Source organism: Micromonospora sp. WMMD1082 (assembly GCF_029626175.1).
Classification (GTDB): domain Bacteria; phylum Actinomycetota; class Actinomycetes; order Mycobacteriales; family Micromonosporaceae; genus Micromonospora.
In genome coordinates this window covers 7,092,318-7,147,537 of sequence record NZ_JARUBM010000002.1, presented here as the reverse complement: position 1 = coordinate 7,147,537, position 55,220 = coordinate 7,092,318, and the positions used below count along the sequence as shown (strand labels likewise).

At 73.8% G+C, this 55,220-nt stretch carries 56 protein-coding genes (2 of these 56 cut by a window edge); 28 read left to right on the top strand and 28 right to left on the bottom strand.

The annotated features are described in order from the left end of the window. Positions 1–99 carry the end of an NF041680 family putative transposase gene (locus O7615_RS34370; protein ID WP_347405115.1) on the top strand. Its footprint begins 1,413 nt before the window's first position, so the window shows 99 of its 1,512 coding nt (coding positions 1,414–1,512); its start codon lies beyond the left edge, outside the window; its stop codon occupies positions 97–99. 122 nt (positions 100–221) lie between these two features. Here O7615_RS34370 and O7615_RS32880 read toward each other — a convergent pair whose 3' ends face one another. Together O7615_RS32880 and O7615_RS32875 are read right to left on the bottom strand one after the other, a co-directional pair. Next, positions 222–1,019: an exodeoxyribonuclease III gene (locus O7615_RS32880; protein ID WP_278181683.1), complete on the bottom strand. Its 798-nt coding sequence runs from the start codon at positions 1,017–1,019 to the stop codon at positions 222–224. A gap of 83 nt (positions 1,020–1,102) precedes the next feature. After that, entirely contained in the window at positions 1,103–2,014 is a 912-nt protein-coding gene (locus O7615_RS32875; protein WP_278181682.1) for a PAC2 family protein, read from the bottom strand. 200 nt (positions 2,015–2,214) lie between these two features. On the opposite strand from O7615_RS32875, the gene O7615_RS32870 reads away from it, so the two are divergent. Next, positions 2,215–3,021, top strand: coding sequence for an EcsC family protein (locus O7615_RS32870; RefSeq protein WP_278181681.1), 807 nt, complete (start codon positions 2,215–2,217; stop codon positions 3,019–3,021). Here the strand turns inward: O7615_RS32870 and O7615_RS32865 are convergent. Continuing rightward, complete coding sequence (locus tag O7615_RS32865; protein WP_278181680.1) at positions 3,009–3,860, bottom strand: GDSL-type esterase/lipase family protein; 852 nt, start codon at positions 3,858–3,860, stop codon at positions 3,009–3,011. The two genes, O7615_RS32870 and O7615_RS32865, sit on opposite strands and share 13 nt — an antisense overlap. Positions 3,861–3,979: 119 nt before the next feature. Beyond that, positions 3,980–4,603, bottom strand: coding sequence for an antibiotic biosynthesis monooxygenase (locus O7615_RS32860; RefSeq protein WP_278181679.1), 624 nt, complete (start codon positions 4,601–4,603; stop codon positions 3,980–3,982). A 157-nt stretch (positions 4,604–4,760) separates the two neighbouring features. Between O7615_RS32860 and O7615_RS32855 the strand changes: the two genes are divergently transcribed. From O7615_RS32855 to O7615_RS32845, 3 genes are read left to right on the top strand one after another with little or no spacing between them, the layout of a single operon-like run. Continuing rightward, positions 4,761–5,024 carry a DUF6343 family protein gene (locus O7615_RS32855; RefSeq protein WP_278181678.1) on the top strand — a complete coding sequence of 88 codons (264 nt, stop codon included), beginning with the start codon at positions 4,761–4,763 and terminating at the stop codon, positions 5,022–5,024. Positions 5,025–5,038: 14 nt separating this feature from the next. After that, the gene (locus O7615_RS32850; protein WP_278181677.1) at positions 5,039–6,451 is read left to right on the top strand and encodes an NADP-dependent succinic semialdehyde dehydrogenase; all 1,413 of its coding nucleotides are present in this window, start codon (positions 5,039–5,041) and stop codon (positions 6,449–6,451) included. 41 nt (positions 6,452–6,492) lie between these two features. Then, the gene (locus O7615_RS32845; RefSeq protein ID WP_278181676.1) at positions 6,493–7,458 is read left to right on the top strand and encodes a TIGR03885 family FMN-dependent LLM class oxidoreductase; all 966 of its coding nucleotides are present in this window, start codon (positions 6,493–6,495) and stop codon (positions 7,456–7,458) included. A gap of 86 nt (positions 7,459–7,544) precedes the next feature. Here the strand turns inward: O7615_RS32845 and O7615_RS32840 are convergent, their stop codons facing one another. Further along, entirely contained in the window at positions 7,545–10,157 is a 2,613-nt protein-coding gene (locus O7615_RS32840) for a glycoside hydrolase family 9 protein (RefSeq protein ID WP_278181675.1), read from the bottom strand. Positions 10,158–10,379: 222 nt separating this feature from the next. Between O7615_RS32840 and O7615_RS32835 the strand changes: the two genes are divergently transcribed. Then, a complete protein-coding gene (locus O7615_RS32835) occupies positions 10,380–11,108 on the top strand; it encodes a protein phosphatase 2C domain-containing protein (protein WP_278181674.1) in 729 nt (242 codons plus the stop codon). Position 11,109: 1 nt separating this feature from the next. On the opposite strand, the gene hrpB is transcribed toward O7615_RS32835, so the two are convergent. The 3 genes from hrpB to O7615_RS32820 form a co-directional block, all read right to left on the bottom strand. Beyond that, complete coding sequence (gene hrpB, locus O7615_RS32830) at positions 11,110–13,638, bottom strand: ATP-dependent helicase HrpB (RefSeq protein WP_278182321.1); 2,529 nt, start codon at positions 13,636–13,638, stop codon at positions 11,110–11,112. A gap of 557 nt (positions 13,639–14,195) precedes the next feature. After that, a complete protein-coding gene (locus O7615_RS32825) occupies positions 14,196–14,387 on the bottom strand; it encodes a DUF397 domain-containing protein (RefSeq protein WP_278181673.1) in 192 nt (63 codons plus the stop codon). 43 nt (positions 14,388–14,430) lie between these two features. Then, positions 14,431–15,273, bottom strand: a complete 843-nt coding sequence (locus O7615_RS32820; RefSeq protein ID WP_278181672.1) for a helix-turn-helix transcriptional regulator — start codon at positions 15,271–15,273, stop codon at positions 14,431–14,433. A 140-nt stretch (positions 15,274–15,413) separates the two neighbouring features. On the opposite strand from O7615_RS32820, the gene O7615_RS32815 reads away from it, so the two are divergent. Genes O7615_RS32815 through O7615_RS32805 form a run of 3 tightly spaced genes read left to right on the top strand, consistent with a single transcriptional unit; the run spans position 15,414 to position 18,200 of the window. Further along, on the top strand, positions 15,414–16,040 hold the full coding sequence (locus O7615_RS32815; RefSeq protein ID WP_278181671.1) for a GPP34 family phosphoprotein: 627 nt from the start codon (positions 15,414–15,416) through the stop codon (positions 16,038–16,040). 40 nt (positions 16,041–16,080) lie between these two features. Then, positions 16,081–17,610, top strand: coding sequence for an APC family permease (locus tag O7615_RS32810; protein WP_278181670.1), 1,530 nt, complete (start codon positions 16,081–16,083; stop codon positions 17,608–17,610). Continuing rightward, entirely contained in the window at positions 17,607–18,200 is a 594-nt protein-coding gene (locus O7615_RS32805) for a GNAT family N-acetyltransferase (RefSeq protein ID WP_278181669.1), read from the top strand. The genes O7615_RS32810 and O7615_RS32805 overlap by 4 nt, the downstream gene beginning before the upstream one ends. Before the next feature lie 70 nt (positions 18,201–18,270). Here O7615_RS32805 and O7615_RS32800 read toward each other — a convergent pair whose 3' ends face one another. Then, complete coding sequence (locus tag O7615_RS32800; RefSeq protein ID WP_278181668.1) at positions 18,271–19,098, bottom strand: SigB/SigF/SigG family RNA polymerase sigma factor; 828 nt, start codon at positions 19,096–19,098, stop codon at positions 18,271–18,273. A gap of 345 nt (positions 19,099–19,443) precedes the next feature. Here O7615_RS32800 and O7615_RS32795 point away from each other — a divergent pair, with 345 nt between their 5' ends. After that, positions 19,444–20,181 carry a hypothetical protein gene (locus O7615_RS32795; protein WP_278181667.1) on the top strand — a complete coding sequence of 246 codons (738 nt, stop codon included), beginning with the start codon at positions 19,444–19,446 and terminating at the stop codon, positions 20,179–20,181. Positions 20,182–20,206: 25 nt separating this feature from the next. On the opposite strand, the gene O7615_RS32790 is transcribed toward O7615_RS32795, so the two are convergent. Beyond that, positions 20,207–20,821 (bottom strand): ABATE domain-containing protein, encoded by a 615-nt coding sequence (locus O7615_RS32790; RefSeq protein ID WP_278181666.1) that lies wholly within the window; start codon positions 20,819–20,821, stop codon positions 20,207–20,209. 94 nt (positions 20,822–20,915) lie between these two features. On the opposite strand from O7615_RS32790, the gene O7615_RS32785 reads away from it, so the two are divergent. Then, entirely contained in the window at positions 20,916–22,256 is a 1,341-nt protein-coding gene (locus tag O7615_RS32785; protein WP_278181665.1) for an MFS transporter, read from the top strand. Positions 22,257–22,376: 120 nt separating this feature from the next. Here O7615_RS32785 and O7615_RS32780 read toward each other — a convergent pair whose 3' ends face one another. Together O7615_RS32780 and O7615_RS32775 are read right to left on the bottom strand one after the other, a co-directional pair. Continuing rightward, positions 22,377–23,363, bottom strand: coding sequence for a pirin family protein (locus O7615_RS32780; protein WP_278181664.1), 987 nt, complete (start codon positions 23,361–23,363; stop codon positions 22,377–22,379). 33 nt (positions 23,364–23,396) lie between these two features. After that, positions 23,397–23,858, bottom strand: a complete 462-nt coding sequence (locus O7615_RS32775; RefSeq protein ID WP_278181663.1) for a MarR family transcriptional regulator — start codon at positions 23,856–23,858, stop codon at positions 23,397–23,399. A 117-nt stretch (positions 23,859–23,975) separates the two neighbouring features. Here O7615_RS32775 and O7615_RS32770 point away from each other — a divergent pair, with 117 nt between their 5' ends. Continuing rightward, a complete protein-coding gene (locus O7615_RS32770) occupies positions 23,976–24,497 on the top strand; it encodes a GNAT family protein (RefSeq protein WP_278181661.1) in 522 nt (173 codons plus the stop codon). 30 nt (positions 24,498–24,527) lie between these two features. Here O7615_RS32770 and O7615_RS32765 read toward each other — a convergent pair whose 3' ends face one another. Both O7615_RS32765 and O7615_RS32760 read right to left on the bottom strand, forming a co-directional pair. Next, on the bottom strand, positions 24,528–25,115 hold the full coding sequence (locus O7615_RS32765) for a general stress protein (protein ID WP_278181660.1): 588 nt from the start codon (positions 25,113–25,115) through the stop codon (positions 24,528–24,530). A gap of 136 nt (positions 25,116–25,251) precedes the next feature. After that, complete coding sequence (locus tag O7615_RS32760; protein ID WP_278181659.1) at positions 25,252–26,679, bottom strand: glycoside hydrolase family 6 protein; 1,428 nt, start codon at positions 26,677–26,679, stop codon at positions 25,252–25,254. Between the two features lie 156 nt (positions 26,680–26,835). On the opposite strand from O7615_RS32760, the gene O7615_RS32755 reads away from it, so the two are divergent. Beyond that, entirely contained in the window at positions 26,836–27,792 is a 957-nt protein-coding gene (locus O7615_RS32755) for an FAD-dependent oxidoreductase (protein WP_278181658.1), read from the top strand. 15 nt (positions 27,793–27,807) lie between these two features. Here the strand turns inward: O7615_RS32755 and O7615_RS32750 are convergent, their stop codons facing one another. Continuing rightward, complete coding sequence (locus O7615_RS32750) at positions 27,808–29,928, bottom strand: SpoIIE family protein phosphatase (RefSeq protein ID WP_278181657.1); 2,121 nt, start codon at positions 29,926–29,928, stop codon at positions 27,808–27,810. A gap of 187 nt (positions 29,929–30,115) precedes the next feature. Between O7615_RS32750 and O7615_RS32745 the strand changes: the two genes are divergently transcribed. Further along, the gene (locus tag O7615_RS32745; RefSeq protein ID WP_278181656.1) at positions 30,116–30,982 is read left to right on the top strand and encodes a hypothetical protein; all 867 of its coding nucleotides are present in this window, start codon (positions 30,116–30,118) and stop codon (positions 30,980–30,982) included. 67 nt (positions 30,983–31,049) lie between these two features. On the opposite strand, the gene O7615_RS32740 is transcribed toward O7615_RS32745, so the two are convergent. Further along, the gene (locus O7615_RS32740) at positions 31,050–31,424 is read right to left on the bottom strand and encodes a DUF6401 family natural product biosynthesis protein (protein ID WP_278181655.1); all 375 of its coding nucleotides are present in this window, start codon (positions 31,422–31,424) and stop codon (positions 31,050–31,052) included. 155 nt (positions 31,425–31,579) lie between these two features. On the opposite strand from O7615_RS32740, the gene O7615_RS32735 reads away from it, so the two are divergent. Further along, entirely contained in the window at positions 31,580–32,026 is a 447-nt protein-coding gene (locus tag O7615_RS32735; protein WP_278181654.1) for a hypothetical protein, read from the top strand. A 30-nt stretch (positions 32,027–32,056) separates the two neighbouring features. On the opposite strand, the gene O7615_RS32730 is transcribed toward O7615_RS32735, so the two are convergent. From O7615_RS32730 to O7615_RS32710, 5 genes are all read right to left on the bottom strand, one after another. Further along, entirely contained in the window at positions 32,057–32,269 is a 213-nt protein-coding gene (locus O7615_RS32730) for a hypothetical protein (RefSeq protein ID WP_278181653.1), read from the bottom strand. A 106-nt stretch (positions 32,270–32,375) separates the two neighbouring features. After that, positions 32,376–32,633 carry a hypothetical protein gene (locus O7615_RS32725; RefSeq protein WP_278181652.1) on the bottom strand — a complete coding sequence of 86 codons (258 nt, stop codon included), beginning with the start codon at positions 32,631–32,633 and terminating at the stop codon, positions 32,376–32,378. Positions 32,634–32,720: 87 nt separating this feature from the next. Next, positions 32,721–33,182, bottom strand: a complete 462-nt coding sequence (locus O7615_RS32720) for an SRPBCC family protein (RefSeq protein ID WP_278181651.1) — start codon at positions 33,180–33,182, stop codon at positions 32,721–32,723. Between the two features lie 49 nt (positions 33,183–33,231). Further along, positions 33,232–33,648, bottom strand: a complete 417-nt coding sequence (locus O7615_RS32715) for a DUF2795 domain-containing protein (protein ID WP_278181650.1) — start codon at positions 33,646–33,648, stop codon at positions 33,232–33,234. Positions 33,649–33,694: 46 nt separating this feature from the next. Continuing rightward, entirely contained in the window at positions 33,695–34,687 is a 993-nt protein-coding gene (locus O7615_RS32710) for a YihY/virulence factor BrkB family protein (RefSeq protein WP_278181649.1), read from the bottom strand. Between the two features lie 147 nt (positions 34,688–34,834). Here O7615_RS32710 and O7615_RS32705 point away from each other — a divergent pair, with 147 nt between their 5' ends. After that, entirely contained in the window at positions 34,835–35,236 is a 402-nt protein-coding gene (locus O7615_RS32705) for a ChaB family protein (protein WP_278181648.1), read from the top strand. A gap of 64 nt (positions 35,237–35,300) precedes the next feature. On the opposite strand, the gene O7615_RS32700 is transcribed toward O7615_RS32705, so the two are convergent. Beyond that, entirely contained in the window at positions 35,301–36,734 is a 1,434-nt protein-coding gene (locus tag O7615_RS32700; RefSeq protein WP_278181647.1) for an aldehyde dehydrogenase family protein, read from the bottom strand. A gap of 69 nt (positions 36,735–36,803) precedes the next feature. Here O7615_RS32700 and O7615_RS32695 point away from each other — a divergent pair, with 69 nt between their 5' ends. After that, on the top strand, positions 36,804–38,417 hold the full coding sequence (locus O7615_RS32695; protein ID WP_278181646.1) for an NAD(P)/FAD-dependent oxidoreductase: 1,614 nt from the start codon (positions 36,804–36,806) through the stop codon (positions 38,415–38,417). A 25-nt stretch (positions 38,418–38,442) separates the two neighbouring features. Here O7615_RS32695 and O7615_RS32690 read toward each other — a convergent pair whose 3' ends face one another. Further along, positions 38,443–39,210, bottom strand: a complete 768-nt coding sequence (locus O7615_RS32690; RefSeq protein ID WP_278181645.1) for a polyprenol monophosphomannose synthase — start codon at positions 39,208–39,210, stop codon at positions 38,443–38,445. A 316-nt stretch (positions 39,211–39,526) separates the two neighbouring features. On the opposite strand from O7615_RS32690, the gene O7615_RS32685 reads away from it, so the two are divergent. The 8 genes from O7615_RS32685 to O7615_RS32650 are packed head-to-tail and all read left to right on the top strand — an operon-like array spanning position 39,527 to position 48,169. Then, positions 39,527–41,215, top strand: coding sequence for an HAD-IIIA family hydrolase (locus tag O7615_RS32685; protein ID WP_278182320.1), 1,689 nt, complete (start codon positions 39,527–39,529; stop codon positions 41,213–41,215). Further along, complete coding sequence (locus O7615_RS32680) at positions 41,212–42,183, top strand: glycosyltransferase (RefSeq protein WP_278181644.1); 972 nt, start codon at positions 41,212–41,214, stop codon at positions 42,181–42,183. The genes O7615_RS32685 and O7615_RS32680 overlap by 4 nt, the downstream gene beginning before the upstream one ends. Continuing rightward, positions 42,174–43,391, top strand: a complete 1,218-nt coding sequence (locus O7615_RS32675) for a glycosyltransferase (RefSeq protein WP_278181643.1) — start codon at positions 42,174–42,176, stop codon at positions 43,389–43,391. The genes O7615_RS32680 and O7615_RS32675 overlap by 10 nt, the downstream gene beginning before the upstream one ends. Beyond that, entirely contained in the window at positions 43,388–44,059 is a 672-nt protein-coding gene (locus tag O7615_RS32670) for an SIS domain-containing protein (RefSeq protein ID WP_278182319.1), read from the top strand. Before O7615_RS32675 ends, O7615_RS32670 begins: the two co-directional genes overlap by 4 nt. A gap of 10 nt (positions 44,060–44,069) precedes the next feature. Then, positions 44,070–45,503 (top strand): PfkB family carbohydrate kinase, encoded by a 1,434-nt coding sequence (locus O7615_RS32665; protein ID WP_347405114.1) that lies wholly within the window; start codon positions 44,070–44,072, stop codon positions 45,501–45,503. Further along, positions 45,500–46,195: an SDR family oxidoreductase gene (locus O7615_RS32660; RefSeq protein WP_278181642.1), complete on the top strand. Its 696-nt coding sequence runs from the start codon at positions 45,500–45,502 to the stop codon at positions 46,193–46,195. Before O7615_RS32665 ends, O7615_RS32660 begins: the two co-directional genes overlap by 4 nt. Continuing rightward, on the top strand, positions 46,192–47,202 hold the full coding sequence (locus tag O7615_RS32655; protein WP_278181641.1) for a glycosyltransferase family 9 protein: 1,011 nt from the start codon (positions 46,192–46,194) through the stop codon (positions 47,200–47,202). The genes O7615_RS32660 and O7615_RS32655 overlap by 4 nt, the downstream gene beginning before the upstream one ends. Further along, a complete protein-coding gene (locus tag O7615_RS32650) occupies positions 47,186–48,169 on the top strand; it encodes a DNA topoisomerase IB (RefSeq protein ID WP_278181640.1) in 984 nt (327 codons plus the stop codon). The genes O7615_RS32655 and O7615_RS32650 overlap by 17 nt, the downstream gene beginning before the upstream one ends. Before the next feature lie 37 nt (positions 48,170–48,206). Here the strand turns inward: O7615_RS32650 and O7615_RS32645 are convergent, their stop codons facing one another. Continuing rightward, positions 48,207–48,965 carry a TetR/AcrR family transcriptional regulator gene (locus tag O7615_RS32645; protein WP_278181639.1) on the bottom strand — a complete coding sequence of 253 codons (759 nt, stop codon included), beginning with the start codon at positions 48,963–48,965 and terminating at the stop codon, positions 48,207–48,209. Positions 48,966–49,067: 102 nt separating this feature from the next. Between O7615_RS32645 and O7615_RS32640 the strand changes: the two genes are divergently transcribed. Next, entirely contained in the window at positions 49,068–50,024 is a 957-nt protein-coding gene (locus O7615_RS32640; RefSeq protein ID WP_278181638.1) for an ATP-binding cassette domain-containing protein, read from the top strand. Beyond that, entirely contained in the window at positions 50,017–50,781 is a 765-nt protein-coding gene (locus tag O7615_RS32635) for an ABC transporter permease (protein ID WP_278181637.1), read from the top strand. The genes O7615_RS32640 and O7615_RS32635 overlap by 8 nt, the downstream gene beginning before the upstream one ends. A gap of 117 nt (positions 50,782–50,898) precedes the next feature. On the opposite strand, the gene O7615_RS32630 is transcribed toward O7615_RS32635, so the two are convergent. From O7615_RS32630 to O7615_RS32615, 4 genes are all read right to left on the bottom strand, one after another. After that, on the bottom strand, positions 50,899–51,402 hold the full coding sequence (locus O7615_RS32630; RefSeq protein WP_278181636.1) for a hypothetical protein: 504 nt from the start codon (positions 51,400–51,402) through the stop codon (positions 50,899–50,901). 72 nt (positions 51,403–51,474) lie between these two features. Continuing rightward, a complete protein-coding gene (locus O7615_RS32625) occupies positions 51,475–53,106 on the bottom strand; it encodes an ATP-dependent DNA helicase RecQ (protein ID WP_278181634.1) in 1,632 nt (543 codons plus the stop codon). 47 nt (positions 53,107–53,153) lie between these two features. Beyond that, complete coding sequence (locus tag O7615_RS32620) at positions 53,154–54,104, bottom strand: TIGR03557 family F420-dependent LLM class oxidoreductase (protein WP_278182318.1); 951 nt, start codon at positions 54,102–54,104, stop codon at positions 53,154–53,156. A gap of 74 nt (positions 54,105–54,178) precedes the next feature. Beyond that, entirely contained in the window at positions 54,179–54,301 is a 123-nt protein-coding gene (locus tag O7615_RS32615) for a hypothetical protein (RefSeq protein ID WP_278181633.1), read from the bottom strand. Positions 54,302–54,544: 243 nt separating this feature from the next. Here O7615_RS32615 and O7615_RS32610 point away from each other — a divergent pair, with 243 nt between their 5' ends. Beyond that, on the top strand, positions 54,545–55,220 hold the beginning of the coding sequence (locus tag O7615_RS32610; RefSeq protein ID WP_278181632.1) for a glycoside hydrolase family 3 N-terminal domain-containing protein. It continues 839 nt past the right edge of the window; only the first 676 of its 1,515 coding nucleotides appear in the window; the start codon lies at positions 54,545–54,547; its stop codon lies beyond the right edge, outside the window.

Sequence of the window (55,220 nt, the reverse complement as noted above, 5' to 3'; positions counted from 1 at the left end):
TCCCGACCAGGACCAGGACGACCAAGAGGCAGCCGCAACCAGCAACCAACCCCACGCCACAAAACGATCATCAAGCGACGCAGACGCACGAAGCGTTAAATCGCCAACCCCGGCACGAGGCAGCAGCATCCCTGAAGTTGCGCGAATCTTGGGCGCGGGGCGCGGGGCGCGGGGCGCGGGGCGCGGGGCGCGGGGCGCGGGGCGCGGGGCGGGAGGGCGGGTTAGAAGGACTCGATCTGGGGGGTCAGGTCGGCGTCGACCACGATGGGGGCGTGGTCGGAGGGGGCCTTGCCCTTGCGGGCCTCGCGGTCCACGTACGCGGAGCGGACCGCGCGGGCGAACGGGGCCGAGGCGTACACCAGATCGATTCTCATGCCCTTGTTCTGGTGGAACATGCCGGCCCGGTAGTCCCAGTAGGTGAACGGGTGCGGCCCCTTCATGGGAGTGGGCACCACGTCGGTGAGGCCGAGGTCGCGCAGCGCCGCGAGGGCGGCCCGTTCGGCGGGGGTGACGTGGGTGGAGGTGGCGAAGAGCGCCGGATCCCAGACGTCCGCGTCGGTGGGGGCCACGTTGAAGTCGCCGCAGACGGCCAGCGCCGCCGCGCCGGTCAGTTCGACGTCCAGCGCGTCCCGCAGCGCCGCCAGCCAGGCCAGTTTGTACGCGTAGTGCGGGTCGTCGGGCGTCCGGCCGTTCGGCACGTACACCGACCAGACCCGCAGCCCGTCACAGGTGGCGGCGATGGCCCGGGCCTCCGGCAGCGGGAACCCGGGTTCGCCGGGGAACCCCACCGCGACGTCGGCCAGCCCGACCCGGGACAGGATGGCCACCCCGTTCCACCGGCCGTCGCTGTGACTGGCCACCGTGTAGCCCAGCTCGCCGACCTCGGCCACCGGAAAGGCGCCGTCCGGGCACTTGGTCTCCTGTAGGCAGACCACGTCCGGCTCGGTGCCGGCAAGCCAGTCGAGCAGCCGGGGCAGGCGGGCCTTCACCGAGTTGACGTTCCAGGTCGCCAGGCGCATGGTGCCAGCCTGCCGCATTCCGGCCCGGCCCGCCCACCGCCGCACGAGCACGGCGGTTCGCGGCGGGTTAGTAAGGGCCTTCCTTACATCTCGGGCGGGCGGGTCTGCTCGGCCAGGAACCGTTCCAGCTCGGCGCCGAGTTCCTCCGCCGTGGGCAGCGGGCCGTTCTCCGCGGCGAGCAGGTTCGTCCCGCTGCGCCCCCGGGCGTACGCGTCGTACTGCTCCTCAAGGGCCTGGACCAGGGTGGTGGCCTCGTCGCTCTGGGCGACCTGACGGTCGATCTCCACCCGGATCACCTCGGCGGCCGAGCGCAGCCCGTCGCGGGGCAGCAGCAGCCCGGTGCTGCGGGACACCGACGCCAGCAACACCTCGGCGGCGGCCGGATACTCGGCCTGCGCCACGTAGTGCGGCACGTGCGCGGCGAAGCCCAGCGCGTCCCGGCCCGCCTCACCGAGGCGGAACTCCAGCAGGTGGCCCACGCTGCCGGGGACCTGGACCCGTTGCAGCCACGGCTCGTAACCGGCGATCAGGTCACGCCGGGTGGCGTGCGCGGTCACCCCGGTGGGCCGGGTGTGCGGCACCGCCATCGGGATCGCGTTGAGCCCGACGGTGAGCCGTACGTCCAGCCGGGCCGCCAGCCCGGCGACGGCGGCGGCGAACCGCTCCCACTGCAGGTCGGGCTCGGGCCCGGTGAGCAGCAGGAAGGGGGTCTCGTCGTCGTCGTGGAGCAGGTGCAGCTCCAACTCCGGCGCGTCGTAGCTCTCCCAGTGGTCCTCGACGAAGGTCATCACCGGGCGGCGGGAGCGGTAGTCAAAGAGCTGGTCCAGGTCGAACCGGGCGATCGGGCGGGACTCCAGCGAGGTGAGCAGCTGTTCGCGGGCCAGCCGGCTCGCGTTACCGGCGTCGACGAAACCGGTGAGCGCCTGGATCAGGACCGGCTGACCGAGGTCGGGCAGATCGTCGGTGAGTTCGTAGAGCTCGTGTGGATCGAGCACCGGTGCGGCCTCCCTGTGTGCGTAACGGGTCGCCGGGTTGACGGCGTCCCCGATCGCCAGAACGTACCCGCCATCCTCGTGCATTCCTGCCGCGCCGGGCCGTCCGCCCCGGCACCGACGGGTAACCGGTCACGGACGGCGGCGGTACGGCGTTGTCGCGGCGGGGTAAACATGGATGGGCACCACCGAAAGGAGAGGTGATGAGCGACCCCGTCCCCACCGAGGACCGGCCCGTCACCCCGGCCTCGCCACGACCCGAACCAGAGGGTGCGGCCAGCGAGCCCGAGGCCAGCGAGCCCGAGGCCAGCGAGCCCGGGGCCAGCGAGGCGCCACCGGCACGGCTCTGGGACCGGATGCGCCAGGATCCGCAGTACGCTCCCGAGCACCTGGCGCTGGAGGCGGTGCGCCGGTTCGGCCCGGAGGCGGCCCGGTGGGCCCAGCGGGTGCGCGCCGAGCAGCCGGGCGCGTCCGCCGAGACGTTCGCGGAGCAGGCGGTACGCCGGTTCGTCAATCGCGCCCGGCTCTCCGGTGCCGTCTCCGGTGCCGCCGGGCTGCCCGGCGCGGTGATCGACGTGGGCGTGCTCGCCTGGACCCAGGCCCGCATGGTGCTGCACGTCGCCGCCGCGTACGGTGTCGACCCGACCCATCCCGACCGGGCCGCCGACCTGCTGATCCTGCAGAAGGTGCACAAGGCCGCCGCGAGTGCCCGGGTGGCGCTGGGCGTGGCGGCCGGACGGGAGCGGGCCGGTGCGTTGTTCGGCGGTGGCGGGCAGGCACCCCTCGGCCGGGTGATGCTGCACCTCGGGTTCCGGCTCGCCCAGATGGCCGGGGTACGCGCGGCGAAGCGGATGTTCGCCAAGGTGGTGCCGGGAGCGGCGATCATCCTCGGCACCTGGGCGAACTCCTCGGCCACCAAGAACCTGGCCGAGCGGTCCCGGGCCCTCTACCGCCAGCACGGCAGCCCTCGCCCTCCGGCGCCACGCAGCCCGGGTGGTCAGTCGGCGTAGCCGGAGGAGCGCCAGGTGACCTCCGCGAGGCGGGACTGGCCGGCGGTGTTGGGGTGGAAGTAGTCCAGCGCGTTGACCAGGTCAAGGTCGAAGCGGATCCGGTGCGCGGCGCCGCCGTCGTACCGGCACCGGGAGCCGTAGGCCCGGCAGGCCGCCGCGAGCTGGCTGTTGTACGCGGCGATCCGCTCCCGGAACGCCGCCCGGCGGTTCCGGTCGGCGGGCGCGGTCGAGGTCGCCTCGGCCAGCAGCGCCGGGCAGATCCCGCGTCGCCAGGCCCGCACCGCCCGTGGCTCGTCGTGGCCGACCTCCCAGAGCCGGTACAGATTCGGGACGCTGACGACCAGGACCCGGGCCTTCGGGCGGCCCTCGCGCAGCACTCGCAGCCCACGGTCCACCTCGGCCCGGAACTCCTTGACCGGGGTCATCGCGTCGATGGCGCCCCGGCAGGCGTCGTTGGCCCCGATCAGGACGGTCACGTAGTCGGCTCGGTCGCGTACCGCCGCCTCCGCCTGACCGGCCAGCGCCGTCGCGCGGGCGCCCGGACGGGCATGGTTGTACGCCCTGTCGCGCAGCGCCGGGTTGCGATCGAGCAGCCGGCGGTAGTGGCTGTCGACGCGCAGCCCGCCCCCGGTCGACCAGGAGTTGCGCTCGCAGGAGGTCAGGACCAGGCAGGACCCGAAGCCGGTGGTGATCGAGTCGCCGAGCCCCGCGATCACCTTCGGTGAGCCGGGCTGGGCCGTTCCGCCCGACGGTCGGGGCGCCGCGTCCCCGCCCGCGTCGCAGGCCAGGGCGACGAGTGCGAGCAGGCTGACGACGGCGGTGGTCCAGCGTCCAGGCATGACTTCCCCAGCCTCACAGCGCAGAGCGACGGCATCGTGACTCTACGCGTGGTGGCCGAGGCGGTCACGCGCTGTTGTCGGGGATGCGGCAGAGGCGTGTTGCGACGTCCGGCGGCGTGCTATGTGCGCCAGGGCGCCCGTTGCCCGTGCAGCCACCAGTGCAGCGACCGGGTGATCCGGGGCAGCACCAGATACGTCATCAGCGGGGTCAGGGTGAGCGTCATGACCAGCACCCGCGCCGCGGTCGGCAGGCCCGGCAGGAGCTGGCCGGTCAGCACGGTGGCGGTGAGGCTGAGCGGGAAGAACGCCAGCCAGATGGTCACCGCCTGCTTCCAGCGGGGTGGCGACGGCGGCGACGGCGGCACGGTCGGTGCCGCGTCGAGCCGCTCGACCCGCTCCTCGTGCGGCGGGCGGTGCTCGCGCGGCGGGTCGAACCAGCCCTCGATGCCGGTCCGTCGCTCGACCCGGGTGTGCTCGACGATGCCCTGCGCCGAGGTCAGCCACCAGTGCCGCTGTGGCGACTCCTCCCAGCGGCGCAGCGTGTCCTGGTCGGCGAAGCGGTAGAGCATGTGCCACTCGCCGGAGCCGGGGGCGGTGCGTACCCAGCCCGCGCCGAGGAAACCCGGAAACGCCTCGGCGAGCGCGGTGCCGGCCCGCATCCACGCCACCATCTCGTTGGTGCGGGCGGGGTCGGCGCGTCGCGCGACGGCGACGGTCACCGGCGCGGCGTGGCTGACGGTCATACCTGCCATGTTCCCCGCCGACGCTCGGATAGGCAGGTCGACGGCGGGGAGGTGTAACGCAACCCACCTTTGCGGCGCACCGGGGTCGGCCCCCGGGCGCGGCCAACCCGGTGTGGCGGTGACGGTTAGCGCCAGCGGTGCGGGGTAGGTGGGGGTGATGACGAGATCACAGCCCCGGCGTGCCCGTGGCACGGTCGGTCACGCGAACAGCGCGCTGAACCTGCGGCTCGCGCTGGCCAGTTTCGGGCTGGTCATCATGATCGTTTTTTCGGCGCTGGCGTTCCGTGCCGACCTGGCCTGGTTGGGTGTCGTCTGCGCCGTACTCGCGGTGGTTGCCGTCGTCGACCTGATCGTCATCCAACGTCGCCGTGCCGCCCGCCGCCGGGAGGAGCCCGGCGCGCGGCACTCGCTCTTCGAGTGACGGGAGTCGCCCTGATGACCATCGCCACCACCAACCCCGTTACCGGCCAGGTGCTCAAGACGTACGAGGCGATGTCCGACGAGCAGATCGACGGCGCGGTCGAACGGACCGACCTGGCGTTCCGGCAGCTGCGCGGCACCACGATCGAGCAGCGGGGGCGGTGGCTGAATGCGGCAGCCGACCTGCTGGAGGCGGAGCGGGACGAGATCGCCCGGCTGATGACCACCGAGATGGGCAAGACGCTCGCCGCGTCGAAGGCGGAGGTCATGAAGTGCGTCACCGCCTGCCGCTTCTACGCCACCCACGCGGCCCGGTTCCTCGCCGACGAACCCGCCGACGCCGGGGCGGTCTCCGCCATCCAGGCGTTCGTCCGCTACCAACCGATCGGGCCGGTGCTGGCGGTGATGCCGTGGAACTTCCCCCTCTGGCAGGTCATGCGCTTCGCGGCGCCGGCACTGATGGCCGGCAACACCGGGCTGCTCAAGCACGCCTCGAACGTGCCGCAGACCGCGCTGCTGCTGGAGGACGTCTTCCGGCGGGCCGGTTTCCCCGAGGGCGCGTTCACCACTCTGCTGGTCGGCTCCGAGGCGGTGGACCGGATCCTGAGCGACCCCCGGGTACGCGCCGCCACGCTGACCGGCAGCGAGGTCGCCGGGCGGTCGATCGCCCAGATCGCCGGCCGGGAGCTGAAGAAGACCGTGCTGGAGCTGGGCGGCAGCGACCCGTTCGTGGTGATGCCCTCGGCCGACGTGGAACTGGCCGCCCAGGTGGCCACCACCGCCCGCTGCCAGAACAACGGCCAGTCCTGCATCGCGGCCAAGCGCTTCATCGTGCACACCGACGTCTACGACGCCTTCGCCGAGGCGTTCGCGCATCGGATGTCGGCGCTGCGGGTGGGCGATCCGATGGAGGACGGCACCGACGTCGGGCCGCTGGCCACCGAGCGGGGCCGCGACGAGGTCGACGCCCAGGTCCGCGACGCCGCCGACAAGGGAGCCACGGTGCTCTGCGGCGGCGAGAAGCCCACCGGCGAGGGCTGGTTCTACCCGCCGACCGTGGTGACCGACCTGGACCGGGGGATGCGCATGTGGGCCGAGGAGGTGTTCGGGCCGGTCGCCGGGTTGTATCGGGTCTCGTCGTACGACGAGGCGATCGAGCTGGCCAACGGCACCACCTTCGGGCTCGGCTCGAACGCCTGGACGCGGGACCGGCAGGAGCAGCAGCGGTTCGCGACCGACCTGGAGGCGGGCGCCGTCTTCATCAACGGCATGACCACGTCCTATCCGGAGCTGCCGTTCGGCGGAGTGAAGAACTCCGGCTACGGCCGCGAGTTGTCGGCCCAGGGGATGCACGAGTTCTGCAACGTGAAGACCGTCTGGGTGGGCGAGGGCACGGCCAGCGCCGGCGCCGGCGCCCACGCCGAGTAGCCCTGCTTACACCCGTACCGCCGTGGGTAGGGAAGCCCGGCATGACGGCGATCGGTTTCCACGCTTCCCACGAGCAGATCCATCCCCGCGCGCTGCTGGCTGCGGTGATCCACGCCGAGAGCGTCGGCTTCGACGCCGCCATGTGCTCCGACCACTTCGCACCGTGGAGCGAGCGGCAGGGCCACTCCGGGTTCGCCTGGTCCTGGCTCGGGTCGGCGTTGCAGGCCACCGACCTGCCGTTCGGGGTGGTCAACGCGCCCGGGCAGCGCTACCACCCGGCGATCGTCGCGCAGGCCATCGGCACCCTCGCCGCGATGTACCCGGGCCGGTTCTGGGCGGCCCTGGGCTCCGGCGAGGCGGCCAACGAGCACGTCACCGGCGACGCGTGGCCACGCAAGGACGTCCGCAACGCCCGGCTGCGGGAGTGCGTCGACGTCATCCGCGCCCTGCTGGCCGGCGAGGAGGTCAGCCACGACGGCCTGGTCCGGGTCGACCGGGCCAGACTGTGGAGCCGCCCGGAGCAGCCGCCGGCGCTCGTCGGTGCCGCGGTCAGCGTCGCCACGGCCCGTTGGTGCGCCGAGTGGGCGGACGGACTGATCACGGTCAACGCGCCGATCGAGCACCTGCGCCGGATGATCGAGGCGTACCGGGAGGCCGGCGGGCGCGGGCCGCTGCACCTGCAGGTGCACCTCAGCTGGGCGCCCGCCCAGGCCGAGGCCGAGGCGATCGCGTACGACCAGTGGCGCAGCAACGTCTTCGCCCCGCCGGTCTGCTGGGACCTGGCCACGCCCGAGCACTTCGACGTGGTCTCCGCCGAGGTGCCGATGGCCCGGCTCGCCGAGGTGGTCAACATCTCCGCCGACCTGGACCGCCAGGCGGGCTGGCTGGCGGAGTACGTCGACCTCGGCTTCGACCAGATCGCGCTGCACCACGTCGGGCAGGAGCAGCGGCCGTTCCTCGACGCGTTCGGCGACCGGGTGCTGCCGAAGCTGCGCCGCGCCGGCTGACTCCCCGCAGCTCGCCCCCGGGCCGGAGCCGGTCAGGCCCGGGGGCCGGGTGGGGTGCCGGTCGCCGACGGCACCCCACCCGGGATTCAGGACGCGGCGCAGGCGCCGCCGTTGACCGTGACCAGGCCGGATGACGGGTTGGCCCCGCCGCCGGTGGTGGCGTTGAAGCCGAAGGTCACCGTGCCACCCGGGTTGATCCGGGCGTTGTACGACTCGTTCTTCGCGGTCACCGTGGCACCGGACTGCGTCACGTCCGCCATCCACGCCTCGCGCACCTTCGCGTCACCGGTGAACGCGAACCGGGCGGTCCAGCCGTTCACCGTGGCCGTGCCGGTGTTGCGGATGGTCACCTGGGCGGTGAAGCCGGTGCCGCCCTGCCAATGGCCGTAGTTGGTGTAGGTGACCGCGCAGGTCGGCGCCGGCACCGCGGCGGCGTCGCCCTGGTCGGCCAGGAACGAGGCGAGCCAGGCCAGCGCCGAGTTCCAGTTGATCGCCACCTCGTTGGTCGCGTAGGAGGCGATGTCGTCGACGTAGCAGAACATCGGCGCGCAGCCGGCGAGCAACTGCTCCGCGAACGGGTCCTGCAGCGCGGCGTTCGGGCCGCCGGCCAGCGAACCGGCGGGCGGATTCGGCAGGCTCGGGTCGAGCTGGTTGCCGAAGATCCGGCTGTGCTGGTTCTTCGCCGCGTGCTCGCCCCACCCGGTCACGTACGAGATGTTCAGCGCATTGCGACCGAGGATGTAGTCCATCGTCTGCACGGCACCGTCGCGGTACCGCTCCTCGCGGGTCAGGTCGAAGGCGGTGGCCAGCACGATCGCGTTGTTGATGACGTTGCCGTTGCCGCCCCAGAAGTAGCTGCCCGGGTCGCCGGGCATGGGCAGCCCGTACGCCTGCCGGCCGATCTCGGCGAGGTAGTCGTCGGCGGCCGCGGTGACCGAGGCCCGGATGCGGGTCAGCTCGGCGGCCGGCAGCCCGTTGGGCACGGTCGCCAGGTCCAGCCGGCCCAGCGCGGCAACGCTCGGCCAGGCGAAGCCGCGCACGTCGAACACGTCACCGGTGTGGTGCGGCGACGCGGTCAGGTCGGTCAGGTAGGTGCGCTCGCCGGTGGTCAGGTACAGCTCGACGGCCGCCCAGTAGAACTCGTCGGTCACGTCGTCGTCGGAGTACGCGCCACCGCCGTTGCCGTCGGTGGGGCTGGCGTACCGGGTCGGGTTGGCCTTGGCGGCGGTGTAGGCGGTCTTCGCCGCGGTGCCGCAGCGCTGGGCGAACGCCGTGTCATACGGGGCGAAGAGCCGGGCGCACTGGGCGGCGACGGCGGCCAGGTTCAGCGTGGCGGCGGTGGACGGCGGGTGCAGCTCCCGCAGTTCGTCGTCGTCCTCGGGCTGCAACGGTAGGCCGGTCCAGTTGCGGTCGTGGATCTTGTGGTGGGCCATCCCGGCGAGCGGGTTGCCGGCCGGCACCTGCATGCGCAGCAGGAACTCCAGCTCCCAGCGGGCCTCGTCGAGGACGTCCGGCACCCCGTTGTCGCGCTCGGGCACCCGCAGCGTCCCGTCGCCGAGGGCGGCGCCGAAGCCGGCCGTGGCGGCGTTCTTGGTCCGCTCGAAGGTGCTCAGCAGCTGGTAGGTGGCGATGCCGCCGTTGACCACGTACTTGCCGTGGTCGCCGGCGTCGTACCAGCCACCGCGCACGTCGAGGCGGTAGTCGCAGACGCCGGGCTGGCAGGGTACGTCCGTGTCGCCCTGGTTCGGGGGCACGTCCAGGTGCCCGGCCGGGCGGGCGTACTCCTCGCCGACCAGGTCGCCGTCGATGGCGATGCCGCTGCGCTGGATGTAGAAGAACTGCAGCGCGTCCGAGCGGAGCTGGTCGTAGAGCGTGCCGGAGATGTCGAACGGGTGGCTGATCTCCCCGTCCACGGCCAGCGTCAGGCCCCGCCCCGGCGTGCGGTACGCGGAGAAGTCGACCGAGTGCACGTTCTCGGCCGAGGCCGGGTCGATCCCGCGCGGGGTGGTGGTGCCCTGGGCGAGCACGGCGCCGGAGGCGGCTTGCAGCTGCCAGGGCAGCGCCTCGGTCGCCTCGGTGACGATGGTGGCGTTCTTCGGGCCGCCGGGCAGGTAGCCGACCTGGTTGACCCGGACGCGGGGACCGGTGTCCGGCACGTACGGCTCGCGCGGGTTGCCGCCGCGCAGCGAGACGTTGTCCAGGCAGATGGTCTGCGCCTCGGCGCTACCGCCGACCTGGAAGATCAGCTGGGCGCGGTCGTCGTCGTTCGGGGCGACGAAGGTGCGCTCGACGCGCTGCTGGGTCGGCGTCGCGGCGGCGGTGACGGAGTAGTAGCCGGTGTAGGGCTCGCTGCCGAGTTGCAGCACGGCGGTGACCGCGCCGCCGGGCGTGGCGGTGACGTCGAAGCCGAGGGTGTACTCGGCGCCGGCGATCAGCGGCAGCGCGTCGTGGCCGATGCCGGCGTCCCAGGGGTTGGCCAGGCCACCGGTCACGGTGGCGCAGAGCTGGCCGTCGACCACGCCGAGCGAGTTGGTGCCGTAGGAGAACCAGGGGGAGGAGCCGTCGCTGAAGTCACCGTTACGGATCTGTTCGGGTGGGTCGGCCGGTGGATCGGCGAAAGCGGTGCCGGCGCTCGCGCCGACCAGCGCCACGGTGGTCGCCGCGGCGAGCACCGCGAGGCGACGTCGGGATGGCGTCACGGGGGATTCCTTCCGACGAGCGGGACGGAAAATGCGAGGTGGAGGGGTGCGATACCTGGGAGCGCTCCCAGGTATCGGGCATGTTTCCAGGACGGACAGGCCCTGTCAATCGATCGCATCCGATGGTGTCAGGGTCGCCGGCCAGTGAGATTCGCCGCGCCACGCCGGGCGGTCCTGATCTCCTAGAGACAACCGAGCCCTTCGCCTGGCAGGCTGCGTGCCATGACCCTGAAGCTGCGTTCCGCCGGGACGAGCGACCGTGGGCTGATTCGCAGCGGTAACCAGGACGCGTTGCACACCGGCACCTGGCTGGTCGCCGTCGCCGACGGCATGGGCGGCATGGCCGCGGGGGACCTGGCCAGCGCCATCGCCATCGAGGCGGTGGCGCCGCTGGACGTGGAGACACCGGAGGACGCACTGGTCGCCGCCCTGCAGCGCGGCATCCAACTGGCCACCGACCGGATCCGTCAGGCGGTCGCCGAGGATCCGCAGCGGCAGGGGATGGGCACCACGCTCACCGCGTTGCTGTTCGCGCGTACCGGCAGCTGCCTGGCGCTGGCCCACGTGGGCGACTCGCGGGCCTACCTGTTCCGCGACGGCGTGCTCAAGCAGATCACCCGGGACGACACCTTCGTGCAGATGCTCGTCGAGCAGGGGCTGATCACCCCGGACCAGGCCGGCAGCCATCCCCGCCGGGCCGTGGTGACCCAGGCGTTGCAGGGCGACGAGGTCTCACCGACGTACGCGACGATGGTGCCCCGGGCCGGCGACCGCTGGCTGCTGTGCAGCGACGGGCTGTCCAACGTCGTGCGCGCCGAGACCCTGACCGAGGTGCTGGCCGGCCACCCGGAACGGGAGGGCTGCGCGCGTACGCTGATCGACCTGGCGCTGCGGGCCGGCGGCCCGGACAACATCACGGTGGTCGTCGCGGACGTGGTCGACGAGCAGTGACTCACTGACGGCGCCCGGCCCGCCGGGTCGGCACGGCCGTCGTCGGGTCCTCCGGCCAGGGGTGGCGTGGGTAACGGCCGCGCAGCTCGGCCCGGACCTGGCGGTAGCCCGACCGCCAGAACGACGCCAGGTCGGCGGTGACCGCCACCGGCCGGCCGGCGGGGGAGAGCAGGTGCAGCAGTACCGGCACCCGTCCACCGCCGACGCGGGGCGCGTCCGGCCACCCGAAGGTCTCCTGGAGCCGGACCGCGAGCACCGGTGCCGACGGGTCGGCGTAGTCCACCCGGATCCGGGAGCCGCTGGGCACGGTGATCCGTTCCGGCGCCAGCTCGTCCAGCCGCCCGGCCAGCGGCCAGGGCAGCAGCCGGCGCAGCGCACCGGTCACGTCGACGCGGGCCAGGTCGGCCCGGCGGCGGGCGGTGGCCAGCTCCGGCCCGAGCCAGTGCGCCGCATCGGCCAGCAGCGCCTCGTCGGAGACGTCGGGCCACTCCTCGCCGAGCGCGTGCCGGCAGAACGCCAGCCGCTGGCGCAGCGCACGGGCCGGCGGCGGCCAGGTCAGCAGGTCGAGCCCGGTGCCGCGCAGCCCAGCCAGCAGGGCCGCGGCCACCTCACCCGGGTCGGGCCGGACCAGCGGGCGCTCGACCAGCTCGATCGCGCCCAACCTGACCACCTCCCGGGCCACCACGTCCCCGTCCGACCAGCCGATCTCCCGCTCGGTGCGCCGCAGCGGGCCGCCGACCTCGCGGGCGGTCGCCTCGTCCAGGACGGCGGCGAGCCGGACCCGGGCCGCCGGCGCGCCGGGCGGCCGGTCGGCCACCGCCACGGCCAGCCAGTCGACGCCCGCCAGCGCCGACCCGCGCGCCAGCTCCGCCGCGGTCCCGCCGCTCATCAGGTACGCCGAACCACCCGGCCGCCGCACCCGGGCCAGTCGTTCCGGGTACGCCAACCCGACCAGCAGCCCGGCCGCGAGGTCATCGGTCAGCCGTTGCGTACCCGCGTCCGGCGGCGTGCCCTCGGCGGCGGGCAGGGCGGCGCGTAGGGCGGTGCGCAGGCGGCGTACCTCCGCGCGCCAGCGGGCGGTGGCGGCCGGATCCGTGCCGGCCCGCAGCCGGCGCCAGGCGGCACTGAGATCGTCGCTCGTGCCGGGGGCGGCCTGCTCGGCGAGCAGCGCCACCACCTCGGCCGCGCGGTCGGCGCCGACCCGGGTGGCCCCGTCGAGCAGGGCCCGAGCCAACCGGGGATGCGCCCCGGCGGCGACGATGGCCCGCCCCCGCGCGGTGATCCGACCGTCCTCGCCGAGCGCACCGAGGGCGCTCAGCGTCCCGGTGGCCACCGCCATCGCCGCCGCCGGGGGCGGATCGGGCAGCGCGAGCCCGCTTCCGTCCGGCGCGCCCCAGGCGGCCAGTTCGAGGGCGAACCCGGTCAGGTCGGCGGTGGCGATCTCCGGCTCCGGCTGCGCGGGCAGCCGGTCGTGGACCGCCGGCGACCAGCAGCGGTAGACGTGCCCGGGTGCCTCCCGGCCCGCCCGGCCGGCCCGCTGGGTGGCCGCGGCCCGGGAGACCGGCACGGTGACCAGCGCACCCAGCCCGCGGGCCAGGTCCAACCGGGCCACCCGGGACAACCCCGCGTCCACCACGGTCCGCACGCCCGGCACGGTCAGGCTGCTCTCCGCCACCGCCGTGGCCAGCACCACCCGCCGCAGCAGCCCCGCCCGCAGGGCGGCATCCTGCTCGGCGGCGGACTGGCGGCCGTGCAACCGCAGCACGTCGACCTCGGGCAGGTCGGCCAGGCGGCCGGCGACGGCGGCGATCTCGCCCACGCCGGGCAGGAAGACCAGCAGGTCCCCCTCCTGCTCGCGCAGGGCCCGCCGGACGGTGGCCGCGAGGTGGTCGAGCAGTGCCCGGTCCACCGGCCCCGCGCCCGGCGGCGGCACGGGTCGGTGTGGTGGCGCCCAGACCCGGGTCACCGGGTGCAGCGCCGACGACGCACGCACCACCGGCGCGGCCACCGCACCGCCGAGCAGGGCGGCGAAGCGGTCCGCCTCGGGTGTCGCGGACATGGCGAGCAGCCACAGGTCCGGCCGCAGGGCGGTCCGGGACTCCACGGCGAAGGCGAGCGCCAGGTCGGCGTCGAGCTGCCGCTCGTGGATCTCGTCGAGCAGGACCGCGCCGACGCCGGCTAGCTCAGGGTCGTGGTGCAACCGGCGCACCAGCAGCCCGGTGGTGACCACCTCCACCCGGGTACGCGCACCGGCCCGCCGCTCGCCGCGTACCGCGTAACCGACCCGGCCACCCACCTCCTCGCCGAGCAGGGCCGCCATCCGCCGGGCGGCGGCGCGGGCGGCCACCCGGCGGGGCTGGGCCACGATCACCCGACCGTCCACCGCGTCGGCCACGGCGAGCGGGGCGAGGGTCGTCTTGCCGGTGCCCGGCGGGGCGACCAGGACCGCGGTGCCCGCCGAGCGCAGCGCCGTCACCAGCGCCGGCAGCACCGGCCGGACGGGCAGGTCGAGGGGTACGTCGGAAAGCACGGCCCAGTCTCGCACCGCGCCCGCCGACCCCCGACCCAGCCCGGCCCAACTCCACGCGGCTCGGCCTGGCCCGGCTCGGCCTGGCCCGGCTCGGCCTGGCCCGGCTCGGCCTGGCCCGGCTCGGCCTGGCCCGGCCTGGCCCGGCTCGGCTCGGCCTGGCCCCGGCTGGCTCGGACGTCCCGCAAGCCGCGTTACCTTGCGTAGCTTCGCCCTCCGCTGCCGCAGTTCCTCCTCGCTTCCTTTGCTCTGCTTCAATCCACGCAACGGTTACTGTCCGCATCGATTGGCTCGTCGCGGTGCCGGCTGAGGGTCCACGTAGGTGCAGCTCGGAGCCTGTTGCGTGGGTTGAAGCAGAGCAAAGCGTGGGGATGTGGGGTGGAGGTGGGAGGCGTCGCCGTCACGAACAGTCACCTTGTGGGGTGAGGTGTCGCCGTAACGGATGGTGACGGCCGAGGTGTCATGGCCAGGCGACCGGGTGGTGTGCGGCCGGGTGGTGCGGCCGCCGGCGGTGTGCCGGTGTCGCCGCCTGGGGGTGTGACCGTCTGGGGGAGTGGCGGTCAGCGAGCGGGAAAGCTGGCGACGAAGGCGTTCCAGGCCGACGGCGGGAAGGTCAGCACGGGCCCGGGGCGGTCCTTGCTGTCCCGCACCGCGACCCGACCGTCGACTGTGGCGACCTCGACGCAGTTGCCGTTGCCCACACTGCGCGTGCTGGTGCGCCACTTCGCCCGGGACAGGTCGAGCGCGGTCATCGCGATCCCTTCGTCGATACCGAGAGTGACCGCGGTGCAGCGGTCACGTAAAGTAGCGAGAAGCCTCTTTCAGGCGGACCAGGGACGCCGCCGGATCGAGCGCCAGCCGGCGCAGCCTCTCGTGCACAAGGCTATACGAGCGCACCTGCGCGGCCTCCTCCAGTGCCAGCCCCATCGAGAGATTTTCCAGGTAGACCACGGCGGCGTCGGCCGCGTCGGGGAAGGTGAGGATGACGTACGGCGAGTTCATCGCGGGGTGCCCGCCGGCCGCGAGTGGAAGTACCTGAATCGTAACGTTCGGTAACTGTGCGACGGCCTCCAGGTGGGCGGTCTGACCTGCCATGACAGCCCGACTGCTGACGGGGCGTAGCAGCGCTGCCTCGTTCAGCACTACCGACAACTCGACCGGGTCGTCGCCGCTCAGCACGTCCTGGCGACGGAGCCGGGCCGCCACCTTGCGATCCAGGTCCTCGTCGCCGGCGGTGAGCCGGTAGACCTCCCGGGCGTACGCCTCGGTCTGCAGCAGGCCGGGCACCGCCTCGGCCTCGTACGTCCGCAGCGTGGCGGCCTCGGCCTCCAGTCCGACGTAGAACTCGAACCACACCGGCAGGACGTCGCTGTAGTGCTGCCACCAGCCACGCTGCTGCGCACCCCGGGCGATCTCGATGAGTGCCTCGGCATCGTTCCCGGTCACCTGGTACAGCGCCAGCGCGGCCCGCACGTCGCGCGGTTTGATGCCGATCTGGGCGTTCTCGATGCGGGACAGGTTGCTCTTGGACATGTCCAGTTGCCGGGCGGCGACATCCAGGGTCATTCCGGCGCGTTCGCGCAACTGGCGGAGTTCCCGGGCGATGCGGCGGCGGCGGACGGTGGGGCTCGCGGTCACCCTCCGAGTCTGTCATGGGAAAAGGCGCAGGTCGCACCACCACGGAGTGCAACTATCGAAAACGGGAGTTGCATTGCAGTGACGTCGGGTGCATCCTTTCCCGGTTAGCGATCACCAAGGACGGCGGCCGGGGAGGACGTTTGCTCATCGCCGACGAGTTCTTCCTGATCGCCCACAACGACACGCGAGGCAAGGCGAAGCTGCACCCGGCGGCGGCCGGCCTCGGTCTGGCCGGTGGGCTCCTCGGCGAGCTGATCCTCTATGGACATATTACGGTCACCGCCGGCCAGCTGACCGTGATCGACCGGCGCCCGCCGGCCGACGCGCTGGCGCACACCGTGCTGGACCAGTTGATCGGGGAGGCCCAGCACCAGGCGGTGCGGACCTGGCTCAGCTTCCTCGCCCAGACCGCCGTGACCTCGGTGGGGGAGCGCCTGGCCCGGGCCGGTGTGCTGCGTCGGCAGGAGACCCGCCGACTGCTGCGGACCACCGTCACCTACCAGCCGATCGATCTCAACATCGCGGCCTGGCCGGCCACTCGGCTGCGCGCGTTGCTGGAGCGGGTGGAGCCGCCGAGCGTGCCGGACGGGCTGCTGCTCGGACTGATCGCCGCCGCCGGCCTGACCCGCGAGGTGCTGTGGAGCGCGGGCCCGCGTGCCCACCACCGGCTCAACCTGATCATTCCGGCCCTGCCGGCCCCGCTGAAGGAACTCGTCGCGCACACCGAGGCCGCCGTGGGCGCGGCCGTGCTGCGCGGCATTCCCTGACCCGGTACACCCCTTCCCCTCCCTAAGACCGGAGCAGCCCATGTCCTCCACAGCGACAACCGAACGACCGAGCAACGTCTCCGAGGCGCTGGCCCGTGGCCGGCTCGGCGTGCCCTCGGTGGTCTTCTTCGTCCTCTCCGCGGCGGCACCGCTGACCGTGGTCGCCGGCGTGGTCACCACCGGCTACGGGGTCATCGGGGTGCTCGGCATCCCGCTGGCGTTCCTGGCGGTAGCCGCGGTGCTGACCCTGTTCTCCGCCGGTTACGTGGCGATGGCCCGACGGATGGCCAACGCCGGCGCCTTCTACGCGTACGTCACCCGTGGGCTGGGACGCCCGGCCGGGGTCGGTACGGCCTGGGTCGCGCTGATCGCCTACAACGCCCTCCAGGTCGGGCTCTACGGCACCATCGGCGCGGCGGCCACGCCGGTGCTGGACCGGCTGTTCGGGATCACGCCACAGTGGTGGATCGTGGCGCTGGTGGCCTGGGCGCTGGTGGCACTGCTCGGCCTGCTCCGGGTGGACATCAACGGCATGGTGCTGGCCGCGCTGCTCTGCGCCGAGATCGCCGTCATCGTGGTGTTCGACCTCGGCCAGCTGGGCAACCCGGCCGCCGGCGGCGTCAGCTTCGCCGCGTTCTCGCCGGACAACTTCTTCGTGCCGGGCGTCGGCGCGGTGCTCGTGCTGGCGATTCTCGGCTTCGTCGGCTTCGAGGCCTCGGTGGTCTTCAGCGAGGAGAGCAAGGACCCGAAGCGCACCGTGCCGATGGCCACCTACCTGTCCGTGGCGATCATCGCGGTGGTCTACGCGCTCTCCTCGTGGAGCATGACCGTGGCCGTCGGGCCGGACCGGATCGTCGAGGAGGCCGGTACCCAGAGCGTCGATCTGATCTTCAACCTGGCCGGGGCGCACCTGGGCGACACCGTCCTCACCATCGGGCAGGCGCTCTTCCTGACCTCGGTGCTGGCCGCCATGATCTCGTTCCACAACACCACCGCGCGCTACACCTTCGCGCTGGGCCGGGAGCGGGTGCTGCCGGCGGTGTTCGGGCGCACCTCCCCGACCACCGGCGCGCCCCGGGCGGCCTCGCTGGCACAGAGCACGCTCGGCCTCCTGGTGATCCTGCTGTACGCGGTGAACGGCTGGGACCCGGTGCTCCAGCTGTTCTTCTGGCTGGGCACCAGCGGCGGCTTCGGCGTCCTGCTGATGATCGCCACCACCGCGGTCGCGATCATCGCGTACTTCGCCCGCAGCGGCGAGCAGGAGACGCTCTGGCGGCGGCTGATCGCCCCGGGCATCGCCGCGATCGCGCTGATCGCGATCATCGTGCTGGCGGTGCAGAACTTCGCCAACCTGCTCGGGGTGGAACCGGACTCGCCGCTGCGCTGGGCGATCCCGGCGGCCTACCCCGTGGCGGCGCTGCTCGGCGCGCTGTGGGGCCTGTCGCTGCGCCGCCGGCGTCCCGACACGTACGCCCGGATCGGCCTGGGCGCGGAGAGCGCCGCGGCGGTCGTCGTCCCGCCGGCGTCGGTCACCGGGCCGGCGACCACGACCACGGGGGTACGACAGTGACGCCGCCGATCATCAACCGGCTCGGACCGGCGGACGCCCGGTGGGTCGCCGCCCGGATCGCCGAGTCCTTCCTGGTGCTGGACGCGACCCGGTGGCTGGTGCCCGACGACGCCAAGCGCGAGGCGGTGCTCGCCGGGAACTTCGAGATCATCGTCGGGCATGCCGCGCGGCACGGCCTGGTGTTCGGCACCGAGGATCGGGCCGGCGTGGCGGTCTGGCTGCCGTCGGTCGGTGAACCGCTGCCGCCGCCGGAGGACTACGACGCCCGGCTGGCCGCCGCGTGCGGGGAGTGGACGTCGCGCTTCGCCCACCTCGACGACCTGTTCGCCGCGAACCACCCGCACGAGGACCACCACCATCTGGCGATGCTGGCCGTCCGCCCGGATCGCCAGGGTCAGGGCATCGGCACGGCGTTGCTGCGTCACCACCACGCCTGGCTGGACGCGAACGGGGTGCCGGCGTACCTGGAGGCGAGCAGCGAGGTCGGCCGCGACCTGTACGCGCGGCGCGGCTACCGGGTCTCCGAGCCGTTCCGGCTGCCCGACGGCACACCGTTCTGGCCCATGTGGCGGGAGCCCGCCGCCGGGTGAGGCCGGCGCGGACACGACGGTGGCCGGATCCCACGGACCCGGCCACCGTCGTCACCCCCTCCTGGTACGTCTAGTACGTCCCGTCGAGCTGCCCCCGCAGCTTCGTCAGCGCCCGGGCCAGCAGCCGGGACACGTGCATCTGCGACACCCCGATCTGCTCGGCGATCTGCGACTGGGTCAGGTTGCCGTAGAACCGCAGCGTCAGGATCTTCTGCTCGCGCTCGTCCAGAGTGGCCAGCGCCGGGCCCAGCGCCACCCGCAGCTCGGCCAGCTCGAACTCGCCGTCCTCGCCGCCGAGCATGTCGCCCAGCTCGGTCGCGCGGTCTCCATCGCCGGTCGGCGTGGACAGCGACACCGCGTTGTACGCGCGGGCGCCCTCCAGGCCCTCCAGCACCTCCTCCTCGGTGATCTTGAGGTGGGTGGCGATGTCGGTCACCGTCGGCGAGCGACCCAGGGTCTGCAGCAGCGTGCTGTTCGCGTCGGAGATGGCCAGCCGCAGCTCCTGCAGCCGACGGGGGACGCGGATGTCCCAGGTCCGGTCGCGGAAGTGCCGCTTCAGCTCACCGATGATGGTGGGGATGGCGTAGCCGGCGAAGTCGACACCACGGGTGGGGTCGAACTTGTCGATGGCCTTGATCAGGCCGACCGCCGCGGTCTGGGCGAGATCGTCGGTGGGCTCACCGCGACCGCTGTAGCGGTGGGCGAGGTGGTTGGCCAGCGGCAGCCACGCCTCGATCGCCCGGTCCCGCAGCGCGGCCCGGGACGGGTGGCCGGACGGCAGCGCGGCCATCGCGTTCAGGAGATCGGCCGCGCTGTCCGAGAGCGAACGCGGGTCGAGCTTCGGGGTCGTGGTCGCCGGAGCGGTTGCTCCCGGCTCGGTGATCGTTGACGCGGTCATGGGTGGTCCTCCCTGCACCTCGTCCGCGGATAAAGACGTGACGCTTTGGTTTAGGTGTGGCTAGTACGTTCGGGAGTCACCTTAGCCTGATCGTCCCTAGGAAATCTAGCCGAACGGACGATGTGCTTAAGTGATTTTCAATCATGAAAGCGGTGATATCGGGCACGGGATCGCACTATCCCGTGTGTCATCCGCCCCGCGGCGACTCGACCGGTTGGCGACGATGGCCCACCGACCGGACAATGGGCGGCTCGGGGTGGCAAGCCGACTGTCGCCTTTCCGTCGTTGTCCCGTCCACGGGACCGGCCTTAGCGTCGACGGGTACATCCTCTGATCGGAGGTGCTGTGCTCGACCCCGCGGTTCCCCAACTCGTCGTCAACAGCCGGACGCTGTACTTCAGCTGGCTGCCGGCGGACCCGGACGCGGTGGCGGCGCTGGTCCCCACCGGGCTGAGACCGCACCCGGACCGGCAGGTCTTCATGAACCAGTACGTGGTGGACGACGACAGCCAGACCTCCGGCTTCGGCTCGTACTCGCTGACCTACATCGGGGTCACCCTGGTCGGCATGGACGCGCCCGACGGGGTGACCCCGGGCGGCTGGTGGACCCACTACGTGACCTCCAGCGAGCGGGTCCGGCACTACGCCCTCGCCCGGGGCGCCCCGGCCCTGGCCGGCCACACCGCGATCACCGCGCAGGCCGAGACGATCGTGACCGAGACCGACATCGGTGGCGTCCCGGTGATTCGGGCCCAGGTGCGCGTCGGCGACACCGGTCACGCCATGCACAACGGCCACCACCGCTACCTCACGGCGCTGCACGGCCAGCTGGTGAGCAGCATCTACCCGGTCGTCGCCGAGCCGTCCACCTCGTTCGAGATCGAGTCGGTGGAGTTCCTCGACCCGGAGCACCCGGTCTACGCGTTGCGCCCCGAGAACCCACTCACCATCGCCTGGGGCTACTACTCCCCGCGCTCGTCCTTCGCGTACCCGGGCGGGCTCACCGTGCTCGGCGAGTCGGAGCCGTTGCCGGACGCGGGCCTGCCGCGCTCCGGTGTCGGGGTGCTGCCCCAGCGCTGGTAGCCGGCGCACGGGCGCCGGCCGGGGTTCACCGCGTCGGTCGGGCCCGCCGGGCGACGTACCGCCGGATCTTCTCGGTGGTGCCGCAGTCCTCCATGCTGCACCAGCGACGGCTGCGGTTCTTGCTCTCGTCGACGAAGAGGAACCGGCAGGCACCGCACCCCTTGATCCGGTCCAGCGGCCCGGTCGTGAGCAGCCCGGCCGCGGCGTGCACCACGGGTCGCAGGGGGCGGGCCAGGCTGCCGTCGTGCCGCCAGCTCCACGCGTAGCCGCCCTCGTGCTCGAGCTGTGCGTGGCCGATCGCCTCCGCCTCGTCGTCCCGCAGCCGCGCCAGCGCCCGCGCGCTCGGGCGCCCGCCGGTGGCCAACGCCCGGAACAGCTCGTCGAGCTGCTTCCGGGTGCGCAGCGACCGCGCGAGAGTGGCCTGGGCTCGGCCCGGGTCGTCGCGGGCGAGCCGGTGCAGCGTCGCGGCCTCGGCCTCGGTGAGCGCGCCCGCGTAACGGGCCCAGGCGACCAGGTCCGGGTAGCCGGTGAGCACGTCGTCGTCCGGCGGCCCGGCCGGGGGGCCACTGCGGGTGTTGACGAAGTCCAGCGCGAGGTTGCCGCCCACCAGGCGCATCCGCGTGACACCGGCTGTTTCCATCAAAACGAACTTTACCGGTTGCGCGTCCGTGCCGCCAATCCTAGGGTGTTACCTGTGTAAGAGGTTTTGGTGGAAACATCGAAGGGGTGGCGCGATGACGGGCAAACGGGCGGTCGTGGCGCTGCTGGCGCTCTCCGGTGGGACGTTCCTCTACGTGACCAACGAAGCGCTGCCGATCGGGCTGATGCTTCCGCTCGCCGCCGACCTGGCCGTCCCGCCGTCGCGGGTGGGCATGCTCGTCACCGCGTACGGGGCGGTGGTGGTGCTCGCCTCCATCCCGCTGACCGTGGTGACCCGCAACGTGCCTCGCCGCCGGCTGCTCTCCGTGCTGCTGGCCGGCTTCGTCGTCACCGCCGTGGTGTCGGCGCTCGCCAGCAGCTTCTGGCTCATGCTGGTCGCCCGGATGGCCGGGGCCGCGACCCAGGCGCTGTACTGGGCGGTGGTCGTGCCCACCGCGGCTGCGTTGTTCCCACCGCACCTGCGCGGCCGGGCGGTCGCCGTGGTGTTCGCCGGCAGCACCGCCGCCCTCGCCGTGGGCGTGCCGGCCGGCGCCTGGCTGGGCGAACTCGTCGGATGGCGGGTGACCTTCCTCGCGGTCGGTGGTCTCGGGCTGGCGGCCCTGATGGCGATCGCCGCCCTGCTCCCGTCCACACCGGCCGGCCGGGGGCACTCGGCCCGGGGCACGACGCCCGACGCCCGCCGGTTCTGGCTGCTGGTGGCGGTCGCGGCGCTGGCCACCACCGGTGCGCTCACCGCGTACACCTATGTCGCGCCGTTCGTCACCGAGGTGGGCGGCCTCGTTCCGGCGGCGGTCGGCACGGTCCTGCTGGTCCGGGGCGTCGCCAGCATGCTCGGCGTCCTCGCGATCGGGCCGGTGGTCGACCGCCGGCCGTGGCTGGCGCTGACCGCGACGGTCGCGGTGCAGTCGGTGGCCCTGCTCGCGCTCTACGCCGGGGGCCACCTCGCGATCGCCGCGGTCGGGCTGGTCGCCGTGGCCGGGCTGGCGTTCGCCGCGCTCACCACGGCTCTCGGCGGACTGGTGCTGGAGGTGGCACCCGGGCGCTCCGACATCGCCGCCGCCGCCGTATCGACCGCCGTCAACGTCGGCATCACCGGTGGTGCCCTGATCGGTGGCCTCCTGCTACCCGGATTCGGGGTGCGGAGCACCGTGCTGGTCGGCGGTCTCCTCAGTGCGGCCGCCGTCCTGTTGGCGCTGGGCGAGAAGCTGCTGCCGCCGGCGCGTACGCCAGCTCCGGTGACCGGGATTCGGGGCCCCGACGAGGTTTCCGCCGGCCCAGACGGGCAACTCAGACAGCGGGTTGGCCCCGTGGCGATGGCCGAGGCGACCCCTACCCGATCAGCGAGGAGGCCACACCATGCCCGGCGAGACGACGAACTCCGCGACCGAGCACCGTGCACCGACGGTGGAGGGTGAGCGGGGTGCGCTGTTGGCCGTACTGGTGATGGTGCTCCTCGGCGTGGCCGGCATCTTCGCCGTCTCCTGACGTGGGGCGCCCCGGATCTGCACCGGGGCGCCCCACCCGAGGAGCCACCGTCAGGGGCGTGGGCCCTGACCGTCGGTGTGCGGCAGGCGCTGCGCCGGGATCACGCCGAGCCGCCCGGCCTGGAAGTCCTCGAACGCCTGGATCAGCTCGTCGCGGGTGTTCATCACGAATGGGCCGTAGTGCGCCACCGGCTCCCGGATCGGCTCGCCACCCATGATGTAGAGCTCCAGCGCCGGGGTGCGGCTGTCCTGGCGGGCGTTGGCCTTGAACCGCAGCGCGTCGCCCGGCCCGTGCACGGCGAGCTGCCCGGTGCGTACGCCGCGCCCGTTGGCGCCGACCGTGCCACGACCGCCCAGCACGTAGACCAGGGCGTTGAAGTCCGGCCGCCAGGGAAGGTCGACCTGTGCACCGGGCTCGACGGTCACGTGGGCGACGGTGATCGGGGTGTAGGTGGAGCCCGGCCCGTGGTGGCCGGTGATCTCACCGGCGATCACCCGGATCAGCGCGCCACCGTCGGGCGTGGTGAGCAGCGCCGCCTGGTTGCCCCGGATGTCCTGGTACTTCGGTGGGCTCATCTTGGCGGCCCGGGGCAGGTTGACCCAGAGCTGGGTGCCGTGGAACAGCCCGCCGCTGACCACCAGATGCTCCGGCGGCGCCTCGATGTGGAGCAGGCCACTGCCCGCCGTCATCCACTGCGTGTCGCCGTTGGTGATCGTGCCGCCGCCACCGTGGCTGTCCTGGTGGTCGAAGATCCCGTCGATGATGTAGGTGACCGTCTCGAAGCCGCGGTGCGGGTGCCAACTCGTGCCCCGTGGCTCGCCCGGCGCGTAGTCGACCTCGCCCATCTGGTCGAGGTGGATGAACGGGTCCAGCTCGCCGGTCGGCACCCCGGCGAAGGCCCGGCGCACCGGGAAACCCTCGCCCTCGAAGCCGGTCGGCGCGGTGGTCAGCCGGCGGACCGGCCGGAACGCGGTGGACTCGTCGAGCCGGGGCAGCCGGGGCAGGACGAGAACGTTGTCGACGGTGATGGCGGGCATCGGGGCTCCTTCAGCTGTCGCTCGGGGTGGTGGTCAGGGCGCCGTCGGCCCCTGTAGCCGCCGGCCGAGCCGGGCGAAGATCCGGTTGAGGGCGGCGACCTCGGCGTCGTCGAGGCCGTCCATCAGGTGGGTGCGGACCGAGTGCAGGTGGTGTGGGGCGGCCTCGCGCAGGGCCAGCAGCCCGGCGGCGGTGAGCACCGCCTCGCTGCCCCGCCCGTCCTGCGGGCAGGGCTGGCGGGTGGCCAGGCCGCGCCGCTGCATGGACGAGATCTGGTACGTCAGCCGACTGGGTGAGAAGACCAGCCGGTCCGCCAGCTCGCCCATGCGCAGTCGTTGCCCCGGCGCCTCGGAGAGCAGCACCAGCACGTGGTAGTCGGCGAAGCTGAGCCCGCTGCAGGCACGCAGATCGTCCTCCAGCCGGGTGAACAACCGCTGGCTGGCCTCGATGTACGCCCGCCAGGCGGCCAGGCGGTCGCGGTCCAGGCTCTCGGTCATGCGGCCACGATAGCATTTACTAAAAATTTGAACAAAGCTGCCGGGTGCGCCACCCGAGCCCGCGTGGGGGACATCCGATGTGTGCTGCCCGGGCGGGATGTGCCAGACTCTGCCGCCGTGGAGCTGACCAGCCCGGACCTGCTGTTGCGTCCCTGGCGGGACGCGGACGCCCCGGCCGTCCTCGACGCCTGGCGTGATCCGGCGATCGCGCAGTGGAATCCGCCGGGTGACGCGGCTGACCTGGAGTCCGCCCTGCGCTGGCTCCGGTGGCGGGCCGACTGGTCGAGCGGTAGCCACGTGTCGCTGGCGGCGGTCGATCCGACCGACGTCGACACCCTGCTGGGCTCGGTGTCGCTGCACCGCATCCACGCGGGCGACGCCTCGATCGGCTACTGGACGGTCCCCACCGCCCGTGGCCGCGGGATCGCCACGGCGGCGGTCGTCCGCCTCACCGAGTGGGCCTTCGCCGACCTCGGGTTGGACCGGATCGAGCTGTGCCACGCGGTCGCCAACCCCGCCTCGTGCCGCGTCGCCGAGCGGGCCGGTTACCTGGCCGAGGGGACGCTGCGGCGCTCGCACCGCTACGGCGACGGCCGCCGCTACGACGAACACCTGCACGCCCGCCTCGCCACCGACTGACCGGGCCCGCCCGGGGCCGGGCGGGACGGGTCAGCGCGCGGTCTGTGGGTTGCGGCCGCCCAGTTGGATCCGGCCCAGCAGCTGGCGGGCCTGCTCGGCCACGTCCGCCTCCACGGTGACCGCGTACTGGTTGGCGCGCAGCGAACTGGCGGAGGTGAAGTCCCGCTTCCCGCCCGTCATGGCGTGCGCGATGGCACCGAAGACGGCGCCCCAGATGGCACCGATGACCAGACCGGCCAGGATCACCGCCAGCCAGTTGCCGACGGTGAAGATGCCGAACAGCAGGCCGATGAAGAGACCGAACCAGGCACCGGTGCCGGCGCCGACCAGCGCCGCGCGGGCGGTGCTCATCCGCCCCAGCACCGTCTCCACCAGGGTCAGGTCGGTGCCGACGATGGCGGTGCGTTCCACCGGGAAGCGGTTGTCGGCCAGGTGGTCCACCACGCGCTGGGCGGACGGATAGTCCGGATACGCCCCGATGGTCACCGTCGGTGGGCCGACCTGCGGGCCGTGGCCGTCGGCACTGGGCGCGGCGGTACGACCGCCGGGGCCTGAGGGGAGGGTGCCGCCGCCCGTCACACCCGGCTGCCAGGCCGAGGGGTTCGACTGTGTGGTCATCGCTCCTCCTTCGTCACCCCCTCCGCGTTCCCACCGCACGCCACCGGTAACGCGCGGACCGGACGGGGCGGGGACAGGTGCGAGCCCCGGTGGGCGCCCGGGACGGGGCGGGCGGCCCACCGGGGCTCTGGGGTGGTTAGGCGCAGGCGGTGCTGTTGAGGGTGAAGACGCTGGGGGACGGGAGGCTGCTGCCGGTGAAGGTGCCCTGGAAGCCGACGCTCAGGGTGCCGCCGGTGGGCAGGTTGCCGTTCCAGGCGGTGTTGCCGACCTGGATCCGGTCGCCGGACTGGCTCCACTCGCCGTTCCAGCCGTTGGCCAGGCGCACCCCGGAGCCGACCGTGAAGCTGAGCGTCCAGCCGGAGAGCGCCGCGCCGCCGTTGGTCACCCGGATCTCGGCGGTGAAGCCACCGGTCCACACGTTCGGGGTGAACGTCACCGTGCAGCCACCACTGGGCGGCGTGGTGGTGGGCGGCGTGGTCGTCGGCGGGGTGGTCGTGGGTGGGGTGGTGGTCGGCGGCGTGGTGGTGGGCGGGGTGGTCGTGGGTGGGGTGGTGGTCGGTGGGGTGGTGGTCGGTGGGGTGGTGGTCGGCGCCGGGCCGGCCGCGATGGCCAGGTCGTACGCCGCCTGCGGCACGAACTCGCCGGCGGCGGCGATGCAGCCGTCCGCCTCGCCCGGCAGCTTCACCCAGAGGAACGCGTCGATCGCGGAGTCACCGGTCGCGGTGGTGCTCGGCGTGCCGATCGCCCGTCCCGGCGGGTCGCACCACTCGGATCCGGCCGGACCGTTTCCGTTGCGGCTGGTGTCGACGACCGCCCGCAGCGAGGAGATGCCGGTGGCCGCGATGATCGACTTGGCGTACCCGACCTCGTCGGCGGTGCGCCGGTAGTTCGACACGTTCACCGCGATACCGTCGGCGCTGTTGGCGATGTCCGCGGCGGTGAGCCGGGAGGCGGCCTCACCGGGGGAGAGCCATCCGCCGTGGCCGATGTCGTAGTAGACCCGGGCCGCCGACGAGCCGGCCTTGAGCGCCTTGCCGGCGTACGCCATCGAGGCCCGCGTCTCGGCCTGCTGGCTGGCGTCCATGCAGTTGGTCATGATGGGGAGCACGTCGGGCTCCAGGATGATGGTGGCCGGGCGCCCGGCGAGGCCCGCGGCGACCTGGTCCACCCACTGCCGGTAGGTGGGGTGGTTAGGCGCACCGCCCGCGCTGTGGTTGCTGCAGTCCCGGTTCGGGATGTTGTAGACGACGAGGATCGGCACCTTGCCCGCGGCGGCAGCGGCGGTCACCAGCGCGTTGACCTCGCTGCGCACCGTCGAGGTGTTGGTGGTGGTGAACCAGCGGCCCTGCGGGACGTTGGCGATCCGGTCCCGGATCACGGCGGCCCGCGGGTCGTTCGGGTTGGCCGCCACCCAGCGGGCGGCGTTGGTCTCCGGATCGACGTAGAAGGCGGAGTCGGCCGCCGAGGCGGGCGTCGGACGCAACGCGCCCACGCCGACGGTGGCGGCCACGGCCAGCGCCGTCGCTGCCGCGCCGACCAGGGCGATCGTGCTTCGGGTTCTCATGTGTCTGCTCCTCGTACCCATCGAAGACAGTGCGTGGAAGCGCTCCCACATGTCGGACAAGGTACGGATTCGTTGCCGACTTGTGAAGACCTTCCGGAACTATCCGGCGCTTCCGCAATGGAATGCGCCGCCGGCCAACCGCCATACGATCACCAGATGCGTGCTGACCGGTCGGGTGTCGTGGTGGTCGGTGCCGGCATCGCCGGCGTGGCGTGCGCCGGGGAACTGGTGCGCGCCGGGGTGCCGGTCCAGATCCGGGAACGGGGGCGGGTGGCCGGCGGACGGATGGCCAGCAAGCGCTTCGACGGTCGCCCCGCCGACCTGGGCGCCGCCTACCTGACGGTGAGCGATCCCGACTTCGCCGAGGTGGTACGCGGATGGCAGGCCGCCGGGCTGGCCCGTGAGTGGACGGACACCTTCGTCGCGTACGACGGTGGTGGGCGGCGGGAGGTTCGGGGCCCGATGCGGTGGGCGGCACCGCGCGGGCTGCGCTCGCTGGTGGAACAGCTGGCCCGGCACCTTCCCGTGGTGGTGGACCGGCTGGTGCTCGGGGTCGAGCCGGGGCCGGTGGTGGACGGCCAGGGGTGCGCGGCGGTGGTGCTGGCGATGCCCGGGCCGCAGGCCGCGCTGCTGCTCGACCCGGCCCTCACCGCCGCCACCGAGGCGGCGGGGCGGCAGCGATGGTCGCCGGCGCTGGCGGCGGTGCTGCGGTTCCCGCGGCGGCGCTGGACCGACTTCCGGGGCGCCTTCGTCAACGACCACCCGCTGCTCAGGCTGGTCTGCGACGACGGAGACCGACGCGGCGACGCCGCGCCCGTCCTGGTCGCCCACACCACGCCGGAGTTCGCCGCCGGGCACCTGGCCCAACCCACCGGCGCCGCGCACGCGGTCGAAGCGGCCGTACGCGACCTGCTCGCCCTGCCCGATCGGGCGGACCAGGTGCACGTGCACCGGTGGACCTACGCCCAGCCCGTCGACGGCACCAGCGCCGGCTTCCACCTCGACGACGACGGGATCGGCCTGGCCGGAGACGCGTTCGGCGAGCCCCGGGTGCAGACCGCCTGGCGTTCCGGCCGCGACCTCGGTCGGGCGCTGGCCCGGCGACTGACCTGACCGCACCGCGGCGGTCTACTCCGGCGGCGTCAGAATCTCGAACCAGACCGTGGAACCCCGGACGGTGGGGTCGGTGCCCCAGGCGTCGCTCAACTCCTCGATCAGACCCAACCCGCGCCCCCGGCTGCTCAGCGTGTCGGTGCGGGCCCGGGTGACCGTGCCCCGTGAACCCGAGTCGGCCACCGACACGAGCAGGCGTTCGGGGCTGAGGTCGACCTCCACCCGGGCCGCCGTGCCGGCGTGCAGCAGCGCGTTGGTGGTCAGCTCGCTGGTGCAGAGCACCGCCGCGCCGATCACGGACTCGGCCAGCCGCCACTCGGTGAGCTGGGCGGTCATCCAGTGCCGCACCCGGCTCGGGGCGGTCGGCTCGGCCGGCACCTCCATCCGCGCCGACCGGCTCGGCCGCAGCGCGTACTCGACGGCGAGCACGGCCACGTCGTCCTCGGTCGCGCCGGGCACCGCCGCGGACGCCACCGCGCACAGCGACCTCGGGTCGCCGCTGGGCGCCGTGGCCACCGACTCCGCCAGGCGCGCCAGGCCGGGCGAGAGCCCCTGCCGGCGCCGCTCCACCACGCCGTCGCTGAACAGCAGCAACGTGTCGCCCGGCGAGAAGGCGACGGTACGCGTCGCGGCGCGGTAGCCGATCCCCAGCGGTGCGCCGGAGGGCACGTCGACGTACTCGGCCCTCGGCTCGCCGGCCGGTGAACAGCGACGGACCAGCGGCGCCGGATGGCCGGCACTGGCCAGGGTGAGTTCCTCCCGGTCGACGTCGATGACGCCGAACGCCACGGTGACGAACAACTCGTGCGTGCCGGCCTCGGCGCCGAGACTGCTCACCAGGCGGTCGAGCCCGGTGAGCACCTGGTCGGGACGCGGGTCGTTGAGCGCCAGCGCGCGCAGCGCGGCGCGGACCTGACCCATCCGGGCCGCGGCCTGCACGTCGTGCCCGGCGACATCGCCGAGGACCACGCCCAGGTCGCCGGTGGGCAGCACGAACGCGTCGTAGAAGTCACCGCCCGCCGCGTTACCGTCGACGCCCGGGTCGTAACGCGCCGCGATCCGCAGGCGAGGCAGGCCCGGCAGACTCTCCGGCAGCATGCTGCGTTGCAACAGCTGGGCGGTGCCGTGCTGGGTCTCGAATCGGCGGGCCCGCTCGGTGGCCTGGCCGACCAGCTCGGCCGACGCCGCCAACAGCGCGCGCTCCGGCGCGGACCAGGCGTGCGGGGACCGGTAGCCGACGGTCAGCGCGCCCCGCACCACCGACCCCCGCAGCGGCACCGCCGCCAGGGCACGGACCTTCTGGTCGTGCCGGTCGACCGCGATGTCGCGCAGGGGCTGACCGTCGTCGGTGAAGACCGCCTGACCGCTGCGCGCGGTGGCCACCGCCGGGGCCGGCCAGTCCGCCGGGCCGCGCCGCCACAACGGGGGCAGCCGCTCGTCCGCCTCGTCGACCAGCTCGCCCCGGACCCGCCGGACCATGCGCCACCCACCGCCGCCGTCGTCGACGGCGAACGAGACGCGGTCGGCGTCGAACGAGGTGATCGCGTAGCGCAGCGCGACCCGGGCCACGTCGTCCAGGGTGAGGGTGCCGGACAGCGCCGCGGCGAAGTCGCTGAGCTCCCGCAGCTGCCGGGTGGCCGGGCTGGTCTCGGCGACCACGGCGAGCACGCCCACGATCCGGCCGCGGCTGTCCCGCACGGCGGAGCAGGCCCGGGTGTAGACGGCCTGATCGGGGTCGCCGGCGGCACGGCGGAGCGGGAACGGGACATTCCGCTCCAGGAACGCCTCAGCGGTGCGGTAGGTGTGTTCGATGATGTCGCCGACGCCCGGGCGCTGCCAGACCTCCGCGAAGACCTCCGCGGCGGGCCGCCCCACGGCCTGCGGATGACGATCGCCGATCAGTTCCGCGTACGCCTCGTTGTAGAGCAGCAGCAACTGGTCGCCGAGGTGCAGTGCCATCGGCGCGGGGGAGGCGAGCACCACCTCGACGGTCGCCCGGACGGCCGGATCCCAGGACTCGTACGGGCCGAGGGCGGTGGCGCCCCACGGGTGGTGGCCGACGGGTGGGGTGCCCTGCGCCGCCGCCCCCTCGACGGGGCCGGCTGACGCGGGAACCCGCCCGACCGTTCCTGGCATGAACGCAGCCTAGTCCGCCCGCTCGGAAGGTGTTTCCGATCATCGGCCGGGCGCGTCGCGCCGGGACATCAGAGCAGGTCACAGCCGGTCCGTCGCGATCTGTCCGGAAAAAGGAGCTGACCGGCGCGGCGTGCTCACCGGGCGAAGGGGTAAGCGCGCGGGGCAAACCATCGACAGGAGGGACATCATGCCGGAAACCCTCGCGGCCAGGCAGGTCAACATCGGTGACGCTGCGGCCGACATGTGGAGGTCGGTGCTGCTGTTCGTGCCGCGGGCCATCGCGTTCATCGCGATCCTGGTGGTCGGATGGCTCATCGCCAGAGCCGTACTCAAGATCGTGGACGCGGTCCTGGAACGGGTGGGGTTCGACCGAGCGGTCGAACGGGGCGGTATCAAGCGTGCGCTGGAACGGACGAGGTACGACGCCAGTGACATTCTGGCGAGACTGGCGTACTACGCCGTGCTGCTGTTCACGCTGCAGTTCGCCTTCGGTGTCTGGGGGCCCAACGCGATCAGCGACCTGATCTCGGGCGTGGTGGCGTGGCTGCCGAGGGCCTTCGTGGCGATCGTCATCGTGGTGATCGCCGCCGCGATCGCCAACGCGGTGCGGGACCTCGTCACCGGCGCGCTCGGCGGGCTGTCGTACGGCCGGTTCGTGGCCGATGTGACGGCGATCTTCATCATCGCGCTGGGTGTCATCGCGGCGCTCAACCAGGTCGGCATCGCCACTACCGTCACCCAACCCGTGCTGATCGCGGTGCTAGCCACGGTGGCCGGCATCCTGATCATCGGCGTTGGCGGTGGTCTGGTGCGGCCGATGCAGAATCGCTGGGAAGGCTGGCTCAACCGGGTCGCCGAGGAGTCGCGGGCGATCCGCGACCAGCGGCAGGGGGCCGAGGCCGGCCGCGGCGACATGCAGCGGCAGATGGCCGACCGGGCGGGTGCCGGGCGTACCCAGCCGGCCTCCCGGGGGCAGGAGTCCTCGATGGCCGGGGGGCGCGGCACCTACCAGTCAGGGACGACGGGCGACGAGACCCAGCAGTTCCGTCCGTGACGGTGGTTCGCGTCGACGCGAGGAAGACGGGTGTCCGCCGCGCGGTGGGCACCCGTCGACCGGTCTATTACAGCGGCGGTGGCTGCGGGGCCCGCTGACCCAGCCCGACGGTCAGCGCGCAGACGGCGAGCAGGCGCAGCAGCACCCAGTCCGGCTCCGACCAGTCGACCTCGCCGCCGGGTGGCTGCCAGCCGTGTTCCACCGCGGCGGCGCGTACCCCCTCGGCGTAGCCGGCGAGGGAGGCGGCGGTCAACGGTCGGCGGTCACCGTGCAGGCTGTCCCGCACCGCGGCGGCGTGCTGGTCGATCACGGCGAGCAGGCCCGGCCGGGCGGTGGCGGCGGCGAGCCCGTCGAGACCGACGGCGTTGGCGAGCGCGACGAGACTGGACCGCGCCGAGTCGACGGCGGTGGGGGAGAGGACCTGGTTCGACGGCACGCGCATGGGGAACGAATCTAGCCAACGCGTACCGGCACCGACCTCGGCCGCTCGGCTGGTCACGGCATCCTCCGTGGGTGTCCGGCCGGACCCGGGGGGCCGAACCGGGCGCCCGGCAAGAGACCGCGCACCCCGGCACGACCGGCACCAGGGAGACACGGATGGACACCACCGACGGACCCGACGAGCGGCACCGGCGGCCCGCCGGGGTGAGCGACGACACGGTGGCAGCTCTCGGCAAGCTCAGCGAGGCACTGGAGTGCGTGGAACGGGCCCGGGGCCACCTCTACTCGCTGCACCAGCTCATCGGTCACGCCGACCTGATGCTCGACCATGCGGTACGGATGTTCCGCGACGCCGGGCACCCCGCGATCGCCGACCGGATCGCCGACGAACTGGTCGGCCGCAACGTCATCGCCGGGCGGTGGACGTTCCAGATCGTCGAGGACTTCGACGACGGCTACCACGCGCTGTTCCGTGAGGTGGACCGATCGGCGCGCGAGCACCTGGTGGGCGGCCGGCGGCACCTCTACGAGGCGGAGATGAAGGAGCGCCGTCGCACCCGGGGCCGGCCCGGACACGAGGCCCGCCCGCGCGACTCTCGGTGACTCCCGTGGTGGGCGCGACCGGTTGGCGGCTCAGTCCGAGGAGCGGGCGTCCGCCGGGCGGCGGCGCGCCGCGTCGTCGGCGATGATCACGGTCGCCACCATCACCGCCACGCAGAGGCTGAACAGCCAGGAGCTGTCTTCGACCAGCTTGGCGGAGACGGGTGCCTGGACGGCGGCGAGGAGAAAGCCGAGCCATGCCAGGCGACGCTGACGCGTGGTGAGGAAGCCGGAGCCCTGATGCATTCCGAAAGTCTTGCCCGCGCCACCCGCCACTGCCGTCACCCGAACGGCCGATTTTTCCCACCCCGCCCGATTCCCCACCCCCGAACCGCGGGCAGAGGGAGGGGGTTCAGAGGTTGTCGGGGCCGGTGCGGCCGGTGGTGGAGGGGCGGTAGGCGCGGTCGGGGTCGGTCGGCTCGCGGCCGGTGCCGGGGATCTCGGCGCCCCGGTCGGCGGGCTCGGGGCCGTGGCCGAAGGCGGCCTCCTCGCCGGCGTCGTTGGCGGTCACGTCGTCGGCCTGCCCGTCGAGCGAGGAGCGGGCGACGGCCCGGTCCAGTTCCTCCAGCGGGAGTCGTTCCTCGTCGCGCCACACCCTGTCGTCGGTCATGTCATCGCCGTACCCCGACCCGGTCCCCGCAAACGGCACGGCGACGGCCGCCGGTGTTCCCGGCGGCCGTCGATGACGCTGTGCTGATCAGGGTTGCGGACGGTCGACGGTGCCACGCCAGGCACCGGTCTCCTGGCCGCGCCGCTCGATGAACGTCTTGAACCGTTGCAGGTCACCCTTTGCCCGGCGGTCGACCACGCCGAGCTTGTCGCCGGCCTGCTCGATGACGCCGTGCGGGTCGAACTCCAGCTGGAGACTGACCCGGCTGCTGCCCTCGTCCAGCCGGTGGAAGGTGACCACCCCGGCGTGCTGCGTGCCGCCGGTCGAGCGCCAGGCCACCCGCTCGTCGGGCAGCTGCTCGGTGATCTCGGCGTCGAACTCGCGCTTCACCCCGGCGATCTCGACGGTCCAGTGGGTCATCGTGTCGGAGAGCTGGCGGACCTCCTCCACACCCTCCATGAAGTGGGGAAACTCCTCGAACTGCGTCCACTGGTCGTACGCCGTCCGGACCGGGACGGCCACGTCGACGTGCTCGGTAACGCCACTCATCAGCATCCTCTCCTGCGCCCGTGCGGGCTCGGACCGCGTCTGGTCCGCCTCACCAGCGCGTCGTCTCGTTGCTGTGGCCGAGCGCCGCCCACACCTCGGACACCGTCTGGTAGCGGGTGTCCTCGGGCAGGCGTGCCAACTCGGCCATCACGTCGTCGGGGGCCTCGTTGTCACGCGCGTTGGCGAGCAGCGCGGCCCGGTCACCGGGCAGGGCGCTCATCGTGATGAACCGCCCGAGCCGGCTACGTGCCTCGACGTCCTCCGAGGTCATTCCCTGGGGAGAGCCGCTGCGCAGGTCGCCGGCCGGGGCGGTGGTGGCCTCCGGCTGGTCCTCGCCCGCGGGCTCGGGAACCCGGAACTCGTCGACCCGTGAGCCGCCGGTCCCCGGCCCCTGCACGAGGCCGCTGACCTCCTGACTCATCTCGTCGTCGACTCTCGGTGCGTGCTTGCTGTTGCCGCGATCCATGCCTTCTGCGCTACCCGGCGGCGGGGGTGGTAAACCCGGCAAGCGGTCACGAAGCGGCCGGGGAGCGGGGTGGCAGCACGGGCTCGTCGGCGTCCGGCGCGCCCGACTGGAGCACCCGGCCCCGCTGGAGTTCGGCATTGATCTGGACGCCGAGCATGAGCGCGGAGTTGGACAGGTAGAGCCAGACCAGGAAGGCGATCACCGCGCCCAGGCTGCCGTAGGTCGTGTCGTACGAGCCGAAGTTCGCCACGTACAGGCCGAAGCCGAAGGAGCCGAGCGCCCAGGCCAGCAGGGCCACCGTCCCGCCGGGGGTGAGCCAGCGGAACCGGGGCTGGCGCACGTTCGGCGCGGCCCAGAACAGCAGGGACAGCAGCAGCATCGCGATCAACGCCAGCGCCGGCCACTTGGCCACGGCCCACGCGGTACGGGTCACGTCGCCGGCGCCCAGCAGGTTGCCGACCGCGTCGGCGACCGGGCCGCTGACGATCAGGCCGGCGGCGACCACGGCGAGCAGCACCAGCGACAGCGCCGCGAGCCCGAGCTGCGTCGGGCGCAACTGCCACACCGGCCGCCCCTCGGCCACCCCGTAGATCGCGTTCGACGCCCGGGTGAACGACGCGATGAAGTTCGAGGCCGACCAGAGGGCGCCGAGCAGACCAAAGCTCAGCAGCACCCCGGCGGAGCTGTTCTGATCCACCACCCCCCGGACCACGCCGACGAAGCCCTCGTTGGCCACCACCGAGCCGGCGCCGATGTCGCGGGCCAGGTCCAGCACGGTGTCGACGGTGCGCTCCCCGTCGGAGACCAGGCCGACCAGGGCGACCACCACGACGGTGGCGGGGAAGAGCGCCAGCACCCCGTAGTAGGTGAGCGCGGCGGCCCAGTCCGTGCAGTTGTCCCGCAGGTAGTTGCGGCCGCTGCGGATCAGCACGCCGCGCCAGGTCGGCCAGTGCAGTTGGCGGATGCCGGGCAGCCGCGCCACCGGCGGGTCGGCGGCCGGCGGGTCAGCGGACGGGGGGTCGGGCTTCGTCGTCGTCATCCACCGCTCCCTGGTGCGAGGCCGGCGCGCGGCTCGTCGATGGCCCCGCCGATACCCGGCCCCGTCATCCGGCAAACCGGGTGGCGTTTGCCACCGCGCCCGGGGGGAACGCCAACGGGAATGGCTCGCACACGGAGGAGGATCGAGATGCCCGGGCGCGAGGTACTTCCCAGCACGCTGCGGCGCTCGCCGGACAAGGCGCAGCGCACCTGGGAGAAGACGCACGACTCGGCGGTCGAGACCTACGGCGAGGGCGAACGGGCGCACCGCACCGCGTTCGCCGCCGTCAAGCACGAGTTCGAGAAGATCGGTGACCACTGGGAGCCGAAGGGCCGCAAGGGCCCCAGCGACGAGCAGGCCGCGGGCGGCGGCCCGGCCCGGCGGGCACCCACCGCCGGCGGGGTGGACGCCAACGCCCCCAAGGAGCACCTCATGGAGGTGGCCCGCAAGCTGGACGTGCCGGGACGGTCGCGGATGACCAAGCCCGAACTGGTCAAGGCCATCCAGAAGGCCAACAACCGGCAGACCGCGAAGGCCCGCGGCGACTGACCCGCCCGGAGCCCCGGTGGAGGCCCGATCCCGGCGTACGTCGGGAGCGGGCCCCCGCGCCGGCTCACCAGTGACCACCGCCCGGCGCCTGCAGGTGTACGGCCTTGGTGGCGGTGAACTCGTCGAGCAGTTCGGGTCCGTAGCCGAAGCCCTGGCCGCTGCCGCGCCGGGGATGGGCGGCACCGGCCGGGGCACCGCCGAAGACCGCGTTCACCTTGACGGTGCCCACCGGCAGCTCCCGCCAGGCCCGCTGGGCATGGCTCATCGACCCGGTCAGCACGGTCGCGGCCAACCCGTACGGCGAGTCGGCCGCGCAGCGCAGCGCCTCGGCGAACGAGTCAACCACCACCACCGGGGCGACCGGACCGAACGTCTCCTCGCGGATCAGCGGCATGTCGTGCCGGCAGCCGTCCAGCACCGTCGCCGGGTAGAAGGCACCCGGGCCCTCGGGCAGCGTGCCGCCGACGCGGATCCGCGCACCGTCGGCCGCGGCGGCGGTGACCTGCCCGTGCACCTGGTCGCGGTGCCGCCGGTCGACCAGCGGGCCGAGCTGCGTGTCCGGGTCCAGGCCCGGTCCGACGCGCAGCGCCGCGGCCCGCTCGACCAGCGCGTCCACGAGGTCCCCGGCGACGTCGCGGTGGGCGTAGATCCGCTCCACCGCGACGCAGATCTGTCCGGCGTTGGCGAAGGCGCCCAGGGCGGCCTGATCGGCGGCCCAGCTCGGGTCGACGTCGGCGTCGACAACGAGCGGGTCGCTGCCGCCGTTCTCCAGCAGCACCTTCGCGCCGGTGGCGGCCGCGGCGGCGGCGATCGCCCGGCCGGTGGCGGTGGCGCCCACGTGCGCCACCATGTCCACCTCGGCGGCGGCGAGCGCCGCGCCGGTCGCGGGCCCACCGGTGAGCAGCGACAGCACCCCGGCCGGTAGGGCGGCGTCGAACGCCCGGGCCAGCAGCCACCCGGTCGCCGGGGTGCGTTCGCTGGGCTTGTGCAGCACCACGTTCCCGGTGACCAGGGCCGCGCCGAGCAGCCCGCAGGACACCGCGACGGGATCGTTCCACGGGGTGATGGCGGCGACCACGCCGCGTGGCTGCGGCGTCATGAAGTCGATCGCGGCGGGATCGCCGTGCAGGGTACGGCCACCCCGGGCGGGCGCGAGTTCGGCGTACTGCCGCAGGGTGGCGATGCCGGCCTCGACGCCGCCGCGGGCGTCGGCGAGGGGCTTGCCCATCTCGGCGGTGGTCGCCCGTGCCAGGTCGTCGGCGGCCCCGGCCACCGCGTCGGCGATCCGGTGCAGGGTCGCGGCCCGCTCCGCCGGGGCCACCGCCGCCCACTCCGCCGCGACCCCGCGGGCCGCCGCCACCGCCTTGTCGACCTCGTCGGCGGTCGCGACCGGCGCGCTCGTCACCCGGTTGCCGTCCGCCGGATCGTGCACCACCAGCTCGCCGGCCTCCCCGCCGGCGCCCCAGACGCCACCGATGAGTTGCGCAACCGTGTACATGGCGCGCTGCATGCCCCGGCCCCGGCCCGGCAAACGTTTCGCCCCGATGCCTCGGGGTAGCGTCTGCGGATGATGTTGCCGGGTTCCCTTGGCGCCGAGCGGGCCGACGCCGTCGTCGTCGGCGCGGGACACAACGGCCTGGTCGCCGCGAACCTGCTGGCCGACGCCGGCTGGGACGTGCTGGTGCTGGAGGCGACCGGCGTGCCCGGTGGAGCGATCCGCTCGGCCGAGGTGACCGCGCCCGGCTACCTCAGCGACCTGTTCAGCTCCTTCTACCCGCTCGGTTACGCCTCACCGGTGCTGCGCGGGCTCGACCTGCCACGGTACGGGCTCACCTGGCGGCACGCCCCGGACGTGCTGGCCCACCTGTTCCCCGACGACCGGGCGGCGGTGCTCAACCGGGATCCCGAGGTCACCGCGGCGTCGCTGGAGACGTTCGCACCCGGCGACGGCGCGCGGTGGCTGGACGCGTACGCGCAGTGGCGGCAGGTCGCCGACCCGATGCTGGAGCTGATCACCACCCCGTTCCCGCCGGTGCGTGGTGGCCTCGGCCTGCTGCGTCGGCTGCACGTGGGCGGCACGTTGCGGCTGGCCCGACAGATGGTGCTGCCGGCGCGGCGGCTCGGCGAGGAACTGTTCGCTGGCGCCGGCGGGCCGGCGCTGCTCTCCGGGTGCGCCCTGCACACCGACCTGTCCACCGAGGAGGCCGGTTCCGGCGTGTTCGGTTGGCTGCTGGCCATGCTCGGTCAGCAGGTCGGCTGGCCGGTGCCGGCCGGCGGGGCACAGAAGATCACCGATGCGCTGGTGGCCCGGCTGACCGAGCGGGGCGGCCGGATCCAGTACGGCGCCCGGGTGGACCGGGTGCTGGTCGCCCGGGGCCGGGCGGTGGGCGTTCGCACCGTCGGTGGTGGCCACTGGCGGGCCCGCCGCGCGGTGCTGGCCGACGTGCCCGCGCCCGCGCTTTACCTGGACCTGGTCGGCGCCGCCGCGCTGCCGCCCCGGCTGGTGGCCGACCTGGCGCACTTCCGCTGGGACGGCGCGACGCTGAAGGTGGACTGGGCGTTGGCCGAGCCGGTGCCCTGGACCAACCGTCAGCTGGCCACCGTCGGCACCGTGCACCTGGGCGGGGATCTGGGCGGGCTGACCGGTTACGCCGCCGCGCTGGCCCGGGACGAGCTGCCGACCGACCCGTTCCTGCTGGTGGGGCAGATGTCGGTGGCGGATCCGGGTCACTCCCCGCCGGGCACCGAGTCGCTCTGGTCCTACACCCACCTGCCGTTTCGCCGGACCTGGCGCGCCGAGGAGGTCATGGCCCACGTCGCGCGGATGGAGGAGGTGCTGGAGTCCGCCGCGCCCGGGTTCCGCAGCCGGGTGGTCGGCCGGCACGTGGCCGGTCCGGCCGAGTTGGAGGAGGCCAACCCGAGCCTGGTTGGCGGCGCGCTGGGCGGTGGCACCGCCGCCCCCTACCAGCAGCTGTTCCTGCGGCCGATCCCCGGTCTCGGCCGCGCCGACACGCCGGTGGACCGGCTCTTCCTGGCCAGTGCGTCGGCGCATCCCGGCGGTGGGGTGCACGGCGCCCCCGGCGCGAACGCGGCCCGGGCCGCCCTGGCCCGCGACCGGGCCCTCACCGGTGCCGCCTACCACCGGGCGGTGGCCACCGCGCACCGGGCCGTGTACCGCTGACCACCGCCGACCGGTGCCGGCGGGGTCAGGGCTCGATGTTGCGGTGCCGGGTACGCAGCTTGAACGGCATCAGGGCGCTCTCGATCTTGGTGGCGGTGGTCATCTTCGAGTCACCGTCGCGCCGCTCCTCGAACCGGATCGGCACCTCGAGAATCGTGTGCCCAAGCTTGGTGGCGAGGTAGTGCATCTCGACCTGGAAGCTGTAGCCGTTGGACTGCACCCGCTCCAGCCCGATGTTCCGCAGCGCGTCGGCCCGCCAGATCTTGAAACCGGCGGTCAGGTCGCGGATCCGCACCCGCAGCAGCGTGTGCACGTAGAGGTTCGCCCAGCCGCTGAGCGCCCGCCGGTACAGCGGCCAGTTCTCGTCCAGCTCGCCGCCGGGCACGTACCGTGACCCGATCACCACACCGGCCTGGGTGGACAGCAGGGCACCGAGCATGCCGGGCAACGCCTCCGGCGGGTGGGACAGGTCGGCGTCCATCTGGGCGACGTACTCGGCGCCGCCGTCGAGCGCCCGGCTGATTCCGTCCACGTACGCCCGGCCGAGACCCTCCTTGCCCGGCCGGTGCACCACCTCGACCCGCTCGGGGTGCTCGATCGCGAGCTTGTCCGCGACCTCGCCGGTGCCGTCCGGTGAGTTGTCGTCGGCGACCAGCACCTTCAGCCCGGGCAGCGGCAGGGCGAGGAGGCGCTCGACCAGCAGCGGCAGGTTGCCCGCCTCGTTGTAGGTCGGGACCACGACGGTCAGGCGCGCGTCCCGCCACGGCGAAGGTAACTGGACGGGTTCGATCATGGGGGACATCCTCGGTCGGCGGACAGGGTTCCCCGAGAGCGTAACTACATGTCCCTTCCGGGGTGAAATGGCTCCCCGTCCGGGCGCCCGGGTCAGGTCGACGCCTTCTCCCGACGACCGCCATCACCTGGCGGTACCCGGCCGGGGTCCGGGCCAACGAGTCGTCGGGTTAGCTTCTCGGGGGCCGTGGGTAAGGCCACCGCGGGCGGCGCCGCTCCGGTGCCGCCGACGGCCGACGTTTACTCCCCGGGGCGCAGGGAACCCGCCGCGCGTGCGACAGGACCATGGGGAGCCGGATCAGCGCAGGTCAGCCGGGGTGCTGGCCGGTGCCGGCCCGGTCGGGGCGAGCCCGGTCCTGTTCGACGCGGTCCTGCTGGACCGGGACGGCACCCTGGTCGAGGACGTGCCGTACAACGGAGATCCGGACAAGGTGCGCCCGATGCCGGGCGCCCGGGCGGCGCTGGACCGGTTGCGGGCCGCCGGCCTGAAGCTCGCCGTGGTGACCAACCAGTCCGGGCTGGCCCGGGGCCTGTTCACCGAGGAACAGCTGCGCCGGGTGCACCGCCGGATCGAGGCTCTGCTAGGCCCCTTCGACTCCTGGCAGGTCTGCCCGCACGACGACGGGGACGGCTGCCCGTGCCGCAAGCCGGCACCGGGCCTGGTGCACGCCGCCGCCCGGGCGCTGGGCACCGTACCCGCCCGGTGCGTGATGATCGGCGACATCGGCCGGGACGTCACCGCGGCGCTGGCGGCCGGTGCGGCGGCGGTCCTGGTGCCGACGCCGGTGACCCGGGCCGAGGAGGTCGCGGCGGCGCCCTGGGTGAGCGCCGACCTGTCGTCGGCGGTCACCGAGATCCTGCGCCGCCAGCAGTCGCTGCGGCCGGCGGAGCGCCCCGCCGCCGGGCGGGGGCGGACCGTGCTGGTGGTGCGGTCGGACTCGGCGGGCGACGTGCTGGTGACCGGACCGGGCATCCGGGCGGTCGCCGGTGGCGCCGACCGGGTGGTGCTGCTCTGCGGCCCGCGCGGGCGGGACGCCGCCGAACTGCTGCCCGGCGTCGACGAGATCGTCGAGCACCGGCTGCCCTGGATCGACCCGGCCCCCGCGCCGGTGCGGCCCACCGAGATGGCCGCCCTGGTCGCCCGGTTGGCGGCCGTGGCGGCCGACGAGGCGGTCATCTTCACCTCCTTCCACCAGTCGCCGCTGCCGCTGGCGCTGCTGCTGCGGATGGCCGGTGTCGGGCGGATCGCCGCGATCAGCGACGACTACCCGGGGAGCCTGCTCGACGTGCGGCACCGGGTGCCGGCCGGTGTCCCGGAGGCCGAACGTGCCCTGTCGCTGGCCGCCGCCGCCGGCTACATGCTTCCCACGGGGGACCAGCCGCAGCTGCGACTGCGGCCGGTGCCACCGCCCCCGCCCGAGGCCGGCGAGCCGGGCTACGTGGTGCTGCATCCCGGTTCGGCGGCACCGGCCCGGGGCTGCCCGCCCGAGCTGGCCGAACGGATCGCCGGGCAGCTGACCGCCGCCGGTCACCGGGTGGTGGTCACCGGCGGGCCGCACGAGCGCGACCTCACCGCCCGGGTCGCCGGACGGCACTGCCGGGATCTCGGCGGCCGGACCGGCCTGGCCGAGCTGGCCGGTGTGGTCGCCGCCGCCGGTGCCGTGGTGGTCGGCAACACCGGCCCGGCGCACCTGGCCGCCGCGTACGGGGTACCGGTGGTCAGCCTCTTCGCCCCCACCGTCCCCTTCGGTCAGTGGGGGCCCTGGCGGGTGCCGGCGGTACGCCTCGGCGACGCCACCGCCGCCTGCCGCGACACCCGGGCCGCGCGCTGCCCGGTCCCGGGCCACCCCTGCCTCAGCACCGTCGAGCCGGGCGCGGTCCTCGACGCCCTGCGGTTGTTGGGCGTCCCGCCGGACCGGGTGCCAGCGCACCGGCCGGCGGTCGTGGTCGCCTCGGCGGCCCGGCCGGCACCGGCGGTGGTCACCGGCGGCGGGAGGGGCCGATGAACATCCTGCTCTGGCACGTGCACGGCTCCTGGACCACCTCGTTCGTGCACGGCAAACACCGCTACCTGGTCCCGGCCACCCCGGACCGGGGGCCGTACGGGCTGGGCCGCGCCCGCACCTACACCTGGCCGGAGAGCGCCGCCGAGGTGAGCCCGGAGCAGCTGCGGACCGCCGAGGTGGACCTGGTGATCCTGCAACGCCCCGAGGAACTCGACCTGGCCACGGAGTGGCTCGGCCGCCGGCCGGGCCGGGACCTGCCGGCGATCTACGTGGAGCACAACACGCCGAAGGACGGCGCCGTGCCGAACAGCCGTCACCCGATGGCCGACCGGGACGACCTGCTCATCGCCCACGTGACCGCGTTCAACGAACTCTTCTGGGACACCGGCGCCACCCGCACCACCGTCGTCGACCACGGCATCGTGCCGCCGGCGGTGGCGTACACCGGCGAGCTGGACCGGCTGGCCGTCGTGATCAACGAGCCGGTACGCCGCTGGCGGGTCACCGGCACCGACCTGCTGCCCCGGTTCGCCGAGATCGCCCCGCTGGACGTCTTCGGCATGAAGGTGGCCGGGCTGGCCGCGCATCTCGGCCTGCCCGCCGACCGGCTGACCAGCCACGACGACGTGCCGCAGCATCGGATGCACGCCGAGCTGGCGAAGCGCCGGGCGTACCTGCACCTGTGCCGGTGGACCTCGCTCGGGCTGAGCCTGATCGAGGCGATGACCATGGGCATGCCGGTGGTGGCGCTGGCCACCACCGAGGCGGTGGCGGCGGTGCCGCCGGGCGCCGGTGCCCTCGCCACCCGCGTCGACACCCTGCTGGAGGCCGCCGGCCGGTTCGTCGCGGAGCCGGACCGGGCGCGCCGGGCGGGCGCCGAGGCCCGCGCCGCCGCCCAGGAACGCTACGGCCTCGACCGTTTCCTCGCCGACTGGGACCGGCTGCTGGAGGAGGAAGTATGCGGATAGCGATGATCTCGGAGCACGCCAGCCCGCTCGCGATCCTGGGCGGCGAGGACGCCGGCGGCCAGAACACGCACGTCGCGGAACTCTCCGCCGCGCTCGCCGCCGCCGGGCACGACGTGCGGGTCTACACCCGCCGCGACGCGGTGGACCTACCGGTGACCGTACGCGGCCCGGACGGCTACGACGTGGTGCACGTCCCCGCCGGGCCGGCCGAGCCGGTGGCCAAGGACGCGCTGCTGCCGCACATGGGGCCGTTCGGCGCCTGGCTGGTCGACCGCTGGCGGGGCGGGGACTGGGCACCCGAGGTGATCCACGCGCACTTCTGGATGAGCGGCCTGGCCGCGCTGGAGGCCGGCCGGCAGACCGGGGTGCCGGTGGTGCAGACGTACCACGCCCTCGGCACGGTGAAGCGCCGCCACCAGGGTGTGCAGGACACCAGCCCGGCCCGGCGGATCGGGTACGAACTCCAGCTGGGCCGCGCGGTCGACCGGGTGATCGCCCAGTGCCGCGACGAGGTCGGCGAGCTGGTCCGGATGGGGGTGCCGCGGTCCCGGATCACCGTCATCCCGTCCGGGGTGAACCTGGGCACGTTCGCCCCGCTGGGGCCGGCCACCGAGCGGGAACCCGGCCGGGCCCGGATCCTCACCGTGGGCCGGCTGGTGGAGCGCAAGGGCTTCCAGACCGTGGTACGCGCGATGGCGCACGTGCCCGAGGCCGAGTGCGTGGTGGTGGGCGGCCCACCGGCCGGCCTGCTGGAGGCCGACCCGTACGCCCGGCGGCTGCGTGCCCTCGCCGGCAGCTGCGGCGTCGCCGACCGGGTTCGCCTGGTCGGTGCGGTGCCCCGCGAGGAGATGGGCCGCTGGTACCGCTCGGCGGACATCCTGGTCGCCGCGCCCTGGTACGAGCCGTTCGGGCTGACCCCGCTGGAGGCGATGGCGTGCGGGGTTCCGGTGGTGGCGACCGCCGTCGGCGGCCTGCGCGACACGGTGGTCGACGGGGTGACCGGTGACCTGGTGCCGGCGCGGGATCCGCGGGCGTTGGGGGAGGCGCTGCGGGGGCTACTCGACGACCGGATCCGCCGGTTCGCGTACGCGGGTGCGGCCCGGGCCCGGGTCCGCCAGCACTACTCGTGGACGGTCACCGCCCAGCGCCTCTCCGAGGTCTACGCCGAGGTGGCCGCCGTGCGTCGGCCGACCCGGGTGGTGGCCTGATGCCGGCGACCACCCTGCTCGACGCGCACCTGGCGCACCTGGCCGCGGCGCTGCCGCCGTACCGCAGGTGCGAACCGCTGCTCGCCCGGTGGGGTGCCACGCTGGCGGGTCGGCTCACCGCCGGTGGCCGGCTCCTGGTGGCCGGCAACGGCGGCAGCGCCGCCGAGGCGCAGCACCTCACCGCCGAACTGGTCGGCAAGCTCCGCGACGACCGCCAGCCGCTGTCCGCCATCGCCCTGCACGCCGAGACCTCGGCGCTGACCGCGATCGGCAACGACTACGGCTACGACGAGGTCTTCGCCCGCCAGGTCCGCGCCCACGGCCGCCCCGACGACGTGCTGCTGCTGCTCTCCACCAGCGGCGGCAGCGCCAACCTGCTCACCGCGGCGCAGGCCGGCCGGGAGGCGGGGCTGCGCTGCTGGGCGTTCACCGGGCTGGCCCCGAACCCGCTCGCCGACGCCTGCCACGAGGTGCTCGCGGTGGACTCACCGGACCCACAGGTCGTGCAGGAGCTGCATCTGGTCTCCAGTCACCTGCTCTGCGAGTACGTCGAACAGGCGATGGTCGAGCAGGTCGACCAGGCGGAGCCCGCGCCGGCCGCCGGGCCGGTGCGGGCCGGCGTCGAGGTGGTGCTGGACGGCGGCACCGCGCGGTCGGTGCAGGCGTGAGGAGGACAGCGTGACGGGACCTGTGGTGGTGGTCGGCGACACCCTGCTCGACCGGGACGTCGAGGGCATGGTGAACCGGCTCTGTCCGGACTCGCCGGTGCCCGTGCTCGACGAGACCGCCCACGTCGACCGGCCCGGCGGGGCCGGGCTCTCCGCCGTCTTCGCCGCCGCGCAGGGCGCCGAGGTCATCCTGGTCACCGCGCTGGCCGACGACGCCGGGGGGGCCAGGTTGAGCGTGCTGCTGGCCGCCGCCGGGGTGCAGGTGTACCCGCTGCGGCTGGCCGGGGCGACCCCGGAGAAGATCCGCCTGCGGGCCGGTGGCCGGGTGCTGCTGCGCCACGACCGGGGCGGCGCCGGTGAGCCGGGTCAGCCGGGTGAGCCGGTGTTGCGCGTGCTCGACCGGGCGTCGGTGGTGCTGGTCAGCGACTACGGCCGGGGGGTGGCGCGGCAGCCGGCGCTGCGGGCGGCCCTGGCGTCGATCCGGGCACCGGTGGTGTGGGATCCGCACCCGCGCGGGCCGGCCGCGGTGCCCGGGGCGAACCTGGTCACGCCGAACGAGGCGGAGGTGCGTGAGCTGATGGAGGCGCCCGCCGGGGCCAGCCGGCTGGCCACCGCCGCCGAGGGTGCGCAGCGCCTGCGGCAGCGGTGGGGGGCGGGCGCGGTCGCGGTGACGCTCGGCGCCGACGGCGCGCTGCTCAGCCACGCCGGGTCGACACCGCTGGTGGTGCCCGCCCCGGTCGCCGCCGAGGGGGACACCTGCGGTGCGGGTGACCGCTTCGCGGTGACCGCCGGTCTCGCCCTGGCCCGGGGGGCGCTGGTGTCCGAGGCGGTGCAGGAGGCGGTGGTGGAGGCGTCGGCCTATGTGGCGGACGGGGGTGTGGCGACGGCCCTGCCGCCGCCGGTGCGTCGGGCCCCGCAGGCCGTGCACACCGCGGTGGCCGGCGACCGGGTGGGGGTGGCCGCGGCCGCCGCCGTGGTGGCCCGGGTCCGCGCGGCCGGGGGTACGGTCGTCGCCACCGGCGGCTGCTTCGACCTGCTGCACGCCGGTCACGTGGCGACGCTGCAGGCCGCCCGGCAGCTCGGCGACTGCCTGGTGGTGTGCCTCAACTCCGACGCCAGCGTCGGCGGTCTCAAGGGACCGGAGCGGCCGGTCATGCGGCAGGACGACCGCAGCCGCCTGCTCGCCGCGCTGAGCTGCGTCGACGCGGTGATGATCTTCGACGAGCCGACGCCGGTGGCAGCGCTGTCCTGGTTGCGTCCGGACATCTGGGTCAAGGGCGGGGACTACACCACCGGTGCCGGCGACGGTGACAGCCTGCCCGAGGCGGAGATCCTGCGCCGCTGGGGCGGGCACACCGTGGTGGTCCCCTACCTGGACGGGCGGTCCACCACCGCGATGATCGCCGCGACGGCCGGCGCCAGCATCGAGGGGGTGGGCCGGTGAGCGCGCCGGGTGCCGGGAGGACGGTGCTGGTCACCGGCGGCGCCAGCGGGCTGGGCGCGGCGGTGGTGACGGCGGTGGCCCGGGCCGGCGGCCGGCCGCTGGTGCTGGATCGGCGACCGCCCGCCGACGGGGTGCCCTGGGTGGAGTGCGACCTGGCCGACACCCGGGCCGCCGAGCGGGCCACCCGCGAACTGGCCGAGCGTGCGGGCGGACTGGACGGCGTGGTCACCGCCGCCGGCGTCGACGTGCCCGGCCGGCTCGCCGACATCCCCGCCGAGACATGGGAGCGGATCGTCACCGTCGACCTGCTGGCCACCGCCGCGGTGATCCGGGCCGCGTTGCCGTTCCTGGCGGCGTCCCGGGGCACCGTCGTCACGGTGGCGTCCACCCTGGGGGTGAAGGCGGTCAGCGACGCGACGGCGTACTGCGCGGCGAAGTTCGGGGTGGTCGGCTTCACCCGGGCGCTCGCCGCCGAGCTGGCCGGGACCGTGGGCGTCACGCTGCTGGTGCCGGGCGGGATGCGTACCGCCTTCTTCGACGAGCGCGACCCGCGCTACCGCCCGGGTCCGGACGCGGTGCTCAACGACCCGGCGGACACCGCCGCCGCCGTCATGTTCGCGCTGTCCCAGCCCGCCGGCTGCGCGGTCCGCGAGCTGGTGGTCTGTGCCGAGCAGGAGACGTCGTACCCGTGATCCTGGCGCTGCGTGCCCTCGGCGTCGGTGACCTCGCCACGGCGGTCCCGGCGCTGCGGGCGCTGCGCGCGGCGTACCCCGACCGGGAGCTGGTGCTCGCCGCGCCGGCCTGGCTCGGGCCGCTGGTCGAGCTGGTCGGCGGGGTGGACCGGCTGCTGCCCACCGACGGCCTGGACCGCCCGGCCTGGCCGGACCGGCAGGGCTGGGTGGACCGGCAGGACCGGGTGGACCGGCGGGATCGGGCGGACCGGCTTGCCGAGCCGGTCGAGGTCGCGGTCAACCTGCACGGTCGGGGCCCGGAGTCGCACCGGCTGCTCGCCGCCACCCGCCCCGCCCGGCTGTTCGCCTTCGCCAACACCGAAGCCGGGCACGGCGACGGCCCGGACTGGGACGACGACGAGCACGAGGTGCCGCGCTGGTGCCGGCTGCTGCGCGGGTACGGCATCGTGGCCGACCCGGCCGACCTGGACCTGCGCCGCCCGGCACCGGGGACCATGCCCGGCGGCGTCACCGTGCTGCATCCCGGCTCGAAGGTTCCCGCCAAGCGCTGGCCGGCCGGGCGGTACGCCGCCCTGGCCCGGGAGCTGGCCGCGCGGGGGCACCGGGTGGTGCTGACCGGCAGCCCGCCGGAGCGGGCCGGCGCCCTGCGGATCGCGTACGCCGCCGGGCTGCCGGCGACCGCGGTGCTGGCCGGCCGGACCGACCTCGCCCAGTTGGCCGCCCTGGTGGCGCAGGCCCGCCTGGTGGTCAGCGGGGACACCGGGGTGGCGCACCTGGCCACCGGGTACCGCACCGCCTCGGTGGTGCTCTTCGGACCGATCCCACCGAGCCGGTGGGGGCCGCCGCCGGAGCGCCGGCGGCACCGGGTGCTCTGGGCCGGGTCGGCGCCGGGCCCCGTGCGGGGCGGCAGCCCTGTCGCGGTGGCCGCCATCGGTGTGGACGAGGTGCTGACGGCCGTCGGCGAGGTGGAACGGGCGGTACGGAGGGACCGTGCGGTTGCGGCGTAGCGATCCGGGTCGGCCGGGTTACCGGCGTCGCCGGCGGGGGCAGGGCTGGTCGTTCCTGGATCCGCGCGGCGAGCCGGTCCGGGACGTCGCGGAGTTGGCCCGGCTGCGGGAGCTGGTCATCCCGCCGGCCTGGCGCGAGGTGTGGATCGCGCCGCATCCCCACGGGCACATCCAGGCCATCGGTGTCGACGCGGCCGGCCGCAGGCAGTACCTCTACCACCCGCTGTGGCGGCAGCGGCAGGACGAGGCGAAGTTCGACCACGTGCTGGAGGTGGCCCACCGGCTGCCGGCGCTGCGCGAGCGGGTCGGCCACGACCTGGCGGGGCGGGGGCTGCGCCGCGAGCGGGTGTTGGCGACGGTGACCCGGCTGCTCGACATGGGCACGTTCCGGGTCGGCAGCGACCAGTATGCGGCGGGGGAGGATCCGACGTTCGGGGTGGCCACGCTGCGCCCGGAGCACACCCGGTCCCGCCGGGGCGGCGTGGTCTTCGAGTTCCCGGCCAAGGGCGGCGTCGAACAGGTACGCCTGGTCTCCGATCCGGAGCTGTGTCGGGTGCTGACCGACCTGCGCCGCCGGCGGCGGGCGGCGGAGCGGCTGTTCGGCTACTGGGACGGGCGGCACTGGCGGGACGTCCGCGCCGACGAGGTCAACGACTACCTGCGTGAGGCCAGCGGCGGTGAGATGACCGCGAAGGACTTCCGTACCTGGCACGCCACGGTGCGCGCGGCGACGGAGCTGGCCACGTTCCCCTCGCCCCGGTCGGTGACCGCCCGGCGCCGGGCGGTGGTGGCGGTGATGCGGCAGGTGGCGGAACTGCTCGGCAATACCCCGACGGTGGCCCGCGCGTCGTACGTGGATCCTCGGGTGGTCGACCTGTTCCACGACGGCGTGGTCGCGCCGGTGGACGAGACGACGCCCCGGGAGCAGGCGGAGCGGGCGGTGCTGACCCTGCTGAAGCGGGCCTGACCGGGGCGCTGGCGCCTTGGGGCATCGCGGCCGGGCGTCAGCCCTGGTCGGCGTCGCGGGACCGGATCAGCGCCTCGACGCCGTCGAGCACCCGGCCGAGCCCGAACCGCCACTCCGCGTCGAAGTAGTCCTCCTCGTCGTCCTCCCCCTCGGTCAGCATCTCGTGGATCGCCGGGTACGGGCCGGAGGCGGTGAGCACGGCCAGGTATCGCCAGTAGTTCTGGCCCACCTCGTCGGGGGTCTGCCCGGTGCGGACGGCGGCCTCGGCCAGGTCGGCGACGGTGTTCGCCCAGCTGCGGGTGTACCCGCTGACCAGCATGAGGGCGGAGAGCCGCTCGGTGCCGCGCAGGGGGATGCCGCGCAGCGCGGCGAGCCCGCACTCGAACCAGCGCACCTGGTTGGGGTTGATCGGTGGGCCGCTGATCGGCACGTGCCGGATCCACGGCTCCCGGCGCAGCGCGGCGAGGTTGGCCTCGGCCCACCGGGTGAGCGCGGGCCGCCAGCCCTCGTCCGGCGCGCGTGGCGGCGGTGGCGGCCCGAAGGCGGCGTCGATCATGAGATCGAGCAGGTCCTGTTTGGTCGGCACGTACCGGTAGAGCGACATGGTCGCCACGCCCAACTCGCCGGCCACCCGGCTCATCGACACCGACGGCAGCCCTTCCGCCTGGGCGACCCGGATCCCGGCGGCCACCACCCGGTCCAGGCTGAGGCTGCGCCTGGGGCCACGGCTGGGGCGGTCGCGCAGCCCCCAGGCGAGCGCGATGTTTTCGGGCAGCTCGACGTCGGGTTCGCCCACTCGCTCACTCACCTTCCGTACCGGCTCTTGACCGCCATCCTAGCTTCTGCGTATGGTCTACGCATTAAAGCGTATGCCATACGCAGATAACGGAGGGTGATCATGGTGAACGGGCCACCAGCGGTCGAGCTGGTCGACCTGCGCAAGTCCTTTGGTGATCTCGTCGTCCTCGACGGCCTGACCATGCGGGTGCCCACCGGCGGGGTGCACGCCCTGTTGGGTCAGAACGGGGCCGGCAAGACCACCACCGTGCGGATCCTGGCCACGCTGACCCGGCCGGACTCGGGCGTCGCCCGGGTGGCCGGCCACGACGTGGTGCGCGAAAGGCGCCGGGTACGCCGGGCGATCAGCCTCGCCGGCCAGCACGCGGCCCTCGACGACGGGCAGACCGGCGTGGAGAACCTGACCATGCTGGCGCGGCTCACCGGGCTGCCGGGGCCGGCGGCCCGCGACCGCGCCGCCGCACTGCTGGACCGCTTCGACCTGGCCGACGCCGCCGGCCGGCGGGTGGTGACGTACTCCGGCGGGATGCGGCGCCGCCTCGACCTGGCGGCCAGCCTGGTCGGCACCCCCTCGGTGATCTTCCTGGACGAGCCCACCACCGGCCTGGACCCGCGCAGCCGGCAGGGCCTGTGGGAGGTGATCGGCGAGCTGGCCGGGGCCGGCGTGACCGTGCTGCTCACCACGCAGTACCTGGAGGAAGCCGACCGCCTCGCCGACCGGGTCATGGTGCTGCACCAGGGCGGGCTCGTCGCCGAGGGGACGGCGGCCGACCTCAAGCGCCGCTTCGGCGCCCAGCGGCTGGAGCTGACCTGGCGCGACGCGGACGGCTTCGCCGAGGCGGCGCGCTGCCTCGGCGACCGGGTCACCCACCGCGAGCCGGCCCGGCGGGAGTTGTCGGTGGCCACCGACGGCAGCGCGCCACAGGTCCGCGGCCTGCTCGACGAGGTCGACCCGGACCGGCACGGGGTGGTCCGGTTCACCGTCCGGGAGGCGACCCTCGACGACGTCTTCCTCACCCTTACCGACCGCGCCGTCAAGGAGGTGGCCAGTGTCTGAGCTGACGTTCCGACCGGGGCATGTGGCGGTGATGGTCGGCCGCTGCGTGCGGTTGTCCCGGCGCAACATCGACGCGCTGCTCACCTCGCTGCTGCTGCCGGTGATCCTGATGCTGCTCTTCGTCTACCTCTTCGGTGGGGCGATCGAGACCGGTTCCGCGTACGTGACCTATGTGGTGCCCGGCGTGCTGCTGCTCTGCGCCGGCTTCGGCGCGGCGGGCACCGCGGTCAGTGTCACCACCGACCTGACCAACGGCATGATCGAGCGGCTGCGCACGATGGACGTCGGCGCGACCTCGATCCTCGCCGGGCACGTGGTGGCGAGCGTGGCGCGCAACATGGTCTCCACCGTGCTGGTGCTCGGTGTCGCCGTGGCGATCGGGTTCCGGCCGGCCGTCGCGCCGCTGCGCTGGCTGGCCGCCGCCGGGGTGCTGCTGCTGTTCCTGCTGGCGGTGTCGTGGCTGTCGGCGGCGTTCGGCCTGCTGGCCCGCACCCCGGAGGCCGCCAGCGGCTACACCTTCCTGGTGATGTTCCTGCCGTACCCGAGCAGTGCCTTCGTGCCGGTCGAGACCATGCCCGGCTGGCTGCGCGGCTTCGCGGAGCACCAGCCGGTCACGCCGGTCATCGAGTCGCTGCGCGGGCTGCTGCTGGACACCCCGGTCGGCTCGGCGCCGGTCCGCGCGGCCGCCTGGTTCCTCGGGCTGCTCGCCGTCGCGGTGGTGCTCTCCGGGGTGCTGTTCCGCCGCCGCGTCGCCTGAGCGGAAGCTGAGCGACCCGGCGTGCGGTGCGAGGATCCTGGGCAGTCTCCGTCGACCAGCGTTGACGGAAACTGCCCAGGATCGGCCGGGCTGGACCCGGCCGGTGGATCAGTCGTCTCAGTCGTTGAGGACCTGGGCCAGCCGGTCGCGGAAGCGCCGCTCCGATGGGCTGACCGTGCTCCCGCCCACGCCGAGGACGCCGCCGCTGGTGGCCGCGCCGACGACCTGGTCGGCGATCTCCACCAACCAGTGCCGGTACGCTCCCGCCTCGCCCTCGTCCACCTTCGCCGCCAGCAGGGCCGACGCCGCCTTCGCCCGGCCCAGCACCTCCTCGGCGTAGCCGCGCGGGTCGTCGGGTTCGATCGCCGGCAGCTCCTCGCCGGCCTCCGGGTCGCCCACCCGGATCACGAGTTCGCCGGCCACCGCCGCCACCAGCGGGCTGGCCGACTCCCGGCCGGTGGAGATGGTCTCCAGGCCGGCGGCGCTCTCCGCCCGCGTCGCCCTGCTGCCGTCGGACTCGGCGGCGCTCGCCGCGGTGAGCACCGACTGCGGCAGGCCGACCAGCAGCCCCCACTCCTCGTCGGAGAAACCGAAACCGGCGTACGTCGGCTCTTCGATCACGACCCGCCCCTCCCGCTCGTCGTCAACGTCATCGCCGGCCGCGCCGCCGGATGCGGCTGCGGCCGGACCAGGTTAATCCAGGGTCAGCAGCCCCTGTTCGGACACCACGCTCACCGAGAGCGTCTTGTACCCGACCTCGTCGAACAGGACCGTCATCCGGCCCTCCTCGTAACTGAGCACCAGGCCCGCGCCCCATTCCGCGTGCCGGACCTGGCTGTGTACGGGGAACGGCCCCACCGCGCCGTTGTCGGCGACGCTGGTGCCGGCGTGACAGTTGTCGCAGTGCCCACAGATCTCGGTCATCTGCTCGCCGAAGTAGGCCAGCAGCGTCTGTCCCCGGCAGGCGCTGGTCTCGGCGAAGGCGCGCATCATGTCGGTACGCGACCGGGTCAGGTTCTGCTGCCGTTCCGCCTCGGCCACGGCGGCCGCCGCCGCGTCGACCGGCGTGGGGGCGTAGCGGGGGGCGCCGACGCGCTGCCCCGGCTGTGGCTGCGCGGCACCGACCTGTTCCAGCAGGGCGAGGAACTGCCCGAGCTTGCGCGGGCCCAGCCCGGTGACCTCGCGCAGCTCCGTGCGGGTGGTCGGTGCGCGGCGCAGCAGCGCGGCCAGGTCCCGCAGCTCGGTGGCGTCGGGCAGGCCGCCGCTGAAGTAGCGTTGCAGTCCGATGTCCTCGGCCTGCCACAGCAGCAGTACGCGGGCCGGCTGGCCGTTGCGCCCGGCGCGACCGATCTCCTGGAAATAGCTGTCCGGCGAGTCGGGCAGCGCCATGTGCACCACCCAGGCGATGTTCGGCTTGTCGATGCCCATGCCGAAGGCCGAGGTCGCCACCATGATGGGCACCTGGTCGGCGAGGAACGCCTCGTGCAGCCGGGCGCGGGCGGTGGCCGCCATCCCGCCGTGGTAGAACTGCGCCGGGAAGCCGGTGTCGGTGAGGCGCCCGGCCAGATCCTCGGCCGCCCGGCGGGTGGGCACGTAGATGATCCCCGGCCGCTTGTCCTCGCGCAGCAGCGCGATCAGCCGCCGCCACCGGTAGTCCTCGGTGGGGCAGTGCGCCACCTCGAAGAAGAGGTTGGGCCGGTCCAGGCCGGAGACCACGATCTCGGGCTTGCGCAGCCGCAGCCGGGCGACGATGTCGTCGCGTACCGGCGGGGAGGCGGTGGCGGTCAGGGCGACCACCGGTGGCCGGCCGATGCCCTCGATGAGCTGGCCGAGGGCGAGGTAGTCCGGGCGGAAGTCGTGGCCCCAGGCGGAGATGCAGTGCGCCTCGTCGATCGCCACCAGCGCCGGCCGCAGGTCACGGACCTCGGCCAGCCGGTTCGGGTTGGCCAGCTGTTCCGGGGTGATGAAGAGGAACTCGGCCCGACCGTCGCGGATCTCGTCGATCGCCTCGGCCTGCTGGGCCGGCGCCTCGTCCGAGCTGATCCGGACCGCCCGCAGCTCCGGTCGCTGCCGCTCGTTGAGCGCGGCGATCTGGTCCTGCTGCAGGGCGAGCAGCGGTGAGATCACCACGGTCGGCCCGGGGATCAGGCTGGCCGGGATCTGGTAGATCGCCGACTTCCCGGCACCGGTGGGCAACACCACCAGCGCGTCGCGCCGCCGCATCACGGCGCGCATCGCGGCCAACTGGTTGGGGCGCAGGGCGGTCCAGCCGAACAGGCTGCGCGCGGCACGGCGCAACGACATCGAGTGCGTGGTCAGCTTCATCGAGGGCCGCAGGTACCCGGGTGGGCCGGCGCCGAAACCCCGGTGGATCAGCGCGACCGGGGCAGCACCTCGCGCTGGTAGAGGTCGAGCAGCCCCTGCCAGTCGGGCCCGGTGTTGGCGACGTAGACCTCGTCGAAGCCGGCCTTGGCGTACGCGTCGATCCTGGCCAGGTGCGCGTCGGCGGCGTTGCCGCAGACGAACGCCGCCCGCATCGCCTCCGGGTCGACCAACTGGGCGGCCTGCTCGAAGTGGCGTGGCGAGGGCAGCACCTGCAACAGCTCACCGGGGATCGCCTCGGTGGGCCAGCGCTCGTACGCCAGCCGCATCCCCTCCTCCTCGGTCGGCGCGTACGCGGCCTTGAAGCCGGCCTGGCACGGCTTGTCGCCGCCGCCGTTGTCCCGGAACCGGCGGACCAGCTCGGCGTCGGGCACGGTGTTGACGAAGCCGTCGCCGACCCGCGCGGCCAGGTCCACCGCCTTGGGGCCGAACGCGGAGACGTAGATCGGCGGGGGCGTGTCGGGCAGCGTGTAGATCCGGGCGTGCTCGACGCGGTAGTGGCGCCCGTGGTGGTTGACGAAGCCGCCGCGCCACAGCTTGCGCATCACCTCGATCGCCTCGTCCAGCATCTCCAGCCGGACGCCGGCCTGCGGCCACGGTCCGCCGAGGATGTGCTCGTTGAGCGCCTCCCCGGAGCCCACCCCGAGGACGAACCGCCCGGAGTGCAGCACCGCGCTGGTCGCCGCCGCCTGGGCCAGCACCGCCGGATGGATGCGCGTGGTGGGGCAGGTCACCGAGGTGGTCACCGGCAGCCGGCAGACCTGGCTCAGCGCGCCGATCAGCGACCAGACGAAGGGACTCTGCCCCTGGGCGTCGATCCAGGGATGGTAGTGGTCGGAGATCCACAACGCCTCGAACCCGGCCCGCTCGGCGGCCTGCGCCTGGGCGAGCAGCTCCGCGGGCGGGTACTCCTCGGTGGACAGGAAGTATCCGATCTTCATCATTTCCCCCTCGCCGTGGTGGTGCCTGCGAGGCAGGCGGTACCCCGGCGGGCCCAGGTCACACCCGGGGGCGCTTAGCGCCGGAACATCGCGCGGATGGCCAGGAGCAGCAGCAGGCCCCCGACGACCAGGCCGAGCAGGCGTACGCCGGGGATGTCAGCCGGGCTCGTCGCGTCGGCCAGCAGCACGGGGTCCATCCCCGCACTCTCGTGGCGCAGCGCTCCCAAGGCAACTGTAAGGTTTATTGACTATTGAGTGGCGCGGTGTGACCATGTCTGCACCGCCGGCTGGCGGGGGGAGTCCACGGCGGAAAAGGCGGGGGTACGACGACCGTATGAGCCAGCGAAGCGTAGTGGCGTCATGAGCGAGCGTCAGCGAGCGAATCATCGATGCAGCGCCGTGGTGCCTCATGGCGGCACGCAGCGAAGCGTAGTGGCGTCATGAGCGAGCGGAATACGAGCCTGGCGTCCCTGGCGGCCGCCGTCCTGCAGCCCGGTTTCGTCGGTACCGCCCCGCCCACCTGGATATGCCGGTGGCTCGGCGACGGGCTCGGCTCGGTGGTGCTGTTCAGCCGCAACGTCGTCGACCCGCAGCAGCTCGCCGCGCTCACCGCCGCCCTGCGCGCGGAGCGGCCCGACGTGATCGTCGCCATCGACGAGGAGGCGGGGGACGTCACCCGCATCGAGTCCGGCCTGGGCAGCTCCCGGCCGGGCAACCTGGCGCTCGGCGCGGTCGACGACCCGGCCCTGACCGCGGAGGTCGCCCGCGACCTCGCCGTCGACCTCGCCGCCGCCGGGATCACCCTGAACTACGCGCCGGATGTCGACGTCAACTCCAACCCGGACAACCCGGTGATCGGTGTCCGCGCGTTCGGCGCCGACGCGTCGCTGGTCGCCCGGCACACCACCGCCTGGGTACGCGGCCTGCAGTCCGGCGGGGTCGCCGCCTGCGCGAAGCACTTCCCGGGGCACGGCGACACCCGGGTCGACTCGCACCACGACCTGCCCCGGATCACCGCCGACCGGGCCCGGCTGCACGCCGTCGAGCTGGCTCCCTTCCGGGCCGCCGTCGCGGCGGGCGTCCAGGCGGTGATGACCGGGCACCTGCTGGTGCCGG

Coding starts and splice junctions, on each gene's coding strand:
- O7615_RS32715 (WP_278181650.1), bottom strand. CDS start 33,648: ATGGATCGCGGCAACAGCAAGCACGCACCGAGAGTCGACGACGAGATG.
- O7615_RS32800 (WP_278181668.1), bottom strand. CDS start 19,098: ATGACCGCGTCAACGATCACCGAGCCGGGAGCAACCGCTCCGGCGACC.
- O7615_RS32810 (WP_278181670.1), top strand. CDS start 16,081: ATGTCCTCCACAGCGACAACCGAACGACCGAGCAACGTCTCCGAGGCG.
- O7615_RS32700 (WP_278181647.1), bottom strand. CDS start 36,734: ATGTACACGGTTGCGCAACTCATCGGTGGCGTCTGGGGCGCCGGCGGG.
- O7615_RS32640 (WP_278181638.1), top strand. CDS start 49,068: ATGGTGAACGGGCCACCAGCGGTCGAGCTGGTCGACCTGCGCAAGTCC.
- O7615_RS32710 (WP_278181649.1), bottom strand. CDS start 34,687: ATGACGACGACGAAGCCCGACCCCCCGTCCGCTGACCCGCCGGCCGCC.
- O7615_RS32760 (WP_278181659.1), bottom strand. CDS start 26,679: ATGAGAACCCGAAGCACGATCGCCCTGGTCGGCGCGGCAGCGACGGCG.
- O7615_RS32730 (WP_278181653.1), bottom strand. CDS start 32,269: ATGCATCAGGGCTCCGGCTTCCTCACCACGCGTCAGCGTCGCCTGGCA.
- O7615_RS32620 (WP_278182318.1), bottom strand. CDS start 54,104: ATGAAGATCGGATACTTCCTGTCCACCGAGGAGTACCCGCCCGCGGAG.
- O7615_RS32870 (WP_278181681.1), top strand. CDS start 2,215: ATGAGCGACCCCGTCCCCACCGAGGACCGGCCCGTCACCCCGGCCTCG.
- O7615_RS32835 (WP_278181674.1), top strand. CDS start 10,380: ATGACCCTGAAGCTGCGTTCCGCCGGGACGAGCGACCGTGGGCTGATT.
- O7615_RS32675 (WP_278181643.1), top strand. CDS start 42,174: ATGCGGATAGCGATGATCTCGGAGCACGCCAGCCCGCTCGCGATCCTG.
- O7615_RS32695 (WP_278181646.1), top strand. CDS start 36,804: ATGATGTTGCCGGGTTCCCTTGGCGCCGAGCGGGCCGACGCCGTCGTC.
- O7615_RS32740 (WP_278181655.1), bottom strand. CDS start 31,424: ATGCGCGTGCCGTCGAACCAGGTCCTCTCCCCCACCGCCGTCGACTCG.
- O7615_RS32725 (WP_278181652.1), bottom strand. CDS start 32,633: ATGACCGACGACAGGGTGTGGCGCGACGAGGAACGACTCCCGCTGGAG.
- O7615_RS32625 (WP_278181634.1), bottom strand. CDS start 53,106: ATGAAGCTGACCACGCACTCGATGTCGTTGCGCCGTGCCGCGCGCAGC.
- O7615_RS32790 (WP_278181666.1), bottom strand. CDS start 20,821: ATGGAAACAGCCGGTGTCACGCGGATGCGCCTGGTGGGCGGCAACCTC.
- O7615_RS32825 (WP_278181673.1), bottom strand. CDS start 14,387: ATGACCGCGCTCGACCTGTCCCGGGCGAAGTGGCGCACCAGCACGCGC.
- O7615_RS32850 (WP_278181677.1), top strand. CDS start 5,039: ATGACCATCGCCACCACCAACCCCGTTACCGGCCAGGTGCTCAAGACG.
- O7615_RS32860 (WP_278181679.1), bottom strand. CDS start 4,603: ATGACCGTCAGCCACGCCGCGCCGGTGACCGTCGCCGTCGCGCGACGC.
- O7615_RS32865 (WP_278181680.1), bottom strand. CDS start 3,860: ATGCCTGGACGCTGGACCACCGCCGTCGTCAGCCTGCTCGCACTCGTC.
- O7615_RS32720 (WP_278181651.1), bottom strand. CDS start 33,182: ATGAGTGGCGTTACCGAGCACGTCGACGTGGCCGTCCCGGTCCGGACG.
- O7615_RS32735 (WP_278181654.1), top strand. CDS start 31,580: ATGGACACCACCGACGGACCCGACGAGCGGCACCGGCGGCCCGCCGGG.
- O7615_RS32755 (WP_278181658.1), top strand. CDS start 26,836: ATGCGTGCTGACCGGTCGGGTGTCGTGGTGGTCGGTGCCGGCATCGCC.
- O7615_RS32775 (WP_278181663.1), bottom strand. CDS start 23,858: ATGACCGAGAGCCTGGACCGCGACCGCCTGGCCGCCTGGCGGGCGTAC.
- O7615_RS32690 (WP_278181645.1), bottom strand. CDS start 39,210: ATGATCGAACCCGTCCAGTTACCTTCGCCGTGGCGGGACGCGCGCCTG.
- O7615_RS32745 (WP_278181656.1), top strand. CDS start 30,116: ATGCCGGAAACCCTCGCGGCCAGGCAGGTCAACATCGGTGACGCTGCG.
- O7615_RS32855 (WP_278181678.1), top strand. CDS start 4,761: ATGACGAGATCACAGCCCCGGCGTGCCCGTGGCACGGTCGGTCACGCG.
- O7615_RS32750 (WP_278181657.1), bottom strand. CDS start 29,928: ATGCCAGGAACGGTCGGGCGGGTTCCCGCGTCAGCCGGCCCCGTCGAG.
- O7615_RS32880 (WP_278181683.1), bottom strand. CDS start 1,019: ATGCGCCTGGCGACCTGGAACGTCAACTCGGTGAAGGCCCGCCTGCCC.
- O7615_RS32680 (WP_278181644.1), top strand. CDS start 41,212: ATGAACATCCTGCTCTGGCACGTGCACGGCTCCTGGACCACCTCGTTC.
- O7615_RS32785 (WP_278181665.1), top strand. CDS start 20,916: ATGACGGGCAAACGGGCGGTCGTGGCGCTGCTGGCGCTCTCCGGTGGG.
- O7615_RS32705 (WP_278181648.1), top strand. CDS start 34,835: ATGCCCGGGCGCGAGGTACTTCCCAGCACGCTGCGGCGCTCGCCGGAC.
- O7615_RS32615 (WP_278181633.1), bottom strand. CDS start 54,301: ATGGACCCCGTGCTGCTGGCCGACGCGACGAGCCCGGCTGACATCCCC.
- O7615_RS32780 (WP_278181664.1), bottom strand. CDS start 23,363: ATGCCCGCCATCACCGTCGACAACGTTCTCGTCCTGCCCCGGCTGCCC.
- O7615_RS32845 (WP_278181676.1), top strand. CDS start 6,493: ATGACGGCGATCGGTTTCCACGCTTCCCACGAGCAGATCCATCCCCGC.
- O7615_RS32765 (WP_278181660.1), bottom strand. CDS start 25,115: ATGACCACACAGTCGAACCCCTCGGCCTGGCAGCCGGGTGTGACGGGC.